The organism is Aminobacter sp. P4_D5 (genome assembly GCF_056401815.1).
On record NZ_JBFUIP010000037.1, the window covers coordinates 1 to 40,626 of the forward strand.

Genomic DNA, 40,626 nt, shown 5'->3' on the forward strand with positions numbered 1-40,626 from the left:
GTCATACATGGCGTTCTTCACTGCAGCTGGGCTGGCATGGCCTTGGGACATCGAGCCGAACAGCGTGCCTTTCTCGTTGGCTTCGGCAAGGTCCTTGATGGCTTTCTTGCCACAATCGTCGAAAGCCRTATCAGGCACATCGGTGCGCGCCGGCGCCGAGCCTTTGACCACGTTGAACGACGACTGGAACGCTGGGTCTTCGATGTCGGCAGCCATCTGCAGCTGCGCCTTCTTCTTGTCGTCGCCGACCTTGAACATCATGAACATGTCGGAGTTGAAGGTGACGGCGCCCTGCGTGCCGGGGAAGCGGATGCAGACGAAGTCGGTACCCGGCTTCTTGCCAGCATTGACAAACTCGCCCTTGGCCCAATCGCCCATTATCTGCATGCCGGCCTTGCCCTCGATGACCATGGCGGAATCAAGGTTCCACTCACGCCCGGAGAAATTGCTGTCGACATATGACTTGAGTTTCGCCAAGCGGTCGAAGGCTTCGACCATCTTGTCCGAATTCAGTGCAGTAGGGTCGAGGTCGATCATCGACGCCTTGTAGAAGTCTGGACCTAGCGACAGCACCACGGAGTCGAACATCGTCGACGCGTTCCAGGCATTGCCGCCGCCGACGATCGGGATGATGCCGTTAGCTTTCATCTTGTCGAGGRCAGYGATCAATTCGTCCCACGTCTCGGGCGCCTTGCCTCCGGCAGCGTCGAGGGCGGCCTTGTTGATCCAGACCCAATTGGTCGAGTGCACGTTGACCGGTGCTGCGATCCACTTGCCGTCATGCTTGGCGAAGTTTTGCAGCGCGCCCGGAATGACCTTGTCCCAGCCTTCCTTGTCAGCCATTTCGCTGAGGTCGCCAACCACGCCTTGCTTGGCCCAGTCGGTGATGTCGAAGCCAAGTGCCTGCACGGCTGTGGGTGGATCGCCTGCGGTGACGCGGGCGCGCAGCGCGGTCATCGCGGCTTCGCCGCCGCCGCCGGCAACTGGCATGTCCTTCCAGGTCACGCCCTGGGCTTCCAGGTTCTTCTTCAGCACGTTGAGTGCAGCAGCTTCACCGCCCGACGTCCACCAGTGCAGCACTTCCACACTTTCATCGGCATGCGCCATCGGCATCGGCGCGGCAAACAGCGCCGCAACAGCTGCCGTACTCATCAAAAACTTACGCATTCCAGTTCCTCCCGGTTGCAAGTTCCTCACGCACGATTGCGTGGCATAAGTTCCCTTCGGCCCCGCCTCGGGGAATTCCTCCTCTTGACCGTCAGGCCCGTGCCTCCTTCGGCATCCAGTGGCCCGTGCGCGGTCCGATATGCATGTTGAGCGTCTTGGTCTCGGTGTAATCCTCCACCGCATGGCGGCCGAGCTCGCGGCCGATGCCTGACTGGCGGTAACCGCCGAACGGCAATTCGGAAGCGCCGTCCATGAAGGTGTTCATCCACACGGTGCCTGCGCGTACCCGCCGGCCGACAGTCAGGCAGGTATCGAAGTCGCGGCTCCAAACGCCAGCCGACAGGCCATAGTCGATCGAATTGGCGATGCGGATCGCCTCGTCCGTGGTCTCGAAGGTAAGTACCGAAAGCACCGGTCCGAACACCTCCTCGCGCGCCACCGCCATGTCGGGGGCGACCGACGACAATATCGTCGGTTCCATGTACTGGCCAAGGCCGAGATCGGCGGCGGAACCACCGATGGCGACGTCAGCGCCACTGTCTCTCGCACCTTTCACGTAAGTGACGATCTTCGCAAGATGCTGCGGCGTGATGATCGCACCAACCTGCGTTTCGGGGTCAAGCGGATCGCCGACCTTGACCTTGGCGGAGAGGGTTGCAATGCGGCTGGTAACGTCTTCGGCGATGTCGCGATGGACGATCAGGCGCGAACCGGCGTTGCAGCATTCGCCTGCATTGAAGTAGGCGCCGAACACCGCCGCATCGACGAAATCGTCGAGATTGGCATCGGGGAAAACGATCTGCGGGTTCTTGCCGCCGAGTTCCAGCGACACCTTCTTCAGCGTCTGCGCCGCGTTCGCCATGGTCAGGCGCCCAATGCCAGTCGAGCCGGTGAACGACACCATGTCGACATCGGGATGGCTGGTCAGCGGCGCGCCGGCCTCGAGGCCGGTGCCGACGATGATGTTGACCACGCCAGCCGGAACGCCGGCTTCGAGCAGAATCTCGCCGAGCACCAGCGTCGAGCCTGAGGTCAGCTCCGACGGCTTGACCACCGCAGTACAGCCGCCGGCGAGCGCGAAGGGCAGCTTCTGGCTGACGATCAGGAACGGGAAATTCCACGGTGTGATGATCGAAACCACGCCGATCGCCTCGCGCAGAACCACCCCCAACGTGCCGTCGCCGAGCGTGTTGTAGCTCTCGCCATGCAGGTCACGCGCAAGGGCAGCGGCATAGCGCCAGATGTCGGCGGCCCCGGCCAGTTCTCCCTTGGCCTGCGAGATCGGCTTGCCCGATTCGATGCAGTCGAGAAAAGCAAGTTCGTCCGCCCGCGCAGCGATCATATCGGCGGCGCGCAACAGGATCAGCGAACGCTCGGCACCGGTCATCCGCGGCCAGTGGCCGTCGTCGAACGCGCGACGAGCTGCCGCAATGGCCCGCTCGGCATCGGCCTTTGTCGCCGCCTGATAACGGCTGACGACAACGCCATGTCCGGGGCTTGCGCGCTCGATGGTCGTGCCGGTCGAACCGGCGACCCATTTGCCGTCGATCAGCATCTTGAATTCACGAACCTTGAAACCGTCGAGCGGCTTGGGGCGCATCAGGACCGTCATTACCATTCTCCCGAAAATTTCGCCGCGCGCTTCTCGCTGAAGGCGGCAAGCCCTTCCTTCAGGTCGCCGGTCTTGGCGACGAGAATCGAGCCGAGCGCCTCGACGGCGGTTCCATTGTCTTCGCCATTGGCGGTGGCGATCATCAGCTTGGCGATTTCGACCGCCGCCGGACCACGCGCTGCAATGCGGTCTGCGTATTCGCGCGCCGCTGTCAGCGCCCCACCTGTTTCAACAACCTTGTCGACCAGCCCAAGTGCTGCGGCTTCTTCGGCGGAAAAAACCTCGCCGCCCAGTGCCATGCGACGCACGACCTGCGCACCTGCTCGGCGCACCAGCCGCTGCGTGCCCGACCATCCCGGCACCATGCCGAGCCCGGTCTCGGGCAGGCCGATCTTAACGTGCCGTTCGGCGATGCGAATGTCGGCCGCAATGGCAAGCTCCAGYCCGCCACCCAGCGCATGGCCGTTGATTGCCGCGATCAAAGGCACGCGCAGCGTCGCCAGCCGCTCGAACACACGATGGCCGAAGCGCACCCAGGCATGGCCGAACTCGCTCGGCGTCATCGCGCCCCAGGCCTTGATGTCGCCACCGGCCGAAAACGCCTTGCCCTCACCGGTAAGGATCGCGACACGAACGTCAGCATTGGCCTCGACCTCGTCACAGGCAGCCGAGAGCGCCTTGAGCATATCGATGTCGAAGGCGTTCAACTTGTCGGGCCGCGCCGCGGTGATGACCGCGACATGGCCTGAGACCTCGACCTTGATGCGCTGGTCAGCCATTGATACCACCAAGGGTACGCGCGGCCCTGCGCGGTAGTTTGAGCCCGATCGGCGCATCCGCAAACAATGCCGCGTCCATCAGCTTGAGCTTGTCGGAAACAATAAGCGGGAATTCCGACTGGTCGAGGATATGCGCCCTAAGGTCGACGCCGGGCGCGATCTCGGTGAGCACGATGCCGTCGACCGTCAGCTTCATCACGCAACGCTCGGTGACATAGGTGACGTCCTGGCCCTGCTCGACGCCGCGCCGGCCCGAGAAGGTGACGTGCTCAACCTCGTTGACCAGCTTCTTGAGTTTTCCTTCTTTGTCGATGACGAGCTTGCCGTTTGCGATGTCGAGCTTGGCACCGGCATTGAACATGCCGGAAAACACGATCTTCTTGGCCCGCGCCGTGATGTCGACAAAGCCGCCCGCCCCTGCCGTCACATGCGGCCGGAAGCTGAGCTTGGAGACATTGACCGAGCCGCTGCGGTCGATCTCCAGGAACGACAACAGCGATGCATCGAAGCCCGCACCCTGGAAATAGGTGAACTGGTAGGGCGACGGCATGAAGGCGTCGGCATTGGACGCGCAACCGAAGGCAAAATCGAGCAGTGGTACGCCGCCGACTGCCCCTTGCTCGATCACCCAGGTGACCTCGCCGTGCAGGCCTTCTTCGAGCAGGATGCGCGGCACATTGGCCGAGATGCCGAAGCCGAGATTGACGGCACTACCAGCCTCGAGCTCCTGCGCGACGCGCCGGGCTATGACCTTCTGGATGTTGAACTCCGGCACGCGGAAGCTGTCGAGCGGGCGCATGATCTCGCCCGAAATCGCCGGGTCGTAAGCCGTCTGCGTCGTCTGCTTCTGGTCGGGATCGACAACGATATAGTCGACAAGCATGCCGGGCACGCGCACGTCGTGCGGCCTGAGCGAGCCGTCCTTGGTGATGCGCTTGACCTGGGCGATGACGATGCCGCCATTGTTGCGCGCCGCAAGCGCCTGGTCGAGGCCGCCGAGATAGGCACCCTCATGTTCATAAGTGAGGTTGCCGCGTTCGTCTGATGTCGTCGCCCGGATGATTGCCACGTCAGGCGTTATGACCGGGAAATAGAGCCAGTCTTCGCCTTCGAAATTGATCTTCTTTACCACCGGTTCGGCGGCGGCCTTGGCGTTCATCGCGCAGCCCTGCCGATCAGGGTCTACGAAAGTGTCGAGCCCGATCTTGGTCAGCACGCCCGGACGCTTGGCCGCCGCCTCCCGGTGCATGTCGAACATGATGCCGGAAGGCACGTTGTAGGCGGCGACTTCCTCGTTGCCGATCATCTGCCAGATCAGCGGCGGCTCGGAACTTGACGGCCCCGAGGGGTAGGAGCCGCCGATGATCTTCTTGAGCAGGCCCTTCTTGGCGATGTGGTCGACGCCCTTGATGCCGCTCATGTCGCCTGCAGCGATCGGGTGCAGCGTCGTCAGATCACGCGGATGACCTGACGCCTCGAAGCGTTCGCCGATGGCCTTCAACATCAGATCGGGGCAGCCAAGACCGCTCGACGACGAGACCGAAACGACTGCGCCGTCCGGGATCAGGCTTGCCGCTTCAGCGGGCGTGATGTGCTTGCCCATCGCCTCAGAGCCCCGGTTCGATTGCAATCGCAGCACCCGTCGCAGCCGATTTGGCGACGGCAAGCCCGGTGGCCAACGACCACACGCCGTCCTCGCCGCTTGCCGCTGGCGCGCCATTGCCGGCGACGGCATTGTGGAAGGCCGAAAGTGCCGCTTCGTAGAGATTGTGCTGGCCGAGCGGCAGTTCGCGCTCGCCCTCGGCATTGCGCAGGACGACCGAGCCAACAGGCTTCTGCGTCATCACGTTGCGCGCGATCAGCGATCCCTCAGTGCCATGCACCTCGAAGCCGGTCTCGGCGAATTTGGTGGTAAAGGCGTCGTGAAATTGCGCGATGACACCTGATTTGAAGCGCAAAACGCCCATCACGCCGTCTTCAAGCCCGCGCATTCCCATGCCGCCGCTCTGGCTCAGCGCAATCGCTTCGACCGGATCGTCGCCCAGTACAAAACGCAACGTGTCGGCGTCATGCACCGTAATGTCGAGGATCACGCCGCCGCCAGCCTGCGGCTTGTCGAGCCGCCAACCCTGGAGATGCGGCGGCAGGTAGACGGCATGGAACACCCGTGCGGCCAGCGGCTTGCCGATGCGCCCCGAAGCGATGGCGTCACGCATGGCACGGTGGCTCGCCGCATTGCGCAGATGGTGGTTGGTCGCCATGACAACGCCGGCCTCGCGGGCAGCGACGACCATCGCCTTGGCATCGTCGAGCGAAAGCGCCAGCGGCTTTTCGCACAGCACATGCTTGCCGGCGCGCGCTGCGGCAATAGCCTGATCGTGGTGCAGTTCGTTGGTCGTGGAGATGTAGACGGCATCGATATCAGGATCGCCAAAGATACCGTCGAGCGAAGTGACCGATTTGGCGATTCCGTTCGCCTCGGCATAGGCACGGCCGCGCTCGGCATTGGTGCTCATCACCGAAACGATCTCGCCGCCGGTCGCCCGGATCGCGCCGATCACCCATTCCCTGGCGATGGTGCTCGCCCCGATCAGACCCCAGCGCGTCATGCCATAAGCTCCTTGACCCGTTGCGGCGCACCGCAGCTTTCGCGCACCACCAAACGCACCGTGGCCACCATTGCCTCGGCGTCGAAATCACCGGCATTGATCTGCTTGAGCAGAAGCTGTGCCGCCCGCCTGCCCATGCCTTGCGGATCGACGGAAACGGTGGTCAGCGCCGGCACTGCCGTCTTGGCCTCGATCACGTCGTCGAATCCGATTACGCCAAAATCGACACCCGGCTCGATGCGCGCGCTGCGCAGGCCATCGCAAGCGCCGAACGCCACCGCGTCGTTGAAGCAAAGGGCCGCTGTCGGCCGATCGGCCATGGACAGCATCCGCTCGACCGCCGCCACACCTCCGGCGCGCGATGGCGCCGAGCTGATGACCAGCTCTTCCGAGGGATCCAGGCCAGCTTCGCGCAGCGCATCGCGAAAGCCGCGCATCCGTTCTTCGAAGACGGCGGTGTCGTTGAAGCCGCCAAGGAAGGCGATGCGCCGATGCCCGAGTTCGACCAGGTGCCGGACCGCCGACATCGCACCGGCATGGCCATCGGAGACCACAGATGAAACTTTTAGGCCGGGCACGTTACGCGCCACGAGCACCACCGGAATGCCACTATCGACCAGCGGCTTGAGGTCGGCGGCTGTCGTGCCTCGCGCCGGCGACAGGATCAGCCCGGCCATGCCGTGCTCGCGCATCGAGGCGATCACCTCGCCCTGCCGGTCGGCGTTTTCGGAGGTATTGGCCATGAACTGGATGTAGCCGGCAGACTGCACGACCATATCCATGCCGACGGCAAGTTCGGCAAAGAAGCTGTTGGTCAGGTCGTTGACGACGATGCCGACGATCTTGGATTTTGACTGCCGGAGATTGGCAGCGCCACGGTTGTAGACGTAGCCAAGCTCGCGGATGACGGCACCCACCTTGGCTCGCGTCCCCTCGTTCACCAGTGAGCTGCCCTGAAGGACGAGCGACACGGTCGATTTCGACACGCCAGCGGCGTGCGCAACATCGACAACTGTCACTTTCGGCTGCTTCAACTCGATCCTCCCGGCGGGACTTACGGCCCGTTATTCGAGTCCAATAATTGGAACGTTCCAAACTGTCAAGCATCACGAGGCTTCGGAAGCTTGCGCCTTTCCGGCAGCGCCGAGCCAATGGTGCAACTTCGGCATCCACATTCCGAGCCCCTGTCGTGGGCGTTTGCAGGCTGTTGTGACCTTTTCGGCGAAAATTGCTCTGCGACTCCAGCGATCAAAGACTTGAAGTCCAGATGAACTCCGCGGCACCTCGATATTCCGCCTTGAAATTTGGAACGATCTAAATTACGACATGCAACCGATCAGGGGAGGAACCCATGGCCAGGTTTGTGAAGCTTCCACAAGTGGACCGCACGGTCATCGACTACAGGCTCGTGGGTACGCCATTGGAGCGACCCTCAGAAGTGCCCGTTTTCAACCGTATCGCCTATGCCGCAGCCCACGTCGTTTCCGATCCATGGGCCGATACAACCCCATGGAACAAGCCGGCGATCGACTGGGATACGACCATGGCCTTTCGCCATCACCTCTGGGGCCTCGGCTTCAGGATCGCCGAAGCGATGGACACCTCGCAGCGTGGAATGGGACTCGCCTGGGCCGGCGCACAGGAGCTGATCCGCCGTTCGCTCACCGAGGCGCGTTCGGTCGAAGGCGCGGACCTCGCCTGTGGCGCCGGCACTGATCAACTGGCCAAACAGGACGCCAAATCACTCGACGAGGTGATATCAGCCTATGAAGAACAGGTCGGCTTCGTTGAAAAGCATGGCGGCCGCTCGATCATGATGGCCAGCCGTGCACTCGCGCATGTTGCCAAATCGCCCGACGACTACCGCAAGGTCTACGGCCGGATACTAGGCCAGACCGGAGACAAGGTCATCCTCCACTGGCTCGGCGACATGTTCGACGCCGAGCTTGCAGGCTACTGGGGCAGCAGACGCTTCGAGGACGCGCTCGACACCGTGCTCGCCATCATCGTTGACCACAAGGACAAGGTCGAAGGCATCAAGATCTCGCTGCTCGACCAAGCCTATGAGGTCGAGCTACGCCGCCGCCTGCCCGAGGGCGTGATCTGCTTCACCGGCGACGATTTCAACTATGCCAGTTTGATCGAAGGCGACGGCACGCGCCACAGCCACGCACTGCTCGGCATCTTCGATGCGGTGGCACCCTCGGCCTCGAAGGCGCTTGCGGCTCTGGCGCAAGGCGATGTGGATACCTTCCGTGCCACCATCGAACCAACCGTGCCGCTGTCGCGCAAGATTTTCGAGGCGCCGACGCAGTACTACAAGGCTGGCGTCGTCTTTCTCGCCTGGCTCAACGGCCACCAGAACCATTTCACCATGCCGGCCGGCATGCAGTCGGCACGTGGAGCGGTGCATTACGCCGATATCTTCCGCCTGGCCGATCAAGCCAACGTACTCGACAGGCCAGACCTCGCGGTCGAGCGCGTGACGGCTCTCATGATGCAGTACGGCATCGGCTGACCCTTAGCTTCGCCTAGTCTAGCCCATTAATTTTTTGCGTTGGTTGGAACCAAACAGCGTCTCGGCTGTTTAGCTGTCGCTGGGGGCGGTGGCGTGCGCGTGAAATTTGTGCGTGCGGGCCTTTCGACGTGGTTCAATGAAATTGCTGAAACACCAAAGGAGCACTTATATGAAAAAGTTCGTACTCGCCTTGGCCGTTGCCGGCACAATGTCGTTTCCCGCCTTCGCCGACGCCAATGGCGTGGTAAAGGAATACAACAAGGAAACGCGCGTCATCACGCTGGAAGACGGCACCAGCTGGACTATTGACCCCTCTATCGCCATCCCACCGGAAGTTGCGGCAGGCGCCAAGGTCGATATCCAGACCGACAAGAACGACAACACCAAGGTGGTCAACGTTCTCATCAATCCATAGTCGGTTGCCGATTGCCAATTGCAGGCCACGGGCTCTGTCCGTGGCCTCTCATTTGACGGTATTCGTTCTAGTCGCCCTGCAGCATCACCGCAGGTTTGCTGTTGTACCTAATGTAGTACCAGCACATCCCCAGAGGAAAAACTGATCTCGGTCTTCTCGCCGACGGCAGGCGGAGGGCTGTTGGGGCTGTTGAAGGTGTCGAGCGAGACCATGTTTTGGCCAATGCCGACACGGACGCGGATGACCGAGCCCAGGAAATGCACGTCAGCGATCTGGCCGGTCAGGCTTGAATCATTGCCCGCCTTGCGCCCGAGCGCGATGGCCTCGGGACGAAGCGCAAACGACAGCGTGTCACCGGATTTCGACCCGTTGAGTTTGCCCTTGAGCCCTATCTCTTCGGCATTGATCTTGACCGTGCCCAACGCAGCGTCGCTGATCGTGCCCTCAAGCACATTGAGCGTGCCGACGAAGTTGGCGACGAACTTGGTCGAGGGCCGATTGTAGATCTCGAACGGCGTGCCGGTCTGGTCGGCGCGGCCTTCGTTCATCACCACGATGCGGTCGGASAKCGACAGCGCCTCCTCCTGGTCGTGSGTGACGAAGATGGTGGTGATGCCGAGCTTCTTCTGGATCGAGCGGATTTCCTCGCGCAGCGAAATGCGCACCTTGGCGTCAAGCGCCGACAGCGGCTCGTCGAGCAGGAGCAGCTTGGGCTTGGGCGCCAGCGCACGCGCCAAGGCGATACGCTGCTGCTGGCCACCTGAGAGCTGATAGGGATAGCGGTCGCCGAATTCGGGCAGCTTGATGATGTTGAGCATCTCGGCGACGCGCGCCTGAGCTTCCGCCTTGGGCATGCCGGCAACCTTGAGGCCGAAGCCGATGTTCTGGGCGACGGTCAGGTTGGGAAACAGCGCATAGGCCTGAAACACCATGCCGATATTGCGCTGGTTGGGCTTGAGGCCAGTAACGTCCTTGCCGCCGATCATGACCTTGCCGGCCGAGGGTTCCTCAAAGCCGGCGACGATGCGCAACATGGTGGTCTTGCCGCAACCCGAGGGTCCGAGGAAAGAGACGAACTCGCCCGCGCCGACATCAAGATTGAAATCCTTGACCACGGCAACGTTGCCGAAGGATTTCTTGACGTTCTGGATGGAAAGGAAGGGGTCGGCCATAGGCTTTTGCTCTTTTTGTTCAGTTCGGGCGATTTGCCGACTTCGGCGCGAAACGTGCAAGGATCTGGATCACCGACATGCACCCCCAGGTGATGGCAAAAGCAATGACCGCAAGTGCTGCCGGCTCATAGGCGCGGTTGGCACCAATGTTCTGCAGATAAGGACCGAAGGCCGGGCGGTTGAGCAGGCTCGCCAATGTGAACTCGCCGATGACGATGGCGAAGGTCAGGAAAGCTCCCGACAGCACGGCGATCAGCACGTTGGGCAGGATGACGCGCGCGATGATGGTCACCCAGCCGGCACCGAGAATCTGGGCGGCTTCAGTCAGCGTGCGCACGTCGATGGTGCGCAGGCCCGTGTCGACGGCGCGGTACATATAAGGCAGCGCCAGCGTCGCATAGCCGATCACCAGAAGCGCATCGGTTCCCCGCGCCGAGCCCAGGAACGGCAGCGGCGAGTTCGAACCATACATCCTGATATAGCCAAAGACGATGACGATGGCCGGAATGACGAGCGGCAGCAGAGTGATGAATTCGACGATGGGCCTGAGCTGCGGCATGCGCAGCCTGATCCAATAGGCCGTCGGCACGACAAGCAGCACGCCCAGGATGATCGTGAACACCGCCACCGTCACCGAATAGGCGAAGGTTTCCTGGAAGCGGGCGTCGCCGAGCACGACGCGGTAGGCGTCAAAAGAGTATTCGCCGCGCCGCATGCGCAGCGAAAACTCGAAAGTCGCGATCAGCGGAATGAAGAAATAGGCGGCGCCAACAGCAAAGACGAGCCAGGCCCAGAAGCGACTGGACTTCATTTGAGCCACCTCTCACTGCGGGTCCTGAACCAGATATAGAAGATGTTGGCGAGACCGGTGACGAAGATCATGCCGAAGGCTAGCGCATAGCCGAGATGCGGATTGTGCAGCACGTCGCCGCGGATCTGCGCATAAAGCTTGATCGGCACGATGTTGAGCGACGAGCCGGTGAACGCATAAGCGGTGGCAATGGCACCGAATGAGTTGGCGAAGAGCAAGATGACAGTGCCGAGGAAGCTCGGCCACAAAACCGGGATCACGACCATCCGCCAATATTGCCAGGTCGTGGCGCCGAGCGTTGCTGCCGCCTCGCCCCACTCGCGCTTGAGTCCGTCGATGGCGGGCGTGATGATGACGATCATCAGCGGGATCTGGAAGAAGAGATAGACAACGATCAGCCCCCACGAGCTGAGCACGTTGAAGCCCATCGCGTAGATGTTGATACCGAAGGCGTCGCGCAAGATGACGGTCACGAGCCCGAGACGGCCGAGGGTCGCCAGGAAGGCGAAGGCCAGCGGCACGCCGGCGAAATTCGAGGCGACGCCCGAAAACGTCATAGTTGACGAGCGCACCCAGGTGGGCAACCCGCCGCGCACGATGGCAATCGCCATGGCAAGGCCGACGAGAGCGCCGATGGTGGCGGAAAAGAAACTGATCTTGATCGACACCCAGTAAGAGTCGCGGATCGACTGGTCGATGAACAATTGCCGGATGTTGTCGAACGTGAACTGGCCCTGATCGTTCTGAAAGGCCCCGACGACGAGGTAGAGCGTCGGCAGGATCAGGAACATCAGTGCAAAAATGAAGAACGGCGCGACGCCGAGCCAATGGGTCGGCAGGCGGAAGCCTCTTTGCGCGTCCGGTGGCGCGGAGCGCGCGGCATCAGCCGTGGTGGTTATGCTGGCTTGGGTCATTCGTGCGCCGTCTTGAGAGAAAATACGGGCGACCACGTGGCCGCCCGTGATGGCAGAAACTCAATTACTGGACGTTGGCGCCAACCACCGAATCCCACTGCTTGGTCACGATCTCTTTCGCGGCTGACTGGTCGTCAAGCGTCGGGAACACGGCCTTTTCATAAGACGCAGGCGGCGGCAGCTTGTCGAGCATTGCCTGCGGAATCTTGCCGTTCTTGGCGAGATCGTTGAAGCGGATCGGGTGGCAGTAGCCATCCAACCACGCGAGTTGGCCTTCGTCCGAATAGAGATATTCCATCCACAGCTTGGCAGCGTTCGGATGCGGCGCATAGGCGCTGATCGCCTGGACGTAGACGCCAGCGACGACGCCCGTCTTTGGAACGACGACTTCGACCGGCGGGTTGTTGTTCAGCGTGTCCCGACCCTTAAGCGCGTTGTAATCCCAATAAACGATGATCGGCGTCTGGCCCTGTGCCAGCGTCGCTGCCTTGCCGGTGACCGGCACGAAGTTTCCCTTGGCGTTCAGCTCCTTGAAAAAGGCGAGGCCCTTCTCGCCTGCGGACTTGGCGTCGGTTGCGCCCGAGGCCAGGCCGGCCGCGTAGACGCCCTGGATCGCCTGGTTGGACGTGCGAGGATCGCCGGCGAGGGCGACGGAGTTCTTGTATTCGTCCTTGAGCAGGTCGGCCCAGTCTGTCGGCGCGTTCTTGACGAGATCCTTGTTCACCATGAACGACAGCACGCCGTAATAGTCGCCGTACCAGAAGCCGTCAGCATCCTTGGCGGTATCGGGGATCGAATCCCAGGTCGAGACCTTGTAGGGCTGGATCAGGCCGTCGGCCTTGGCCTGCGGGCCATAGGAGAGACCGACGTCGATGACGTCAGGCGCCTGCGGGCCCTTGTTGTCCTTGTTAGCCTTGATGGCCTCGATCTCGTCGCTGGAACCCGCATCGGGGTTCAATTCGTTGATGGTGATCTCGGGGTACTTCTTCTTGAAGCCTTCGAACACCGCGCCGTAACCGCACCAGTCATGCGGAAGCGCGATGGTGGTGAGCTGGCCTTCCGCCTTGGCGGCGGCCTCGAGCGCGGCGAGATCCTGCGCGGAAACGATCGCGGTCGTCACCATCAGCGACGCCGCGGTAAGGGAAAGCACTTTTCCCGTAAGCTTGAACATGTTGTCCTCTCCGTTGAACTGACGCCCTGAGACGCCTGCGATGCGGTATCGGCTTCATGTGACAATCGCATGAAGGTTAAATGAAGCCGGCGCGCGCAGTGGAAAAAAGTTAACTACTTTTAATCGGTTGTCGCAATCGTCGCCGTTGTTTACCGGCTAATTAAATTGCGGAAGCCTCCCCAAGCCCTCCCCTCTATTTTGCCGACTATACAAGTCGCGTTCGCGTTCCAGCACTAGTCTCAAACCGTCCCTTCGATGGCGTTTTCAAGCAAGCCGAGTGCTGCCTTCTTGGTGAGCTTGATCGGGTTGCCGCCAGCGGTCGGATCGACCACCGCCATGTCGGCGATCAGGGTCTTGCGTTTCTTGTCCATGTCGAGACCCTTGATGAGCCCGGGCAGCGCGTGCGGCACCTTGAGTTCTTTGCGCAGCTTGATCACCGCCTTGGCGAAACCGTCGAAACCGCCCTTGATGCCGCAATAGGCAGCCAGCCGGACGATCTTGTCTTCGATCGCATCGCGATTGAACGCCAGCACATAGGGCATGAAGACGGCATTGGTCATGCCGTGATGGGTGTCGTAGAGACCGCCGATCGGGTGCGACAGGGAATGGATGGCGCCGAGACCCTTCTGGAATGCGGTCGCGCCCATCGCTGCGGCAGCCATCATGTTGGCACGCGCGGTCAGATCCTTGCCGTTGGCGTAGGCCTTGGGCAGGTTTTCAAAGACCAGCCGCACGCCTTCGACGCCGATACCGTCCGCCATTGGATGAAACCCGGGCGCGCAATAAGCCTCCAGGCAGTGCGCCAGCGCATCCATGCCGGTGCCCGCGGTGATGAATTGCGGCATGCCCACCGAAAGTTCCGGATCGGCAATGACGATGGCAGGCAGGATCTTCGGATGGAAGATGACCTTCTTGGTATGCGTCGCCTCATGYGTCAGAACACTGGCGCGGCCGACCTCCGAGCCGGTACCGGCGGTGGTCGGAACGGCGATGATCGGTGCAATGGCGTCGGAGTTGGCCCGGGTCCACCAGTCGCCGACGTCTTCGAAATCCCACACCGGCAGCGTCTGGCCTGCCTGGAAGGCGATCAGCTTGCCGAGATCGAGCGCCGAACCGCCGCCAAAGGCGATGACGCCGTCATGCTTGCCCTTCTTGAAGGCTGCAATGCCTGCGGTGAGGTTGGACTCGACCGGGTTCGGGCGAACATCGGAAAAGACGCCGTAAGGCACCTTGGCGTCATCGAGGATCTTCAGCGTCGAAGCGACGACCGGCAGTTTTGCCAGGCCCGGATCGGTGACGAAAAGCGGCTTCTTGATGCCGGTGGCGGCAAGCGCGTCGGGCAGCTCCGAAATGCGACCGGCGCCGAAACGAACGGTGGTGGGGTAGTTCCACTTGGAAACGAGTTTGGACATGTCTTTGCTTTCAGGAAATCGATTGGCTTTCGGGAAATCAGATCTTTTCGCGCAGGTGATAGGACTTCGGCCGGGTCAGATTGTCGTAGCCGATCTGCGACAAGGCCGCGCCCTTGCCGGTGTCCTTGACGCCGGTCCACACGAGTGCGGGATCGAGATAGTCGCAGCGGTTCATGAACACCGTGCCTGTTTCAACGCGGTCGCCGATCGCAACTGCATGGTCGGTGTCTGAGGTCCAGATCGAAGCGGTCAGGCCATAGGGGCTGTCGTTCATCAAGGCGATGGCTTCTTCGTCATTGCGCACCTTCATGATGCCGACGATGGGGCCAAAGCTCTCCTCCCGCATGACGCTCATCTGGTGGTCGACATTGGTCAGCACTTCGGCCGGCAGGTAGGGCGATCCCGCTTTGTCAGCCGCGTCCTTGGTGTTCATATGCGCGACGGCACCCTTGCGCAGGGCTTCGGCCTTCTGCTCGCGGATGAAATCGGCGAAGCGGGCCTGCGCCATGGGCCCCATTGTCGTTGCCTGCTCAAGCGGATTGCCCAGAACATAGCTTTTTGTTTCCGCTATGAAGCCCTCAACGAACTGGTCATAGACCTTTTCGTGGACGTAGACACGCTCGATGCCGCAGCAGCACTGGCCGGAATTGAAGAACGCACCCTCGACGAGGTTGGCGACCGCATGGTCCATCTTGGCGTCGGGCAGCACATAGGCCGGGTCCTTGCCGCCAAGCTCGAGGCCGAGCGTCATGAAGGTGCCGGCCGCAGCCTTTTCGATGGCACGCCCACCAGCAACCGAGCCGGTGAAATTGACGTGGTCGATCTTGCCGGAGGCGAGCAGCTTCTCGGTCTGGACGTGGTTCAAGACGATGTTCTGGAACACGCCCTTGGGCAGGCCTGCCTTGTCGAAGGCCTGCTGGAAACGCTCGCCGACGAGCAGCGTCTGGGCGGCGTGCTTCAAGATGACGGTCGAGCCGGCCATCAGTGCAGGCACGATGGTATTGACGGCGGTCAGATAGGGATAGTTCCACGGCGCGATGACCATGACCACGCCGAGTGGGTCCTTGCGGACATAGCGGCGGAAGCCGTCCTTGGGGTTGGAGGCGAGCACCGGCTTGAGCGCCTGTTCGGCGATCTCGACCATGTAGTTGGTGCGTTCCTTGACGCCGCCGAACTCGCCGCCATAGCGAACCGGGCGGCCCATCTGCCAAGCGATCTCGGGCACGATCTCGTCGCTCATCGCCACGAGGTGTTCCAGCATGGCCAGCATGTACTTGCCACGCTCGGCAATCGAGGTCTGGGCCCACGCGACCTGTGCGGTACGGGCGCGTTCTACCGCGGCGTTGACCGCCTTGTCCTCGGCGATCGGCCGTTCGGCATAGATCGACCCATCGACGGGGGATTTGAGTTTTACGGTTTCCAAAACAGAGAACTCCAGTTCAACAAGGGATTGTCTTGACAAAGCCAGCCGCACCGTAAGCAAGGATTGCACGATCCCGCGTGACGATGGCCAGGTTTTTCGATCGCGCCTGGGCTATGATGATGCGGTCCGTCGGATCGTTGTGGACGCCGCCGGGCAGAAACGAAGATTCAACCAAAACCTCGCTGTCGACAGCTTCGACACGCACAGCTCCTGCTTCAACAAACTGCTGAAACCATGCAAGTGGCGACTTGATGTACGGAAGCCGGCCCTTGGCGACAAGCAGTCCGATTTCCCAAGCCGACATCGCCGAAACGGAGATCACGCCGCCATTTTTCCGGACACTGGTGACCTCGTCGACGGCAACGCGTGCCACCGGCTGCTCGGTTGAAAGCCACAGAATAAAGCATGTATCCAGAAGCAGCCCGTCAGTCTTCATATGCCCTGCCCCAGTCGGGATCGGCAGGCGCGGTATAGTCGACGTCCGGCAACAAAGTCAGCGTGTCAGCCATGCAGCCGAACAAGGGATCGGCCCCGCGCGGTGCGACGATGCGCTCTTCGTTTCCGCCCGACGTATCTTTGAAATCCAACTGAGCCTCCATAAAGCCAGCACCGAGGTGCGGCTTCGACGTAGGGATCGCAGAAACCTCCGTGTCGCTACGCATGTATAAGTGAGCAACCACCGCGCTTACTGGTTCGTTGAGTATCGCTGCGATTTTCACAATTTCGTCTGTTTTAATCCCACGCTGGCCATTCAGTGCACGCGACAAGGCACTTGGGTCCAGCCCCATCTTTTTGGCCACCTGTCCACGAGACAGACCGTTCTCCTGCATTCGACTGTTGAACCATTCCTTGTCGATTTTTGTCTGAGACGTGGACATGTCGGCCTGATTGATATTGCGATAATCACATTATCTCGCAATTTTTGATTTTATCAATACCGCTCGAATCCCCTGTGCAATTCCCAGTCGGTGATGCGACGGTCGTATTCGAACTGTTCCCAGCGCGCGGTGTGGACGTAGTGCTCGATGACGTCCTCGCCGAAAGCCTCGATCAACATCTTCGACGACGCCAAGGTTTCCGTTGCATCGCGCAGGGTCTTGGGAATTTCGGGCAGGCTGGCAGCCTGATAGGCATCGCCGACGAATGGCTTCTGCAGCTCAAGCTTTTCGTCGATGCCTGCGAGGCCCGCCGCGATCAAAGCCGCGAAGGCGAGATAGGGATTGAGGTCGGCACCGCCGATCCGGCACTCCATGCGGATGCCCTTGGTGCCCTCGCCGCAGAGGCGGAAGCCAGCGGTGCGGTTGTCCTCGCTCCACATGATCTTGGTCGGGGCGAACGTGCCGGCCTGGAAGCGCTTGTAGGAATTGATATAGGGCGCCAGGAACCAGGTGAATTCCTTGGCGTATTTGAGCTGGCCGGCTGCCCATTGCTGACCGAGCTTCGACAACGTCCATTCACTGCCCTTGTCGTAGAACAGCGGTGTCTTGCCGTCCGCGCTCCACAGCGAGTTGTGGATGTGGCTGGAGTTGCCGGCGAGGCCGTAATTGTACTTGGCCATGAAGGAAATGGCCTTGCCTTCGCTGGCCGCGATCTCCTTGGCGCCGTTCTTCAAGATGACATGGCGATCCGCCATCTCCAGAACCTCAGCGTAGCGGACGTTGATCTCTTCCTGGCCCGGGCCCCACTCGCCCTTGGAATTTTCGATCTGAATGCCGGCAGCTTCCATCTCGTTGCGAAGCCGGCGCATGACGCCTTCTTCCTTGGTGGTGATGCCGATCAGGTAGTCGCCGATATAGGGCGATGCCGTGTCGAGGTTCTGCCAGTGCTTTCCACGCGCCGAGTCGTAGGTTTCGCTGAACAGGTAGAATTCGAGCTCGGAAGCGAAATAGGCGAGATAGCCGCGATCCTGCAGCCGCTTGACCTGCTTGCGCAGGATGCCGCGCGGCGAGTGGGCGAGGTCTTCATGCGTGTGGTGGTCCTGCAGGTCGCAGAGCAGAAGCGCGGTCTTTTCGAGCCACGGCACCTTTCGGATGGTGTCGAGGTCGGGCTTCATGACGAAGTCGCCATAGCCTTTCGACCAGCTCGCCGCCTTGTAGCCGGGCACCGGCTCCATATCGATGTCGTTGGCCAGCAGATAGTTGCAGCCATGCGTCTCGTCATAGGCGGATTCGACGAAGTATTTGGCCAAAAACCGCTTGCCGACCAGCCGGCCCTGCATGTCGACGGCACAAGCGAGAACCGTGTCGATCTCGCCTGTGGCGACAGCCTTTTTCAACTGATCGAATGAGAGATTTCCAGCCATTTTTGTTCCGCTCCGGGCAATGCCACTTCAAAAGATCGTCTTGGGGGTTGAAACGAGACGTGGCCGGCGCTTGGCCGGCCACGGCCATTGTGAGAGCTGTCAGTGTCCGGTTTCGCCCACGGCCCGTTCGGCCGCGGCGATCTCGGCGGCACGCTTGGCCACCTCGTCGCCGATCGGCGGGCCCTGGAAGCGGCGTGCCTCAAAACCGAACCAGACGATGCCGGTGACGACCAGGAAGCCGACAGTGATGTAGAGCGCCCAGTCGTTGGGCGGCTGGATGCCGATCACGAAGATCAGCACCATGGCAATGATCGACAGCACGGCGAACAGCTTGAAGACGCCCTCGCCGAGATCGAACGGTCCCATCTTGTCCCACTTCGACGTGCCCCAGGCAATCAAACCGAGCGCGATCGGGATGGTGAAGGAGAAGAACAAGAAAATGACCGTGCAGGCGACGACGATGGTGTAGACCGGCGTCTCGCCGATGGAGACAAGCGACGAGCCCCAGACGAACAGCACCGCCAGGATCGAGCCGGTCCAGATCGCAGCTACCGGCGTGCGGTAGGTCGGGCTGACCTTGGCCAGTGCCCGCGAGCCCGGCAGGCCACCGTCACGCGAGAAGGCGAAGATCATGCGCGACACCGACGTCACTGTCGCCAGACCGCACAGCCACTGGGCGACGAAGATGGCGAAGTAAAGCAGGTCCTTGACGAGCGGGTTGACCTGTTCGGTCATCGCCCAGAAGAACACGTTCCAGCCCTGCTTTGCGGCATCGTCCATGCTCGGCAGCATGAGCACGAACGAGCACAGCATGATGTAGCCGAACAGGGCCGACCACAGCACGGAACCGATCATGGCGCGCGGCACGGAATGTGCTGCCTTCAGCGTCTCTTCGGAGGTGTGCGCCGAGGCGTCGTAGCCGGTGATGGTGTAGATCGGCAGCAAAAGGCCAAGCAGGAACACCCACATCGACGAATTGGCCGGCCAGACATTGCCGCCCGCTTCACCCGAATAGTTCGAGAAGGTGAACAGTCGAGATATCTCGTAGCTGTCGGCCGCGATCAGGCACACGAGCGCCAGTGCGATCGCGGTTGCGAAGATCAGGTAACCGGAGAAGTCGGTGAGCTTGGCGGTAAGGCCGATGCCCATATGGTTCACCAGTGCCTGCAATCCGGTGATGATAGCCAGGAAGATGATACGGGTGGTGGTAGTGTCTTCGAGGCCGAGATAGGTGGTGCCAAAGGCGCCCATGAAGAAGTAGTAGGTGCCGACATTGATGGCGCCCAGCACGGTGACGAGGCCGAGCAAGTTGAACCAGGCAGTGAGCCAGCCGGTAAAGCGGTTGCCGAGGATCGAGCCCCAGTGATAGAGGCCGCCGGCCGTCGGATAGGCCGAGCTGATCTGCGCCATGGCGACGGCGAAGACCAGGCTGACGAAGCAGCCGAGCGGCCAGCCGATGCCGATGGCGGCACCGCCCGCGCCCGACGTTGCCTGGGCCAGCGAATTAATGCCGCCTGAGAGAATGCAGATGATGGAGAAAGAAACCGCGAAATTCGAGAACTGGCTCATTCGCCGTTCGAGTTCCTGGGCGTAGCCCATACTGTGAAGGACTTGGACGTCCTCGCTCTTGTCTTTGTCGGTATAACCAGGTGCTGCCATGTCAGTGTCCCCTTATTGTTATGCCTTCGATTGAGCTGCGCGGCCGGTGCCCGTCTGGAATGGGGCTGCCTCGCCCGCCTCCGGTTCGAGTTCCGCAAAGATGCCCGTGAGCAAATCCGCCCATTTCCGCTGCCCGGTCTGCGCCGGAATTTCGTCGTTGCGGATTTCGATCATTGCGCACGGCAGGCCGCGCGACCTGCCGTGGTGTTCCAGGGTGAAATAGACGCGGTCGGCCGGCGAATAGGGCYCGTTGATGCCGACATTGACGTTGTCGAGTTCCCGCAGCGCCGCGATCAAGGGGGCGGCGAGCCGGGCATCTTCGTCGTGAATGATGCCGATGTGCCAGGGGCGCGAAACGCCCTTGTAGACCGGGGTGAAGGAATGGACAGACACCAGTCTCGTCTCCCGCCCTTCGCCGAGCCGTTCCGAAACGACCTCGTCGATCGCATCGTGGAACGGTCGCCATGATAGCGCGATTCGCGCCTCGCGCTGAGCGACGGTGAGTGCGGCGTTGCCGGGAATCGCTGTGGTTTCGCTGATCTCGGGGATCAGGTCGTTGGCCGCGAGCGGCCGGTTGCAATCAATGGCAAGCCGCGAGACGCAGGACTGAACCAGCGTCGCATCGAGGCCTTCGGCCATGCGTTCGGCGACCGGCAGCGCGCCCGGATCCCAGGCGATGTGGCGCTGCATTTCGGACGCGTCGAGCCCGAGCGTGCCGAAGCTCGCGGGCAGACGATTGGAAGCGTGATCGCAGACAATGACGTAAGGGCTGCGCCCGGCCCGATTGGTCACCCGGACGGCATTCGACATGGCGCGTAGTGCGGCCTGGCCCATACCCATTCATTCATCCCCGGGGCCGTATCGTATGTTACGTATTTTTGTTCATTGCGCCCCTATGGATGATTTCATACACATCGGAAGAGTTTGTCAAATGTCATTTGAGGCGCGCAACTGACTCACGGCTGGGCCAGATCGGCCACGTGCGCAGAGGAGATGCAGATGGTTTCGAGCGTTGCCGAATTGATCACGGAAAAGATCGACACGATGCCGGCCGGCGAGCGCCGTGCGGCCCAGACGCTGATCGCGTCATATCCGCTGATCGGGCTGAAAACGGTGGCCGAATTCTCCCAGCAGGCCGGTGTGTCGTCGCCGACCATCCTGCGCTTTGTTGCAAGGCTGGGATTCCAGAACTACCCGGAGTTCCAGTCGGCACTTCAGGACGAGCTGGCGGCCCAGTTGCAGTCGCCTGCCTCTCGCACCAACACGGCACAATCGCCCCTGCCCGCCTCGACAGCGCCTATCCTCGAGGCGGTGCTCGAAAATGTCCGCGAGACGTTCAGGCATATCTCGGACAAGCAACTCACCGACATCGTCGGTCAGCTCGCCAACCAGCGCGCCCATGTCTATCTCGTCGGCGGCCGCTTCACCGATCCCCTGGCGCGCTACATGGCCGCCCATCTCAATCTGATCCGGCCGAATGTCACCCACCTCGTCGGCCAGGAAAGCCTGTGGCGCGATCGGCTGATCGACATGAGCAAGCGCGACACGCTGCTGATCTTCGACATCCGCCGCTACCAGGACAGCCTGATCCACTTTGCCGAGAAAGCGCATAATCGCGGCGCAACGATCGTCCTGTTCACCGACCAGTGGCTGTCGCCGATCGCGCGGTTTGCCCGCCATGTGATCGCCGGGCGCACAGCAGTGCCTTCCGCCTGGGATTCGTCCGCTGCGTTGTTCGTGGCCGCCGAAACGCTGATCGGCGCGCTGACCCGAAAGCTCGAAACCGATGGTGCCAAGCGCATCCGCGAGATCGAGGATCTGCGCTGATCCGGCGTCCATTCCTGCAAAGATTACGCAGATTTAATGTGCGGCAGGCGGAGAATTGCCATAAGTCTCGGCTATCGAAATAGGCTATACTGCGGTCGCCTGCACGCCCTTTTTGCGCGCACAAGACCTCGAAACAATGTGCAGACGCCGCGCGCAGCGGTGTAGGTGGCACCGGATCGATGCCGGGCCGAGGGACTTAGCGAGACTGGAATGCAGATGGCCGCCTGGAAGCAGATTGTCTTGGCAATCGTCATTGCGCTTGTCGCAGCCGCTGGCTGGGTGCTGTTCGTACCGAGTTCGCGCACAGTCCTCGCAAGCTGGGGCATCGACTGGGCCCAGGCCACGACCGAAAAGGCCGCACAGACCGGTGGCGCCAATCGTCAGGGCGGCCGTGGTGGCCAGGCTCAGACACCTGTTGTTACCCAGCTTGTCACCACCGGCACCATCAACGACAAGCTGTCGGCGATCGGCACTGGCCGCGCGCTGAACTCTGTCGTCATCAACCCCTATGCATCGGGGCGACTGACTGAAATTGCAGTCACGTCGGGGGAAAAAGTCGAGGCCGGCACGGTCATCGCCAAGCTCGATTCGGATTCTGAAGAGATAGCGCTCGAACGCGCCCGCATCGCGGAGGCTGATGCCGAGGCATCGCTCGAGCGGATCAAGGCGCTCAGGGCATCCAATACAGTCACCGCCGTGCAGCAAAGAGAAGCGGAACTTGCGCTCGACAATGCGCGGCTCGCTGTCCGTGACGCGGCTCTGGCACTCGATCGCCGGACCATCAGCGCGCCGATTGCCGGTGTCGTCGGCATCCTGCCAGTCGAAGCCGGCAACTACGTCACAAGCCAGACGACGATCGCCACCATCGACGACCGCTCGCGCATCATCGTCGACTTCTGGGTGCCGGAACGCTTCACCGGCCTGATCGCGGTCGGCGCGCCGCTTTCAGCCAATTCCATCGCTCGCCCCGGTCAGATCTTCGACGGTGTGGTCAGCGCTGTCGACAACAGGCTTGAAACACAAAGCCGTACGCTGCGCATCCAGGCCCGGCTCGACAATGACGGCGACGTGCTGCGCGCCGGCATGTCGTTCCAGGTCGCCATGCAGTTTCCCGGCGATACCTATCCATCGGTCGATCCGCTGGCTATCCAGTGGGGCGGCGACGGCGCCTTCGTCTGGGCGCTCGATAACGGCAAGGCCAAGCGCGTGCCAGTGCGCATCATCCAGCGCAACACCGACAGCGTGCTGGTGCAAGCCGCATTGACGGCTGGTGACAAGGTCGTCACCGAGGGCATCCACACAGTGCGCGAGGGTGCTGAACTTCTCGTTGCCGGCAGTGAAGCTGCCGCGCGCAGCGGCTCCTGAGCAGGAGCGGCCGATGAGCAGCGCCCAGAACGAACATGCTGAAAAAGGCATCACCGCACTTTTCGTGCGCCGGCCGGTGCTGGCGTTCGTCATCAATACCCTGATCGTGGTCGCCGGCCTCGCCGCCTTCTATGGCGTCGAGATCCGCGAACTGCCGGATGTCGACCGCCCTGTGATCACCGTGTCGACGACCTATTCCGATGCCGCGGCCGAAATCGTCGACCGCCAGGTGACAGCCGTCGTCGAAGGTGCCGTGGCGCGTGTCACCGGCGTGAAGTCGATCTCGTCCAGTTCGTCCTACGGCAACAGCCGCGTGACGGTGGAGTTCAATGACGGCGTCGATCTCAATGTCGCGGCTTCCGACATGCGTGACGCGGTCGGCCGGGTGACCAACACCCTGCCCGACGACGCCGACCCGCCGCGTATCGTCAAGGCCGACGCCAACGCCGACGCGGTGATGCGCCTTGCGGTGACATCCGACACCATGCCCGTAGAGGACATGACCATCCTGGTCGAAGACCAGATCGTCGACGTTCTGGCCTCGGTCGACGGCGTCGCCGACGTGCAGATGTATGGCGACCGCGCCAAGGTGTTCCGCGTCGACATCGACCAGGCCAGTGTGGCGAGCCTGGGGCTGACGCTGGCCGACATCTCCAATGCGCTGGCAAGCGTCTCCTTCGACGCGCCGGCGGGCTCGCTCACCGTCGGCAACCAGGACATCATCGTGCGCGCAAGCGCTGCGGTGACGACGCCGGAGGCATTTGAGAGCATCATCATCAACGGCAAGACGCGCCTCGGCGATGTCGCAACCGTCACGCTGGGCGGCGACCCCGGCTCGACCTCGCTGCGCTCCGACGGCAAGACCGGCATCGGCATCGGCATCGTGCGCCAGGCACAGTCGAGCACGCTCGATATTTCCAAAGGCGTGCGTGCCGCCGCCGAAAAGATCCAGACCACCTTGCCCAAGGGCATGACAATCCGCGTCACTTCGGACGATGCCACCTTCGTTGAGGGCGCCATCCACGAAGTCGAAATCGCGCTGCTTTTGTCGGTGACCATCGTTCTGATTGTCATTTACCTGTTCCTGCAGGACTGGCGCGCGACGCTGATTCCCGGCTTTGCCATGCCGGTGGCGATGATCGGCACGATTGCCGGCATCTATCTCGCCGGCTTCTCGGTCAACATCCTGACGCTTTTGGCACTGGTGCTGGCAACTGGCCTTGTCGTCGACGATGCCATCGTCGTACTCGAAAACATCGTGCGGCGACGCAACGAAGGCATGGGCCCTCGCGCTGCCGCCGTGCTCGGCACGCAGGAAGTGTTTTTCGCTGTGGTCGCGACAACGGCAACGCTTGCCGCCGTCTTCATCCCGATCTCCTTCCTGCCCGGCCAGACCGGCGGCCTGTTTCGTGAATTCGGCTTCGTGCTGGCGATCTCGGTGCTGCTGTCATCGGTCGTGGCCCTGTCGCTATGCCCGATGCTCGCCTCGCGCATGCTGACGGAAAAGAGCATCGAGCACACCCGTTCGGGAGTAATCGGCAAGATCGGCACCAAGCTCGCAACCCTCTACAAAAGCTGCCTGCGCGCCTGCCTTAACGCGCCAGTGATCGTCATCCTGATCTCCATCCTGTTTGCTGGCGCTGCCTACATCGCCTTCGGCTCCGTGCGCCAGGAACTGACGCCGACCGAGGACCGCTCGATGGTGATGCTGCGCGTGTCGGCACCCCAAGGCGTCAGCCTCGACTACACTGCCTCGCAATTGCGCCGCATCGAAGGACTGATCGAGCCGCTCCGCAAGTCGGGCGAGATCGAAAGCACCTTCGTCAGCGCCGGCATGGGCAACAACAACAATAGCGGCTTCATGGTGCTGTCGCTGGCGCCTTGGGATAAGCGCGAGCGCACCCAGCAGCAGATCGCCGCCGACATCGTGGCGCGAACCCGCGACGTGCCCGGCGTACGCACTACGGTCGCCCAGCCCAACAGCCTCGGCATCCGCGGTGCCGGCAACGGCCTGCAATTCGCGCTGGTCGGCAACAGCTATGCCGATCTGGGTGCTGCCGCCACCAAGGTGCTGGCCGAGATGGAGAAGGACCCGCGCTTCCAGCAGCCCCGCCTCAGCACTGACGCCAACCAGCCCCAGCTCTTCGTCACCGTAGACCGCGACCGCGCATCCGATCTCGGCATCGACATCAACGGCCTGTCGCCAGCACTTCAGGCGATGCTCGACGGCCGCAAGATCGCCAGCGTCTTCATCGAGGATCGCAGCTACGACGTGAAGCTGGTCTCGACTACCAACCCGATCAACGATTCGACCGATCTCGAAAACATCTTCATCCGGGCAAGCGACGGGCGTTTCGTGCCGGTTTCGACCATCGCTTCGCTCAGCGAGCGCGCCGTGCCGCCGTCGCTGTCGCGCGAACAGCAGCAGCGCTCGGTGGCGATCACCTCCAGCCTCGCCGACGGTTTTGCCCTTGGCGAAGCACTGAAGACGGTTCAACAGATCGCCGCACCTGTGATGCCGGCGGGCAGCCGATTGCTGCCGCTGGCCGAAGCTGCGACCCTCAACGAAACCAGCGGCAGCATGCTGACGAYCTTCGGCTTTGCCATCGTCATTATCCTGCTGGTGCTGGCGGCGCAGTTCGAGAGCTTCGTAAGTGCTGTCATCATCATGGCGACAGTGCCGCTGGGGCTGGCCTGCGCTGTCTTCGCGCTGCTTTTGACCGGCACCTCGCTCAACGCCTACAGCCAGATCGGGCTAGTGTTGCTTGTCGGCGTCATGGCCAAGAACGGCATTCTGGTCGTCGAGTTCGCCAACCAGCTGCGCGACCGCGGCATGGGCGTGCGCCAGGCGATCGAAGAAGCGGCGACGATCCGCCTGCGCCCGGTGATGATGACGATGATCTGTACCGTGCTCGGCGGGCTGCCCTTGGTGCTGGCGCAAGGCGCCGGGGCCGAGGCTCGCATCGCGCTCGGTTGGGTGATCGTCGGCGGGCTCGGCCTCGCGACGATCTCAACGCTGTTCCTGACGCCTGTCGCCTATCTGCTGCTTGGCCGCTTCATCACGCCGAAGGTCGCCGAAGAGAACCGGCTCAAGCGCGAGCTCGAAGAAGCCGCCTATACCGGCGTGGAGCCTGCGGAATAACGACACAGAACTGATATTGGTCAATCTGCGACGGATTTGCCGCCGCAAGCGATGACATGGCGCGTCCGATTCTGTATCAGTCCTCGCAGTCGGCGGAGCGCATGACTTTTTCTTATGCAGAACGGGATACGAATGAGCCTGAAATCGATCACTCTCGACGAACTTCAGGCCAGTGTCGGCAAGGAAGTTGGCGTCTCGCCATGGCGCACGGTCACACAGTTGATGATCGACCAGTTCGCCGACGCTACCGACGACCACCAGTTCATCCACTGTGACCCCGAACGTGCTGCCAAGGAAACACCCTTCGGCGGCACCATCGCGCATGGTTTTCTGACACTGTCGCTGCTTTCGGCCATGACCTTCGACACGCTTCCCTCGGTTGAGGGCGGCAGCATGGGCATCAACCAGGGCTTCGAGGAGTTGAAGTTCGTGGCTCCGGTGAAGACCGGTTCGCGCATCCGCACCCACTTCGTGCTGGCCGAGCTGAAGATCCGCCCGTCCGGCTGGATCCAGGCGACGCATGAGGTGACCATCGAGATCGAGAACTCGAAGAAGCCGGCACTGACCGCGCGCTGGCTGACGCTGACTTTTGTCGAGCCCTCGCGCGAAACCGCCTGAACATACTTCGTCAATTCGTAGTCCTGATGAGCTACCGCGCTTGCCTTGCCGCGTTCCGGACCGGCGTATAAAGTCGCCGGCTTCGAGTGCGTGAAGTCAACAAGGCGTATCCGTGTCCAGCATTGCCGCAAACCGACGTGGGCTCCACAAGGCCGAACTCAGGGCCGAACTGGTAGCAGCCGCCCATGCGCTGGTGCGGGAAGAAGGCTATGAGGGCCTGACCATCCGCAAGCTTGCAACGCGGGTCGGTTATGCCCCGATGTCGGTCTATTCCTACTTCGCCGACAAGCAGGAAATCCTGATGGCGCTCGCCGAGGATGCCTTCATCGACCTGGCGCGACGGATGCGGCAGAACCGACCTCACGATCCACTCGAAGCGGTCCACGCAGCCCTCACCGAATATGCGGAGTTCGGGCTTGGCAATCCGAACGAATACCGGACCGTGTTCATGACCGAAAAGCAGAAGCCGCCGGTCGGAAAGACCTTTGCCGAGATGGAACGAGGCAACCCGGCATTCCAGGTGATCCTGGAGCGGGTTGAAGCATGCATCTCGGCAGGCAAGCTGAAGGGCGACGCCCGCGCCATCGCCACGGCCCTATGGACCGTGGCCCACGGGGCGATCTCGCTGCTGATCACGTTTCCCTTCTATCCCTTCGGCGATCCCAAAGCCTATGTGACGCGAATCGGGGATCTCGCTCTGGCAGGACTTGCCGCAAGCGAGACGGCTCCACTCACAGACGAACCCGGCCATTGTTAGAGCCCGCCGGGCAGCATTCAGTGCCTTGAAACCAACGCCTCCGTACGCGTACGGCTAATGCTCTTGCAATACGCAAGGTGCGGCCGTATCTGTAAGTTATCCCGTACATGTACGGTACAAATTTGCGGAGATGGACAATGCGACGGACAATTCTGGCGCTTGCGGCGGTGCTCGCGACGAGCGGCTTGGCAATGGCAAAGGACACTCACAAGACGACGCATGCGCCCTCTGCGTGCAGCGCAACGACGTCCAAGCACAAGCTCGACTGCGGCACGACCGGTGCGATCAAGGAGCGCAGCCCGTCGACGACCAAAAGCGGCCAAGGCCCGCGGCTCGGCTTCGACATGAACCCGTGGATCGTGCCGCCCAAATACTGAGTTCGGGAAGGATTTCGCTATGAAAGCCGCCTGACAGAGCGGCTTTCATATACTTGCGGGGCTGCAGCGGTCAGCTTTTTCTCGGCTCTACCGGTCCACCGGAGATCGTGGTCGACGTCACCGATACCGGGTCGCTGGCCGGAAAGCTGTCCTCAAGCCCTTCGTCGAGCTCTTGTTGCAGCACCTGCTGATCCTTGGGCCGGTCGTCGCTGCGCCGGGCGCGTCTCTCGCGCTTTGGGAGCATCTGTCCCTTTGGTTCGGAAATTGTGGGCATCGCGTGGGTCCCTCTTGAGTCGATGAACAAACGCGTACCCATTCCCGAGGTTCCGAAATCAGCCGTCGCGTGCGGCTTCCGACAGGAAACCGTAGACGTAGTCGGAGAACGAGCGCCAGCACTCGACACGGAAGGCATCCTCTCCGGTCCTGAGCAGCACCATCTCGACCTTGCCCAGCACCGTGCGCGAGGCGGCACCCACCGGGAATGCGGCGAGCGACAGGTCCTGCGGGCAGCCGGCGTTGATGGTGGCTGCGGCATTGGGGCCAGTCACCGATATGCCAACGTTGCGGTGCGAAACATCGACCGCCGAGTGCAGGCCCTTGACCGACGCGCAGTCAGCGAGCGGATCGCCGCCGGCTTCGTCGATGACCAGCCATTCGTCCGGCCCGAGCCAGAGAGCGGTGCGTCCGCCCTTGGTGGCGGAGGTCTTGGGCTTTTGCGGCAAGGCCAGGCCGAGCGCCTTGGAGAGCGCGGCGACAGCGGCCGGACGGGCTCGCAGCGAGATGCGCTGGGCCGGCTCCAGCACCTTGAGCGACACGCCCTGCCCGCCAAGATTTTTGCCAGCGAGTGCGGGGCTTCTAGTGGCGACTGCGACCTTAGCCATTGAGGCGGTCTCCCTTCTCGTCGAAGAACACGGTGCCGGTGACTTCGACCTCGATGACACTATCAGGCATGGGCACGTAGAGCGTTTCGCCGATGCGGTCGCGGCCACCGGCGACAAGGCCCATGGCGATCGAGCGGTCGCAATTCTCCGACCAATAGCTCGACGTGACRTGGCCGATCATCTTCATCGGGATTGCCTGCTTGGGGTTCTCGACGATCTGGGCGCCCTCTTCGAGCACTGTGCGCGGATCCCTGGTCTTGAGCCCGACGAGTTGCCTGCGGCCCTTGGCCAGAAGATCGGGACGCATCATGCCGCGAATGCCGACGAAGTCGGTCTTCTTCTTGCCAACAGCCCAGTCGAGGCCGGCATCGTTTGGCGTGACCGTGCCGTCAGTGTCCTGGCCRACGATGATATAGCCCTTTTCGGCGCGCAGCACGTGCATCGCCTCGGTGCCATAGGCACAAGCGCCATGCTTCTGGCCTTCGGCCCACAAAGCTTCCCAGACAGCGCGGCCATAGTCGGCCGGCACGTTGACCTCGAAGCCACGATCGCCGGTGAACGACATGCGGAACAGCCGGGTCGGCACGCCGCAGATTTTGCCCTCGCGCACCGACATATGCGGCATCGCCTCGTCGGATATGTCGATGCCCTCGACCAGCGGCTCGATGATCTGCCTGGAGTTGGGGCCTTGCACGGCGATGACTGCCCACTGCTCGGAGATCGAGGTCAGCCAGACGTCGAGATTGGGGAACTCGGTCTGGAGATAGTCCTCCATGTGGTTCATGACGCGCGCCGCACCGCCGGTCGTCGTCGTCACATGGAAGCGGTCAGCAGCAAGGCGGCCGACGACGCCGTCGTCATAGATGAAGCCGTCCTCGCGCAGCATGATGCCATATCGGCAGCGCCCGACTTCGAGCTTCTCCCACGGGTTGGTGTAGAGCAGTTCCATGAACTTGGCCGCGTCCGGGCCGACCACCTCGATCTTGCCGAGTGTCGAAGCATCGAACAGGCCGGCGGCCTTGCGCACGGTGACGCATTCGCGGTTGACGGCGGCATGCATGTCTTCGCCGGCGCGTGGAAAATACCACGCGCGCTTCCATTGGCCGACATCCTCGAACACAGCACCATGCCCTTCGGCCCAATTATGGGTCGCGGTCTTGCGCGTCGGGTCGAACAGCCCGTGACGGGCATGGTTGACGATGGCCCCGAAGGTGACCGGCGTGTAGGGTGCGCGGAAGGTGGTGAGGCCTACCTGCGGAATGTCCTTGTCCAGCGCCTCGGCGGCGATGGCGAGGCCATGCATGTTGGACGTCTTGCCCTGGTCGGTGGCCATGCCGTTGGTGGTGAAGCGCTTGACGTGCTCGATCGAGCGCATGCCTTCATGCACCGCCTGGCGGATGTCCTTGGCGGTGACGTCGTTCTGGAAATCGACGAAGGCCTTGACCTTGGTATCGGCGCCAGCGCCCGGGCCAGCACCCAGCATGCCGCCGCTCCAGCCTTCGGAAGCCTCGACCTTGAGGGCAACGCCCCTGGACGACTTGGCGCCAGCATTCTTCGCTGCTTCCGCACCTGCCGCGAGCGCCTGCTCGACGGTGTCTTCGAGCGAGTCGGAACCGTTGCAGGCGCCGACAGATACGCAATCCTGGGCGTAAGTGCCGGGCAGGAAACGCTTGGTCGCGTCATCGAAGGCAACCTTGCCGCGCGACTGCGAGAACATGTGCACCGACGGTGTCCAGCCGGCAGACATCAGCAGCGCATCGACAGCGATCGTGCGTTCCGCGCCGCCGGCCTTGGCCTGCACGGTCATCGACTTGATACGCTGGCTGCCATTGGCGCTGGTGACAGCACGGCCATGATTGACCTCGATGCCGAGAGCGCGCGCCTCGTCGACCAGCGGGCCGGTCGGGTTGTCGCGCAGGTCGACGATGGCAGCGATGCCGACGCCAGCCTTCTTGAGGTCGATCGCGGCACCATAGGCACTGTCATTGGCGGTGTAGACGCCGACTTGCTTGCCGACGACGACGCCATAGTGGTTGAGGAAGGTGCGCGCGGCGGATGCCAGCATCACCCCGGGGCGGTCGTTGTTGGCGAAGACCATATGGCGTTCGATCGCGCCGGTGGCCAGGATGACGCGTTTGGCGCGGACCTGCCACAGCCGCTCGCGCGGCTCGTCGCGGCCGGGACGTGCCACGTGGTCGGTGACGCGCTCGACGAGGCCGACGAAGTTCTGGGCGTAGTAGCCGAATGCCGTTGTGCGCGACAGCACGGTGACATTGTCCATGGCGGCGAGCTTGGCGACGGTCGCCTGTGCCCAGCTCCAGCCATCCTGGCCGTCGATGACAGCACCTTTTTCATAGCGCAAGGCGCCGCCGAAATCGGCCTGCTCGTCGCAGATAATGACACGCACGCCTGTCTCGGCAGCCGCAAGGGCAGCAGCGAGACCAGCAGCACCGCCGCCGAGCACCAGCACCTCGCAATGGGCATAGCGTGCGGAATAGTGGTCGGGGTCGGCCTGATCGGGTGCTACGCCCAGGCCCGCCGCGGAGCGGATGGTGGGCTCGTAGAACTTCTTCCAGGCAGCCTTCGGCCACATGAAGGTCTTGTAGTAGAAGCCGGCCGAAAAGAACGGCGAGCCAAGATCGTTGACCGCGCCGACGTCGAAGGAAAGCGACGGCCAGCGGTTCTGCGAATTGACGGTGAGGCCGTCATAAAGTTCCTGCACCGTGGCCCGTACATTGGGCGTCTTGCGCGCCGCATCGCGCTCGACACTCACCAGCGCGTTGGGTTCCTCGGCACCCGCAGACAGGATGCCGCGCGGGCGGTGATATTTGAACGAGCGGCCAACGAGATGCACGCCATTGGCGAGCAGTGCCGATGCCACGGTGTCGCCGGCAAGGCCGGTCATCGGCTTGCCGTCGAAGGTGAAACGCGCGGTCTTGGCAGGCGTCAGGCGGCCCTGGCCGGAAATGCGGTAGGAACCGGCCATCATGCCTCTCCCTTGGTCGAGCGCTTGGCCTTTGGCTTCACGTTCAGTTGGTCTGGCGGGCGATTGGCCCAGGCAGCTGGCCCCCCTTCGCTCGACAATGTCGAAATGTCGGGCTTCGGCTCACCTGCCTTGTAGGTCAAAAGGAACCGGTCGGTGATGGTGTCGCGGGCGGCGTTGAAGAAGCGCGCGCAACCATGGATGTGGCGCCAGCGCTCGAAGATGACGCCCTTGGGGTTCGAGCGGATGAAGAAGAATTTTTCGAAATCCTCGTCGCTTTCAGCCGCGATGTTGTTCGAACGCGCGATGTGGGCCTCGCCGGCGTTGCGGAATTCGAGCTCGGGGCGCTCTTCTTCGCAGTAGGGGCAGTGAATGAGAAGCATCTGGATGATCCCTAGAGTTCGCCGGGGCCGATTTGGGTGCCTTGCGGTTGGTCGCAAAGCCTTTCGCCAAGTGCGGCGAACGGCGCCACCCGCTTGATCAGCGTTTCCACCGTGTCGACGGGCAGAAACAGATCGCGGTTGGCGATGTTGAGAAAGGTAAGCTCGAACGGATTTGCCGAGACGATGACGTGCCGCGGCTGTCGCGGCTCAGGGTCGTCGCCGTCGGATGCGTGTTCCTCGACAAAGGACACGACCCTGCGGCCGCCACTCCAGACACAGGCGAGAACGCCCGAGGCAACCGAAAACGGCCATTCGCTCTCATAGCCGGCACGGCTGATCGTCTGCAGCCGCACCTCGCTCATGTCGGGAATGTGGAACATACCCCTCTCGCCCGCGAGCACGAGCGGCGCCATCGCAACCAGGGTCGCGGCGAACGTCGACATCAGTGCGCCACCGCTGCGAAAAAGAAGCGAGGGGAACGGCGGATCATAGCCACGAGCGGCGTTCCTTCCTCATAATCGGGTTTTCGTGACGGCAGTCGCCGGATCGCCGGTGTTGGGCACGCCAGCGGGCTCGATCAGAAGGATGTGCGTTTCTTCTTCGGCCACGGGGCAATGCTCAACACCCTTGGGCACGACATAGAGTTCGCCCGGTCCCAGAACAACATCGCCGTCCCTGAGCTGGATGCGCAGCCGACCCTTGAGCACGAGGAAGAAGTCGTCGGTATCGGGATGCGAATGCCAGTTGAATTCGCCCTTGACCTTCACGACCATGATGTCGTTGCCGTTGAAACCGGCAACGATCTTGGGCGACCAGCGCTCGTCAAAGAGCGCCAGCTTCTCGGCGAGATTGACTGATTTTTCGGACATTCCCCGCTCCTCAGTGCGCGACCGCCGCCGCTGCCGCCTCGTCGATGAGCCGGCCGGTACGGAAGCGTTCGATGGTGAAGGGCGCGTTGATCGGATGCGGCTCGTCGCGCGCGATGGTGTGGGCAAAGACATTGCCCGAACCCGGCGTCGCCTTGAAGCCGCCCGTGCCCCAACCGCAATTGACATAGAGGCCCGGCACCGGCGTCTTGGCCAGGATCGGCGAACGGTCAGGCGTCACGTCAACGATGCCACCCCACGAGCGCAGCATCTTCATGCGCGTGAACATCGGAAACATCTCGCAGATGGCGTCGAGCGTGTGGTTGATGATGTGCAATCCGCCGGTCTGCGAATAGGAGATGTACTGGTCGGTGCCGGCACCAATGACCAATTCGCCCTTGTCGGACTGCGAGATATAGGCGTGCACGGTGTTGGACATGACCACGCAAGGGAAGACCGGCTTGACCGGCTCCGACACCAGCGCCTGCAACGGATAGCTTTCGAGCGGCATGCGCACGCCGGCCATGTTCATGATGACCGAGGTGTGGCCGGCGGCAACGACGCCGACCTTCTTGGCGCCGATGAAACCCTTCGATGTTTCGACGCCCGAAACGCGCCCATCAGCAGTGCGGCGCACACCGGTGACTTCGCAATTCTGGATGATGTGGACGCCGCGATCGGACGCGCCGCGCGCATAACCCCAGGCGACCGCATCGTGACGGGCGGTGCCACCACGACGTTGCAGCGAAGCACCAACGACCGGATAGCGGGCGGAAGCCGAAATGTTGAGCGGCGGGCAGAACTCCTTGGCCTGCTCGGGCGTCAGCCATTCATTGTCGATGCCGTTGAGCCGGTTGGCATGGACGTGGCGCTTCAGCACCTGCACGTCATGGACGTTGTGGGCCAGCATCATGACGCCGCGCGCCGAATACATGACGTTGTAGTTGAGGTCCTGGGACAGCCCGTCCCACAGCTTCAGCGCGTGATCGTAGATGCCCGCCGATTCGTCATAGAGATAATTGGAGCGGATGATGGTGGTGTTACGGCCGGTGTTGCCGCCGCCGAGCCAGCCCTTTTCCAGCACCGCGACATTGGTGATGCCGTGCTCCTTGGCTAGGTAATAGGCGGTGGCGAGGCCATGCCCGCCTGCGCCGACGATGATGACGTCGTACTCGCTCCTCGGCTCGGGCGAGGACCACTGCTCCTCCCAACCCTTGTGGCCGCGCATCGCCTCCCGGGCTATGGCAAAAACCGAATATTTCCGCATTGTTTCAGGGCCTCGCAGATGCCGCAAGCTTAAGAGCGCGAGGTGTAGCACTAGCGAAATCCAACGACCAGCCTTGCACTGTTTGCGACGGGGCCTGCCGTTTTGCGCCGCCCATCTGCGCCGCATGTATCGGGTGGCTGGCGAACCATCGAATTGCGAATGACGCAACCAGGCCAGCGGACACCCGCAGGCTGCAAGCGCATGGAGCAAGAACGATGTTTGGATTGAACGGAAAAGTCGCGATCGTCACCGGTGCAAGCTCGGGTATCGGCAGGGCGACGGCCATGTTGTTCGCCGACCAGGGCGCCAAGGTGGTGCTGACGGCACGACGGGCGGAGGAACTCAATGCGGTTGCCGCGGAGATCACGAGCGCTGATGGTGAAGCCGTAACGCTTGCCGGCGACATCAGGGACGAGGCATTCGCCAAGGCGTTGGTCGAGCGAGCCGTCGATGCCTTTGGCGGGCTCGACATCGCATTCAACAATGCCGGTTCAGTGGGTGAGATGGGCGACACCACCGGCCTGTCCACACAGGGCTGGCGCGACACGCTCGACACCAATTTGACCAGTGCGTTCGTCGGCGCCAAATACCAGATCCCGGCGATGCTGGAACGCGGTGGCGGCTCGCTGATCTTCACCTCGACCTTCGTCGGCTACACGGTCGGCATGCCCGGCATGGCCGCCTATGCGGCGTCAAAGGCAGGCGTCATCGGCCTGACCAAGGCACTGGCAGCAGAGTTCGGCCCGCGCGGCATTCGCGTCAACGCCTTGCTCCCAGGGGCTGCCGACACCCCGGCGCTGACAGCCAACACCCCGGAAGAACGCGCCTTCATCGAAGGGCTGCACGCACTGAAGCGTATCGCACAGCCCGAGGAAATCGCGCGTTCAGCGCTCTATCTCGCCTCCGAGGCGTCGAGCTTCACCACCGGCACCGCCTTGCTCGCCGATGGCGGTGTTTCGATCAACCGCGTCTAAGCAGACCCCATCCTTCAGGCCGCGCGGGGACGCGCGGCCTTCATGTTGGGCAAGAAGATGGTCAGCAGGCCGAGCAGCGGCAGGAACGAGCAGATCGCAAAGACATAGTCGATGCCCCTGATATCGGCGACGACGCCGAGCACGGCGGCGGCGATGCCACCGATGCCGAAGGCAAAGCCGAAGAAGATGCCGGCGATGAGGCCGACACGGCCCGGCACAAGTTCCTGGGCGAAGACGACGATGGCCGAAAAGGCGGAAGCCAGGATGACGCCGATTACCGCCGACAGCACCTTGGTCCAGAACAGGTCGACATATGGCAGCATCAGCGTGAAGGGCAAAACGCCCAGGATCGAGAACCAGATTACCGTCTTGGCGCCGAAGCGGTCGCCGATCGGCCCACCGAGCACGGTTCCGACTGCCGCGGCTCCCAGGAAGATGAACAGCATGATCTGCGATTCCTGCACGCTCACGCCGAACTTCTGCATGACGTAGAAGGTGTAGAAGCTCGACAGCGAGGCCACGTAGATCTGCTTGGTGAAGACCAAAAGCGCCAGCACCACCAGCGCGATCATCACCGTGCGGCGCGGCAACGGATCGAACAGCGCCGAAGTGGCGCGCTTGGCCCTGCTGACATGATGGCGGCTGTACCAGCCGCTGACGCGGAACAGAACGACGATGCCGACAAGGGCCGCCAGCGAAAACCAGGCGACGCTGGTCTGGCCCATCGGCACGACGATGAAGGCAGCAAGCAGCGGGCCGATGGCCGAGCCGAAATTGCCGCCGACCTGAAACAGCGACTGGGCAAGGCCGTAGCGGCCACCGGAAGCGAGGCGCGCCACTCGCGAGGATTCGGGGTGGAAGATGGCAGAGCCGAAACCGATGAAGGCAGCACCGACCAGCAGCATGGTATAGCTGTGCGCAAAGGCGAGCAGCACCAGCCCGACCATCGTCGACAACATGCCGACCGGCAGCGAATAGGGCATCGGCTTCTTGTCGGTGTACATGCCGATCAGCGGCTGGAGCAGCGAGGCCGTGACCTGGAAGGTCATGGTGAGCACGCCGATCTGCCAGAAATCGAGGCGGTATTCCTCACGCAGCATCGGATAAAGCGCGGTCAGCAGCGACTGCATGATGTCGTTGATGAGGTGACAGAAACTGACCGCGAGCAGAATGGCGAACACCGTTCCTTCAGCGCTTGACTGGCGGGCAGGGATAGCGGTGTCGGTCATATCAGTAGTTCCAGACTGCAAGCGATCATTTCAGAACCCTGCAATAGACGCTGGATGCCGGCGCTGCATGGTGCAACTTCGGCGGGTTAAAGGACCAGCCGCCGAAGTCAATCTCTGGAAGCGCCCGCTATCGGCCGATGTTATGGCTTCAGGCGCTTGGAGATCGGCTCGAATTCGGGCGTTGGCTTGCGCTTGACCGGATCGGGCTCGTTCTTTTCCTGGGCTTCCCAGTACTTCCAGTTCACCTTGCCCGAACCGAGCTCGTAATCCATGCCGTCCCAGGCGTCCTCACGGAAGCTGTAGAAGGCCCAGTGCAGCTTGTCGGCGTCGAGGGGCGCGAGCACGTCTTCGAGATACTGCGTGCAGAACGGCAAGCGGCGCATGCAGCCAAACTCGCCGGCAACGACCCGGTTGCGTGCAATGCCATGGCTGTCTGCCCATTCGACCGGCTGGGCCAGATAGGCCTTGACCCGCTCCGCGTCCCATTTCTGCTCGCCGTCGCCGTAAGGCACCATGCCCGGATACTGGTAGGGCTTTTCGCGCTTCATGTTGGGCGCGCTGGTGGCAGCGTATGGCTCATACATATGGAAAGAGTAGAGCACGCGCTCGTCGGTGAGCTTGGCTGGCCAATAGGAAAAGGCATCGGCCGCCGCATACCAGCCGGAGTCGGCCATGACAGGCGTTGTCGGGTCGACTTCGCGGATCGCCTTGATCATCGTTTCGTAAAAGGCAGGCAGGTCGCTCGCGCTGTCTTTCTGCTTGTCGTACCAGGCTTTCATCGCAGCCGGATCGGCATGCTCGGCGAGGCCATTGCCCTTCTCAGGTGCCGGCTCGTTGACGATGTTGTAGCCGGCGACCGCCGGATGATCCTTGAGCTCGGCGGCGAGATCGCGCCAGAAGGCGGCAGCCTGAGCCCAATAGGCCTTGTCTTTCCACAGGCGACCGTCGAATTTCTTGTCGTTGTTCTGAGCCCAGCGCATGCCCGGCAGCGACAAAGGCGCGATCACCACCTTGAGCCCGGCCTTGTCGGCGCGATCGAGCACGGCCTTGAGGGTTTTCACGTCCGAGGCGACGAGACCTTCATATTTGTCGGCGGTGCCGATCAGGAAGTCGCGCTTTTCCGGCTTCCACTTGTCATAGGACAATCGCACCCAGCTCGCGCCATAGCCGCGCAGGGCGTCGAAATAGGCCTGGTCGGGCGGCAGGCGGTTGAAACTGTTGCCGCCATGCTGCGGCGCGTCCCAAAAATGGATGAGATCGGCGGCATGCGCCTGCGGCAGGGCCGCCGCAAGCGCGAGGGCAACGAGAATCGAACGCATGAGAATTACCTTGCGGATTTGGAGAGGGCGTGGGATCGGCTTGGTCTCCAACAAATGAGGCGGAAATGGGCTCACTTGTCGGGCACATTTTACAGCGACCTCAGGAAATGCGGCCTTTGTGGTGGACAGGCAGACCTGATTCTGCTATCAGCCGCCCAACAATTCGCGGTGTCAGTCATCGCGGAGGCTTCGTGGCTATTGCCGCGGCCTTGAGATTTCGAACACGAACGACAGGATCACAAGTGCAGGTACTCGTCCGCGACAACAATGTTGACCAGGCGCTTCGCGCGCTTAAGAAGAAAATGCAGCGCGAAGGCATCTTCCGTGAAATGAAGATGCGCGGTCACTACGAGAAGCCGTCGGAAAAGCGTGCTCGCGAGAAGGCAGAAGCCGTCCGCCGCGCCCGCAAGCTGGCCCGCAAGCGCGCTCAGCGCGAAGGCCTGCTGCCCAGCACGCCGCGCCCGGCAGCCGCTGCTGGCGCCGGTGCTGGTGCACGTCCGGCACGTTGATCTGCCAATCTTTGGTCCTTTTCGAAGGATAACGACGAGGTGGGGCGACTAAAAATCGCCGCCACCTTTTTGTTTTGTCCGGCTTGCCGCCGGACGCAGCGCCCACTGCCCGGAGCGCGCAAGCGAGGACACGCAGCGATGAATGCAGTCATGAGCAACCGCACCTCACTGCTGCGCGGCGGCGCCATGACGGCCCTCATGCTTGTCGCGATGACTGTCGCCGGCTGCCAGTCGGGCGGTCCGGCAGGCGAACTGACGCGCATCGACACGGCGCAAGGCTCGAGCGAGAACATCTCCTCGCTGAGCGCCGTGATCGCCAGCAATCCCAACGACCCTCAAGGCTACAACGTGCGCGGCTCGGCCTATGGCCGCAGCGGCAAGTACCGCGAGGCCCTGCAGGACTTCGACCGGGCGCTCCAGCTCAACCCGAATTTCTACCAGGCCTATTCCAACCGAGCGCTGATCTACCGCTTCATGGGCAACCAGCCGGCGGCACTCGCCGACTACAACAAGGCCATCCAACTCAACGCCTCCTACGACGCCGCCTATATCGGCCGCGGCAATCTCTACCGCAAAGCCGGCCGCTCGCAGGATGCCTTCAATGATTTCCAAAAGGCGATCGAGCTCGACACCACCGACCCGCGTGCCTACCACAATCGCGGCCTGATCTATCAGAGCCAGGGCCAGCACGCCTTTGCCATCGAGGATTTCTCGAAGGCGATCTCGCTCGCTCCGGATTCGGCCGAACCCTACAATGGCCGCGGGCTCTCCTACCTCGCTACCAGTGACGACGAAAACGCTTTCGCCGACTTCAACATGGCGATCAAGCTCGACGGCAAGATCGCCGAGAGCTGGGCAAACCAGGCGCTGATCTATGAGCGCCGGGGCGACAAGGCCAAGGCCGCCAAAGCCTACGCCGAAGCGGTCCGCCTCGACCCGAACTACAAGCCGGCCGTCGACGGCCTGGCGCGCACGCGCGGCGTCTGATCCCCGGAGTTCCACGCGTCCTTGGACGCACACCTGGCGCTACAATATTTCTTAACCCGTGCGTGGTCCTATCCGACAACCGATCCAGACTTTCGGATCACGCACCAGCGTCAGGCCTCGCCGTGAACTGCCTCGTTGTCCTGTCGCATCCGCTGCCCGAAAGCCTCAACAGGCATTTTGCCGATATCGTTTTCGATGAACTCACCCGTGCTGGCCACAAGGTGACGCTGCTCGACCTCTATGCCAACGGTTTCGATCCGCGGCTCAGCACGGCCGAGCGCGGCTCGTATTATGGCGAGCGCTTCGAGGCTGGGGCCTTGATGAGCCACGCCGCGGCACTTCGCGAGGCGGAAGTGCTTGTCTTGGTCTTTCCGACGTGGTGGTTCGGCTTGCCGGCGATACTGAAGGGCTGGGTCGACCGCGTGTTTTCCCCAGGCATTGCCTTCGACCATGCCAAGGACTTGGGCACGATCAGGCCGCTCCTCTACAAGCTCCGCCATGTCGTTGCCGTCACCACGCTTGGCAGCCCGTGGTGGGTCGACCGGCTGGTCATGCGCCGCCCCGTTCGCCGCATCCTGAAATGGGGTTTGTTCAGGGCCTGCGCGCCCAAGGCACGCTTTGCGATGTTGTCTTTCTACGCAGCCGAAGAGTCTCCCGTGGCTCGGGTCGAGCGATTTGCTGGCACTATTCGCCGGCAATTGCGCAAGATCAAATAGGCTGGACCTGCTGTGCAACCTGTTCGCTCGACCAGACCAGCCTAGGCTTAGCTTGGGCGAGCCCGACTGTGCGTCAAGCAACACGCACAGGCCAATCACCAATGGGTTGGCGCATCACTCAAGTTCGCCATCCGGCAAGACCACATAGATCAGCACGGCGAGGATCGTCATGTAGAATTGGAAGGCGCCTTCCTGGCCGTTCCAGTCTGATGACTGCCACATGGAAAACCATTCACCGCCGACCACCATGAAGCCGAGGAACCAGACCATGAAGCCGACGCAGGCAGCGCCATGCACCCAGTTCTTTGCCGTGTTGAAACTGGCGGCCGTGCCATTCCGCGCCCGGAACATGGCCAGCGTGCTCAGCGCAAACAACACGAAAACCACTGCTTCACCTGCGATGATGAACCAGTAGCCGAGATGCCAAAGCGTTTCCGTGGTGATGGCACGGTACATCAAGGC

The 40,626-nt window shown here is 62.2% G+C and carries 38 protein-coding genes and 1 pseudogene; 12 read left to right on the forward strand and 27 right to left on the reverse strand.

All coding sequences use genetic code 11. The annotated features are described in order from the left end of the window. The 6 genes from AC1DWF_RS10580 to AC1DWF_RS10605 all read right to left on the reverse strand — a co-directional run. The coding region (locus AC1DWF_RS10580; protein WP_476841663.1) for an ABC transporter substrate-binding protein at positions 1–1,167 on the reverse strand (1,167 nt) is incomplete at its 3' end. A gap of 91 nt (positions 1,168–1,258) precedes the next feature. Beyond that, positions 1,259–2,779, reverse strand: coding sequence for an aldehyde dehydrogenase family protein (locus AC1DWF_RS10585; protein ID WP_476781459.1), 1,521 nt, complete (start codon positions 2,777–2,779; stop codon positions 1,259–1,261). Continuing rightward, positions 2,779–3,558 (reverse strand): enoyl-CoA hydratase/isomerase family protein, encoded by a 780-nt coding sequence (locus tag AC1DWF_RS10590; protein WP_476781460.1) that lies wholly within the window; start codon positions 3,556–3,558, stop codon positions 2,779–2,781. The genes AC1DWF_RS10585 and AC1DWF_RS10590 overlap by 1 nt, the downstream gene beginning before the upstream one ends. Continuing rightward, positions 3,551–5,161 (reverse strand): acyl CoA:acetate/3-ketoacid CoA transferase, encoded by a 1,611-nt coding sequence (locus AC1DWF_RS10595; RefSeq protein WP_476781461.1) that lies wholly within the window; start codon positions 5,159–5,161, stop codon positions 3,551–3,553. Before AC1DWF_RS10595 ends, AC1DWF_RS10590 begins: the two co-directional genes overlap by 8 nt. 4 nt (positions 5,162–5,165) lie before the next feature. Beyond that, positions 5,166–6,167, reverse strand: coding sequence for a Gfo/Idh/MocA family protein (locus AC1DWF_RS10600; protein WP_476788240.1), 1,002 nt, complete (start codon positions 6,165–6,167; stop codon positions 5,166–5,168). After that, positions 6,164–7,201 (reverse strand): LacI family DNA-binding transcriptional regulator, encoded by a 1,038-nt coding sequence (locus tag AC1DWF_RS10605; RefSeq protein WP_476781463.1) that lies wholly within the window; start codon positions 7,199–7,201, stop codon positions 6,164–6,166. Before AC1DWF_RS10605 ends, AC1DWF_RS10600 begins: the two co-directional genes overlap by 4 nt. A 317-nt stretch (positions 7,202–7,518) precedes the next feature. On the opposite strand from AC1DWF_RS10605, the gene AC1DWF_RS10610 reads away from it, so the two are divergent. After that, positions 7,519–8,685: a dihydrodipicolinate synthase family protein gene (locus AC1DWF_RS10610; RefSeq protein ID WP_476781464.1), complete on the forward strand. Its 1,167-nt coding sequence runs from the start codon at positions 7,519–7,521 to the stop codon at positions 8,683–8,685. 169 nt (positions 8,686–8,854) lie between these two features. Next, the gene (locus AC1DWF_RS10615; protein ID WP_476781465.1) at positions 8,855–9,100 is read left to right on the forward strand and encodes a hypothetical protein; all 246 of its coding nucleotides are present in this window, start codon (positions 8,855–8,857) and stop codon (positions 9,098–9,100) included. A gap of 107 nt (positions 9,101–9,207) precedes the next feature. Here the strand turns inward: AC1DWF_RS10615 and AC1DWF_RS10620 are convergent, their stop codons facing one another. The 11 genes from AC1DWF_RS10620 to AC1DWF_RS10670 form a co-directional block, all read right to left on the reverse strand. Continuing rightward, positions 9,208–10,272, reverse strand: a complete 1,065-nt coding sequence (locus AC1DWF_RS10620; protein WP_476841664.1) for an ABC transporter ATP-binding protein — start codon at positions 10,270–10,272, stop codon at positions 9,208–9,210. Positions 10,273–10,291: 19 nt separating this feature from the next. Further along, on the reverse strand, positions 10,292–11,083 hold the full coding sequence (locus AC1DWF_RS10625; protein WP_476788241.1) for an ABC transporter permease: 792 nt from the start codon (positions 11,081–11,083) through the stop codon (positions 10,292–10,294). Further along, positions 11,080–11,997, reverse strand: a complete 918-nt coding sequence (locus tag AC1DWF_RS10630; RefSeq protein ID WP_476781468.1) for an ABC transporter permease — start codon at positions 11,995–11,997, stop codon at positions 11,080–11,082. Before AC1DWF_RS10630 ends, AC1DWF_RS10625 begins: the two co-directional genes overlap by 4 nt. Before the next feature lie 64 nt (positions 11,998–12,061). Continuing rightward, entirely contained in the window at positions 12,062–13,168 is a 1,107-nt protein-coding gene (locus AC1DWF_RS10635) for an ABC transporter substrate-binding protein (RefSeq protein WP_476781469.1), read from the reverse strand. Between the two features lie 239 nt (positions 13,169–13,407). After that, positions 13,408–14,580 carry an iron-containing alcohol dehydrogenase gene (locus AC1DWF_RS10640; protein WP_476781470.1) on the reverse strand — a complete coding sequence of 391 codons (1,173 nt, stop codon included), beginning with the start codon at positions 14,578–14,580 and terminating at the stop codon, positions 13,408–13,410. A 37-nt stretch (positions 14,581–14,617) separates the two neighbouring features. Then, positions 14,618–16,003, reverse strand: coding sequence for an aldehyde dehydrogenase family protein (locus AC1DWF_RS10645; protein ID WP_476781471.1), 1,386 nt, complete (start codon positions 16,001–16,003; stop codon positions 14,618–14,620). Positions 16,004–16,019: 16 nt separating this feature from the next. Continuing rightward, positions 16,020–16,439 (reverse strand): type II toxin-antitoxin system VapC family toxin, encoded by a 420-nt coding sequence (locus AC1DWF_RS10650; protein ID WP_476781472.1) that lies wholly within the window; start codon positions 16,437–16,439, stop codon positions 16,020–16,022. Beyond that, on the reverse strand, positions 16,429–16,881 hold the full coding sequence (locus AC1DWF_RS10655) for a helix-turn-helix domain-containing protein (protein WP_476781473.1): 453 nt from the start codon (positions 16,879–16,881) through the stop codon (positions 16,429–16,431). The genes AC1DWF_RS10650 and AC1DWF_RS10655 overlap by 11 nt, the downstream gene beginning before the upstream one ends. A 53-nt stretch (positions 16,882–16,934) precedes the next feature. Further along, on the reverse strand, positions 16,935–18,305 hold the full coding sequence (locus AC1DWF_RS10660; protein WP_476781474.1) for a glutamine synthetase family protein: 1,371 nt from the start codon (positions 18,303–18,305) through the stop codon (positions 16,935–16,937). 99 nt (positions 18,306–18,404) lie between these two features. Next, entirely contained in the window at positions 18,405–19,964 is a 1,560-nt protein-coding gene (locus AC1DWF_RS10665; protein WP_476788242.1) for an amino acid permease, read from the reverse strand. Positions 19,965–19,982: 18 nt separating this feature from the next. Continuing rightward, positions 19,983–20,804, reverse strand: a complete 822-nt coding sequence (locus AC1DWF_RS10670; protein WP_476841665.1) for an N-formylglutamate amidohydrolase — start codon at positions 20,802–20,804, stop codon at positions 19,983–19,985. Positions 20,805–20,963: 159 nt separating this feature from the next. Between AC1DWF_RS10670 and AC1DWF_RS10675 the strand changes: the two genes are divergently transcribed. The 6 genes from AC1DWF_RS10675 (at position 20,964) to AC1DWF_RS10700 (ending at position 28,050) form a co-directional block, all read left to right on the forward strand. Beyond that, the gene (locus tag AC1DWF_RS10675) at positions 20,964–21,791 is read left to right on the forward strand and encodes a MurR/RpiR family transcriptional regulator (RefSeq protein WP_476781477.1); all 828 of its coding nucleotides are present in this window, start codon (positions 20,964–20,966) and stop codon (positions 21,789–21,791) included. Between the two features lie 216 nt (positions 21,792–22,007). Continuing rightward, positions 22,008–23,156, forward strand: a complete 1,149-nt coding sequence (locus AC1DWF_RS10680; protein ID WP_476788254.1) for an efflux RND transporter periplasmic adaptor subunit — start codon at positions 22,008–22,010, stop codon at positions 23,154–23,156. Between the two features lie 13 nt (positions 23,157–23,169). Continuing rightward, a complete protein-coding gene (locus AC1DWF_RS10685) occupies positions 23,170–26,298 on the forward strand; it encodes an efflux RND transporter permease subunit (RefSeq protein ID WP_476841666.1) in 3,129 nt (1,042 codons plus the stop codon). 132 nt (positions 26,299–26,430) lie between these two features. After that, positions 26,431–26,916 carry a MaoC family dehydratase gene (locus AC1DWF_RS10690; protein ID WP_476784143.1) on the forward strand — a complete coding sequence of 162 codons (486 nt, stop codon included), beginning with the start codon at positions 26,431–26,433 and terminating at the stop codon, positions 26,914–26,916. Positions 26,917–27,028: 112 nt separating this feature from the next. Continuing rightward, positions 27,029–27,673 (forward strand): TetR/AcrR family transcriptional regulator, encoded by a 645-nt coding sequence (locus AC1DWF_RS10695; protein ID WP_476784142.1) that lies wholly within the window; start codon positions 27,029–27,031, stop codon positions 27,671–27,673. 137 nt (positions 27,674–27,810) lie between these two features. Continuing rightward, positions 27,811–28,050, forward strand: coding sequence for a DUF680 domain-containing protein (locus AC1DWF_RS10700; protein WP_476784141.1), 240 nt, complete (start codon positions 27,811–27,813; stop codon positions 28,048–28,050). Positions 28,051–28,120: 70 nt separating this feature from the next. Here the strand turns inward: AC1DWF_RS10700 and AC1DWF_RS10705 are convergent, their stop codons facing one another. The 7 genes and pseudogenes from AC1DWF_RS10705 to AC1DWF_RS10735 form a co-directional block, all read right to left on the reverse strand. Next, positions 28,121–28,324: a hypothetical protein gene (locus AC1DWF_RS10705; protein WP_476784140.1), complete on the reverse strand. Its 204-nt coding sequence runs from the start codon at positions 28,322–28,324 to the stop codon at positions 28,121–28,123. A gap of 58 nt (positions 28,325–28,382) precedes the next feature. Next, positions 28,383–28,931, reverse strand: coding sequence for a sarcosine oxidase subunit gamma (locus tag AC1DWF_RS10710; RefSeq protein ID WP_476784139.1), 549 nt, complete (start codon positions 28,929–28,931; stop codon positions 28,383–28,385). Further along, a complete protein-coding gene (locus AC1DWF_RS10715) occupies positions 28,924–31,917 on the reverse strand; it encodes a sarcosine oxidase subunit alpha (RefSeq protein WP_476784145.1) in 2,994 nt (997 codons plus the stop codon). Before AC1DWF_RS10715 ends, AC1DWF_RS10710 begins: the two co-directional genes overlap by 8 nt. A gap of 110 nt (positions 31,918–32,027) precedes the next feature. Beyond that, a pseudogene (locus AC1DWF_RS10720) lies at positions 32,028–32,297 on the reverse strand (sarcosine oxidase subunit delta); the annotation flags it as partial. A gap of 11 nt (positions 32,298–32,308) precedes the next feature. Continuing rightward, on the reverse strand, positions 32,309–32,740 hold the full coding sequence (locus AC1DWF_RS10725) for a hypothetical protein (RefSeq protein WP_476784115.1): 432 nt from the start codon (positions 32,738–32,740) through the stop codon (positions 32,309–32,311). Positions 32,741–32,809: 69 nt separating this feature from the next. Then, positions 32,810–33,166: a cupin domain-containing protein gene (locus tag AC1DWF_RS10730; protein WP_476784114.1), complete on the reverse strand. Its 357-nt coding sequence runs from the start codon at positions 33,164–33,166 to the stop codon at positions 32,810–32,812. A gap of 10 nt (positions 33,167–33,176) precedes the next feature. Further along, positions 33,177–34,430, reverse strand: a complete 1,254-nt coding sequence (locus AC1DWF_RS10735; protein ID WP_476784113.1) for a sarcosine oxidase subunit beta — start codon at positions 34,428–34,430, stop codon at positions 33,177–33,179. Between the two features lie 215 nt (positions 34,431–34,645). Between AC1DWF_RS10735 and AC1DWF_RS10740 the strand changes: the two genes are divergently transcribed. Continuing rightward, positions 34,646–35,404 carry an SDR family oxidoreductase gene (locus AC1DWF_RS10740; protein ID WP_476784112.1) on the forward strand — a complete coding sequence of 253 codons (759 nt, stop codon included), beginning with the start codon at positions 34,646–34,648 and terminating at the stop codon, positions 35,402–35,404. 14 nt (positions 35,405–35,418) lie between these two features. On the opposite strand, the gene AC1DWF_RS10745 is transcribed toward AC1DWF_RS10740, so the two are convergent. Further along, complete coding sequence (locus tag AC1DWF_RS10745; RefSeq protein ID WP_476784111.1) at positions 35,419–36,633, reverse strand: MFS transporter; 1,215 nt, start codon at positions 36,631–36,633, stop codon at positions 35,419–35,421. A gap of 140 nt (positions 36,634–36,773) precedes the next feature. Next, positions 36,774–37,952 (reverse strand): glycoside hydrolase family 5 protein, encoded by a 1,179-nt coding sequence (locus tag AC1DWF_RS10750; RefSeq protein ID WP_476788246.1) that lies wholly within the window; start codon positions 37,950–37,952, stop codon positions 36,774–36,776. 242 nt (positions 37,953–38,194) lie between these two features. Between AC1DWF_RS10750 and rpsU the strand changes: the two genes are divergently transcribed. The 3 genes from rpsU (at position 38,195) to AC1DWF_RS10765 (ending at position 40,164) form a co-directional block, all read left to right on the forward strand. After that, positions 38,195–38,461, forward strand: a complete 267-nt coding sequence (gene rpsU, locus AC1DWF_RS10755) for a 30S ribosomal protein S21 (RefSeq protein ID WP_067958156.1) — start codon at positions 38,195–38,197, stop codon at positions 38,459–38,461. A gap of 150 nt (positions 38,462–38,611) precedes the next feature. Beyond that, a complete protein-coding gene (locus AC1DWF_RS10760; RefSeq protein ID WP_476784109.1) occupies positions 38,612–39,448 on the forward strand; it encodes a tetratricopeptide repeat protein in 837 nt (278 codons plus the stop codon). A gap of 122 nt (positions 39,449–39,570) precedes the next feature. After that, positions 39,571–40,164 (forward strand): NAD(P)H-dependent oxidoreductase, encoded by a 594-nt coding sequence (locus AC1DWF_RS10765; protein WP_476784108.1) that lies wholly within the window; start codon positions 39,571–39,573, stop codon positions 40,162–40,164. A 114-nt stretch (positions 40,165–40,278) separates the two neighbouring features. Here AC1DWF_RS10765 and AC1DWF_RS10770 read toward each other — a convergent pair. Then, positions 40,279–40,626, reverse strand: a 348-nt coding sequence (locus tag AC1DWF_RS10770) for a DUF2165 family protein (protein WP_476841667.1), incomplete at its 5' end; no start/stop codon positions are given.

What these genes read in the sequence shown, in the direction of transcription:
- AC1DWF_RS10745 (WP_476784111.1), bottom strand. Translation starts at nt 36,633, where the DNA reads ATGACCGACACCGCTATCCCTGCCCGCCAGTCAAGCGCTGAAGGAACG.
- AC1DWF_RS10725 (WP_476784115.1), bottom strand. Translation starts at nt 32,740, where the DNA reads ATGTCGACGTTCGCCGCGACCCTGGTTGCGATGGCGCCGCTCGTGCTC.
- AC1DWF_RS10630 (WP_476781468.1), bottom strand. Translation starts at nt 11,997, where the DNA reads ATGACCCAAGCCAGCATAACCACCACGGCTGATGCCGCGCGCTCCGCG.
- AC1DWF_RS10740 (WP_476784112.1), top strand. Translation starts at nt 34,646, where the DNA reads ATGTTTGGATTGAACGGAAAAGTCGCGATCGTCACCGGTGCAAGCTCG.
- AC1DWF_RS10750 (WP_476788246.1), bottom strand. Translation starts at nt 37,952, where the DNA reads ATGCGTTCGATTCTCGTTGCCCTCGCGCTTGCGGCGGCCCTGCCGCAG.
- AC1DWF_RS10665 (WP_476788242.1), bottom strand. Translation starts at nt 19,964, where the DNA reads ATGGCAGCACCTGGTTATACCGACAAAGACAAGAGCGAGGACGTCCAA.
- AC1DWF_RS10730 (WP_476784114.1), bottom strand. Translation starts at nt 33,166, where the DNA reads ATGTCCGAAAAATCAGTCAATCTCGCCGAGAAGCTGGCGCTCTTTGAC.
- AC1DWF_RS10595 (WP_476781461.1), bottom strand. Translation starts at nt 5,161, where the DNA reads ATGGGCAAGCACATCACGCCCGCTGAAGCGGCAAGCCTGATCCCGGAC.
- AC1DWF_RS10760 (WP_476784109.1), top strand. Translation starts at nt 38,612, where the DNA reads ATGAGCAACCGCACCTCACTGCTGCGCGGCGGCGCCATGACGGCCCTC.
- AC1DWF_RS10585 (WP_476781459.1), bottom strand. Translation starts at nt 2,779, where the DNA reads ATGACGGTCCTGATGCGCCCCAAGCCGCTCGACGGTTTCAAGGTTCGT.
- AC1DWF_RS10710 (WP_476784139.1), bottom strand. Translation starts at nt 28,931, where the DNA reads ATGGCTAAGGTCGCAGTCGCCACTAGAAGCCCCGCACTCGCTGGCAAA.
- AC1DWF_RS10700 (WP_476784141.1), top strand. Translation starts at nt 27,811, where the DNA reads ATGCGACGGACAATTCTGGCGCTTGCGGCGGTGCTCGCGACGAGCGGC.
- AC1DWF_RS10660 (WP_476781474.1), bottom strand. Translation starts at nt 18,305, where the DNA reads ATGGCTGGAAATCTCTCATTCGATCAGTTGAAAAAGGCTGTCGCCACA.
- AC1DWF_RS10600 (WP_476788240.1), bottom strand. Translation starts at nt 6,167, where the DNA reads ATGACGCGCTGGGGTCTGATCGGGGCGAGCACCATCGCCAGGGAATGG.
- AC1DWF_RS10615 (WP_476781465.1), top strand. Translation starts at nt 8,855, where the DNA reads ATGAAAAAGTTCGTACTCGCCTTGGCCGTTGCCGGCACAATGTCGTTT.
- AC1DWF_RS10705 (WP_476784140.1), bottom strand. Translation starts at nt 28,324, where the DNA reads ATGCCCACAATTTCCGAACCAAAGGGACAGATGCTCCCAAAGCGCGAG.
- AC1DWF_RS10690 (WP_476784143.1), top strand. Translation starts at nt 26,431, where the DNA reads ATGAGCCTGAAATCGATCACTCTCGACGAACTTCAGGCCAGTGTCGGC.
- AC1DWF_RS10650 (WP_476781472.1), bottom strand. Translation starts at nt 16,439, where the DNA reads ATGAAGACTGACGGGCTGCTTCTGGATACATGCTTTATTCTGTGGCTT.
- AC1DWF_RS10735 (WP_476784113.1), bottom strand. Translation starts at nt 34,430, where the DNA reads ATGCGGAAATATTCGGTTTTTGCCATAGCCCGGGAGGCGATGCGCGGC.
- AC1DWF_RS10655 (WP_476781473.1), bottom strand. Translation starts at nt 16,881, where the DNA reads ATGTCCACGTCTCAGACAAAAATCGACAAGGAATGGTTCAACAGTCGA.
- AC1DWF_RS10625 (WP_476788241.1), bottom strand. Translation starts at nt 11,083, where the DNA reads ATGAAGTCCAGTCGCTTCTGGGCCTGGCTCGTCTTTGCTGTTGGCGCC.
- AC1DWF_RS10635 (WP_476781469.1), bottom strand. Translation starts at nt 13,168, where the DNA reads ATGTTCAAGCTTACGGGAAAAGTGCTTTCCCTTACCGCGGCGTCGCTG.
- AC1DWF_RS10680 (WP_476788254.1), top strand. Translation starts at nt 22,008, where the DNA reads ATGGCCGCCTGGAAGCAGATTGTCTTGGCAATCGTCATTGCGCTTGTC.
- AC1DWF_RS10675 (WP_476781477.1), top strand. Translation starts at nt 20,964, where the DNA reads ATGGTTTCGAGCGTTGCCGAATTGATCACGGAAAAGATCGACACGATG.
- AC1DWF_RS10610 (WP_476781464.1), top strand. Translation starts at nt 7,519, where the DNA reads ATGGCCAGGTTTGTGAAGCTTCCACAAGTGGACCGCACGGTCATCGAC.